The following is a 54,634-nucleotide window of genomic DNA, read 5'->3' as shown; positions in this document are numbered from 1 at the left end:
AAAATGAAACTCGTAAAACTGATCGCCAACCTGGGCTACGGCAGCCGCAGGGACGTTACCGCGATGTTCCGCGCCGGGATGATCACCGACGCAAAAGGCGAAGTGTTGTACGCCGACGACAAGGTCGCGCACGAGGACATCCGCATCGAGGGCGAAGCGCTCGATCCGCCAGCGGGTCTGCTGATCGTGTTGAACAAGCCGGTGGGCTACACCTGTTCGACCAAGGACCCGGGCCGCATCGTGTACGACCTGCTGCCGCCGCGTTATCGCCTGCGTTCGCCGGTGTTGTCGACGGTCGGCCGCCTGGACCGCGACACCAGCGGTCTGCTGCTGATGACCGACGACGGCGCGCTGCTGCACCGTATCGTCTCGCCGAAGACGCATCTGCCCAAGGTGTATGAAGCGGAGCTCGCGAGCGATCTGCGCGGTGATGAAGAGGCGATCTTCGCCAGCGGCACGTTGTTGCTGGAAGCGGAGACGACGCCGCTGGCGCCGGCCCAGCTCGAAGTCGTCGCCCCGCGCAAGGCGCGGCTGACGCTCACCGAGGGCCGCTACCACCAGGTACGGCGCATGTTCGCAGCGGTCGGCAATCACGTCGACGCATTGCATCGCAGCCGTATCGGCGGCCTGGACCTCGACGATCTTCCCTCGGGGCAATGGCGTGTGCTCGATGCGATGGATCGCGAGCGCCTCTTCGCCGGGCCTTGAACCTGCCGCCTCTGCTTCACATGCGCTTCACGCCGCAGCGCAGCGCACGACGTGAAGTGCTTCACTCTTTTACGTAACGTTTTTCTGCGTGCAGCGCTCGAATCTGCGCGGTACGTCACGCGTTGCACAGCATTTCCGAAATCCGGCCTGAATCCGAGCCTGAACGGACGCTCCCACGGCCGCTTGCGCGCCTAGCATTTCGTTCGCGCCGCCTCAGCGGCTCGACTCAACGACGAGGACGAATGCAATGACTGCGAAGCACACCCTGTTATTCGCTGCGCTGGCCGCAGCCCTGTTCGCCGCCACGCCGGCGTTCGCTCAGGACACCCCGCCGGACACTACCGAAACCGACGCCAGCGTTCCCAAGGATCGTCTGGTGGACGCCTACGTCGACACGCTGTTCGATGGCGACGAAGTCGCCGCGGGCGAAGCCGTCACCGCGTTGCGCACCGGCGGCGACTTCACCGTGACTTCCACGGTCACACGCCAGGCCACCAACCCGGACGGCACGCTCGCGACCAATCCCGACGGGACGCCGAAGATGGAAACGGTGACCGTGGAAACCCCGATCGCCAATGCCAACGGCCCGATGGGCTGGGGTGAAGTCGATCATTCACTGGGCCTTGCGCAGGCCATGGTCGATAGCGGCAAGGCCGCGAGTTTCGATGAAGCCTTGCAGGGCACCGCGACCACCACGACCGTGACCAACGCGGACGGCACCACGACGACCACGACGACCTATTCCGGCGGTCTGTTGCAGATGCGCGCCGATGGCATGGGTTGGGGGCAGATCGCGAAGGAGCTCGGCTTCAAGAGCCTCGGCGCCGTGAAGAGCGGCCGTTCCGCGGACGCCGAAGAAACCACTGCCGTGACCACCGCGAGCGCCAAGGGCCACGACGCCGCGAAGGTCGCGGCCGACAGCCACGGCAAGTCCGCCGAGCACAAGCCCGACCACGCCGCGAAGGCCGATCGCATCACCGGCAAGCCGGAAAAGGTCGAACGCATCGCCAAGGTCGAGCGTCCCGCGAAGATCGATCGCCCGGACCGCCCGGAACGTCCGAGCAAGCCCGAGCGCATCGGCCGTCCGTAAGCCATCGCAACAAGCGCACGACGGGCGCCTCCACGGCGCCCGTTGTCGTGCAGCTGTGTCAATTCCAATCCATAAGGAAGTCAGATGAAGCGTTCCGCAGTATTTTTCGCCCTGCTTCTCGCCGCCGGCCTGGCGCACGCGGAAGACGGTCTCAGCCTCGGCATCGGCGTCGACTACAGCTCCGGCGACTACGGCAGCGACACCACCACGAAGATTCTTTCCGTGCCCGTCAGCGCGAAGTACGCCACCGGCGATTGGACGTTCAAGGCGAGCCTGCCGTGGGTGCGCGTGGAGGGCGATGCCAACGTCGTGCCGGGACTGGGCAGCCTGCTGAATCTCAATCCGAAGGGCCGCGGCCGCGGCAATGGTGGTGGCGGCACGACGGCGGCGACGACCGGCACGACCTCGGGCATCGGCGACCTGCGCCTGGCCGCCACGTATGCGATCCCGCTGCAGGGACGCTGGGGCGTCGATGTCACCGGCAACGTCAAGGTGGCGACCGCCGATGAAGACAAGGGACTCGGCACGGGTGCCAACGATTACGGCGCCGCGGTCGATGTCTATCGCAGCGTAGGCGATGCCACCACGCTGTTCGGCGGCGTGGGCTACACCGTGCTCGGCGATTCGGATTTCATCGAGGTCGATTCGGTCTGGAACAGCAACGTCGGCTTGTCGCACAAGATCGGCAACAGCAGCCTTGGCCTGATGTACGACTATCGCCAGCCGACGTCGGAAGCTGCCGACGACCGCAGCGAAGTGACCGGCTTCTATAGCTTCCCCACTTCGGATGCGAGCAAGATGCAGGTGTACGCCACCAGCGGGCTCAGCGACGGTAGCCCGGACTGGGGCGCCGGCATCAACTTTACCGCGGGCTTCTGACGCTGGAGTTTGACGAAAACGGCGGCCACCGGCCGCCGTTTTTCATTGCGTGACCGCCTACTCCGGTGTGCCGGAGGACCGGTCTTCGGATGGGGCGCCTGGACGCAGCAATCGCTCCCAGCCTTGCTGGCCCAGTGCTTCCAGCGTCGCGATGTTGCGCTCCACGATCGCATCCGGATCCGGAAACGCCGCCACGGCGCGCTCGACGCTGGCTTCGCGCAGCAGGTGCAGCGTGGGCCAGGGCGAGCGGTTGGTGCAGTTGCCGACGTCGTCGTAGGCCGTGCCGGCGAATTGGTAGTCGGGGTGGAAGCTGGCGACCTGGATCTCGCCTTCCAGGCCGAGTTCGGCGACCAGCGCATCGGCGATATCGAGGAAGTCGTTGTACTCGAAGAAATCCTGCAGCACATGCGGATGCACGATCAGCGTCGTATCGGTCTGCTCAGGATCGGCGGCGTGCAGCCACAGCAACTCCGCGTGCAGCAGCTCTGCCAGCGCTTGCGTGTCGGGAGCCTCGCTCAGCACGAAGCGCACTTGTTGCTTGACGTAGACGGCCTTCGCAAACGGGCACAGGTTCAAGCCGATCACGACGCGCTCGAGCCAACGGCGCGTGTCGGCGATGGGATCGTGATCGCTCATGCCGGCGTCTGGCGCGCGTAACTGACCGTCAGCAGCTCCCAGACGTGTCCCTCGGGCACGTTCCAGTAGACGAGGCGGCCGCCGTTCCAGGTGCCGATGCGCATGTCGTCCGCACCCAGCGGCGTGCTGCGGAAGGGAATGCCGGCGGCGCGGATGCGGCCGAGGATCGCATCGAACTCGTCGTCGCCGACGCGGAAGCAGTAGTGCTGCACCGGGAAGGGCTCGGTCGCCTGGTCGAAATCCAGCGTCAGTCCTTCATTCACGAAGACCGGGCAAAACGGACCGAGGCCGGTTTCCGACCAGGGCACGCCCAGCAGCTCGGCGAGCTGCTTCGCGGCCGCGAAGCGATCACGCGAGGGCACCAGCAGGTGATCGAGTTCGATGCTCATCCCAGGCGGGTCGTCGGTTCAGTCGCGGAAATTGTCGAACTGCAGCGGCCGTTCGAAATTGCCTGCGCGCAATAAGGCGATGGCTTCCTGCAAATCGTCGCGCTTCTTGCCGGTCACGCGCAGTTTGTCGCCGTTGATCTGGCTTTCGACCTTGAGCTTGGCGTCCTTGATCGAGGTCTGGATCTTCTTGGCCAGGTCGCGCTCGATGCCTTGCTTGACCGTGATCTTCTGCCGCGCGCCGGCGAGGTTGGTCTCGACCGTGCCGAATTCCAGGCAGCGCACGTCGATGCCGCGGGCGATGAGTCGCGCGCGCAGGATCGCTTCCATCTGCTGGAGCTGGAAGTCGCTGGGCGCCGACTGGTTGATCACCTGGTCCTCCAGGACGAACTTGGCGTCGACGCCCTTGAAGTCGAAGCGGGTGGACAACTCGCGGTTGGCCTGGTCGACGGCATTGGTGAGCTCGTGCTGGTTGACTTCGGACACGACGTCGAAGGAAGGCATGTTGCAACTCCGTGGGGCGGTGTTTTTCAGATGCAAAGGGTACCGCAGCCGATAGACTCGCTTCACTGCCGCTTGTGCATGATCGCGTCCAACCCGATCGTTCAAGAGGATCGATGCCGCTACTGTTGTTGCTGCCATTGCTCGTCGTGGCCGTCGTGCTGCTGTGGCTGCTGCTGTTGCCCTTCGCCCTGTGGCAGCGGTACCGCATGGGGCGGGCGCGGCGGCGTGCGATCGCATGGGTGGCGGCGATCAATGCCTGGTCGCTGCTGGCGTCGGCGCTGATGTTCCTGATCAGCGCCTGGATCGCCGGCTACTGGGTCGATGCGGCGCTGGCGCACGCGGGTGCAGGACTGGCCATCGGGCTGTTGCTGGGTCTGCTCGGCCTGGCACTGACCCGCTTCGAGGCCACGCCGCAGGGGCTGTTCTACACGCCGAACCGCTGGCTGGTGCTGGCGCTTACGCTGGTCGTCGTCGCCCGCATTGGGTTCGGTCTTCTGCGCCTGGAGCAGGCGTGGGCGACCGGCACGCAGGCGGTGTGGCTGTCGCGGCAGGGCAGCGTATTGGTGGTGGGCGGGCTGTTGCTGGGCCATTACCTGGCCTATGCGTGGGGCGTGCGGCGAGTCATTTCAAAACGCGGCGCGGCGCTGGCACACTCGCTGCCCGGCTCGAATCCCCCACCTGTTGCGCGCGCGCCGGAGCGCCGCGATCGCTATGGCCGCAAGGAATGACCCCGTGACCGACAACAGTCGCACATGGCACGCGATCGCGTACATGCTGGCCGCGGTGCTGATGTTCTGCCTGATGGACGCGGGCCTGAAGACGCTCAGCGCGCATTACCCGCCGTTCCAGGTCTCCGCCATCCGCGGCGCGTCGTCGCTGCCGCTGGTGCTGGTGTGGGCGCTGTGGACGGGCGGTGCGAAGACGCTGCTGCGCGTGCGCTGGTCGCTGCATCTGCTGCGCGGCGTGCTGGGTGTGATGATGATGGGCGGCTTCGTCTATGCCTTGCGCACGTTGCCGCTGTCGGAGGCGTATTCGATCTTCTTCGTCGCGCCGCTGATGATCACGGCGCTGTCGGTGCCGTTCCTGGGCGAGCAAGTGGGTGCGCGGCGTTGGACCGCGATCGGCATCGGCCTGCTCGGTGTGCTGGTGGTGCTGCGTCCGACCGGCGAAGGCGTACTCAGCCTCGCTGGCCTGGCGGTGCTGGTCGCCGCGTTCGGCTATTCGGTCTCGGCGATCACGGTGCGCATCATCGCGCGCACCGACAGCACGCAGGCACTGATGGTGTGGCTGCTGTTCTTCATGGCGTTGGGCGCCGGCGTGCTCGCGTTGCCGGATTGGATACCGCTGCGCAGCGTCGACCTGTGGGTGATCGCGGTCGTCGGCGTGGCCGGTGCGCTGGGGCAGTACGCCATCACCGAGGCCTTCCGCCTCGGCGAGGCCTCGTTGATCGCACCGCTGGAATACACCGCCCTGGTCTGGGGCGTGCTGCTGGACGCCACGCTGTGGGGCGTATTGCCGGATTCGGTGACCTGGCTGGGTGCCGGGATCATCGTTGCCAGCGGCCTGTATCTGCTGCGTCGCGAACGCGTCCACGTCGAAGCCGAGCATCCTTAAGTCCGAAACCGGCACGCCGTCTCACCCGATCGGGTGACCCTTGCGGCCGCGCGATTCCGTATTACCCGATGCCATCACGCCATAGGAGGCATCGGCAATGCAGTGGACATCCGTATTCGATCGACGTGGTCTGGCCGTCATGGGCGCCCTGGGATTGGCGCTCGCGGCCGTATTCGTGCAGGCACGGCAGGCGCCGCAACGGCCCGATCCCGTGGACGCACGCTCCGCCGACCTGGTCTCGCCGCAGATGAAGCGTGGCCTGACCATGAGTGCGCGGATCTCTCCCGCCTTGGACGCGGTCACCGTCGAGGACGTCGGTGACGTCGATTCGTTCGGCCGCAATCTGCGCTGGCTGGGTGTTACGCAGATGAATGCGTCGCTCACCACCGACTGTTCGACCTGGACCGGCCCGGGCTGCCAGGTCATCACGCCTGGTGCGTTCACCAGCTTCACCTTCAACGACCTCGCGCGCATCCGGCTGCCGCCCAAGGCGACCAAGTCGCTGCTGTGCTATTGGGTATCGCCGCTGGTGACGGTGACCTACGAGAACCCGGGCTCCTCGCCGGTCAACGCGCTGCTGCGCTACAGCCCGACGCTGACCATCGAGAATCCGCTGCTCAACGACCCGTCGCTCATCAATCCGATGACCGGCCTGCCGTTCGGTGGGCGCATCGACACCAGCATGACCTCGTCCGAGTTCTATGAAGTGCCGCTGATGCCCGGTGCCGCCTTCACCCAGCGCAGCCGCGACTCGGCGGTGTGTATCGCCGGTTTCCTGAGCAAGCGCTCGCTGGTCGACAACTACGGCCTCACCGACGCGCAGGCGACGGCGTTCTTCCAGCAGGAGACCCTGGTCCGCATGAATCTCACCGGCGCGGTCAACCATGTGGCTGCGGCCGACTTCATCTTCGGCCTGCGCATCATCGGCGACTGATCGGCCTCACGGGTAAAGCCGCTGGCAGTAGCCGCACCAGAAGGCGCGGCGCTGCCGGCGGCCCAGTTTCGCGCGATAGGAAAGGCGTACGCCTTCTACCATTCGTGCGCCCGGTCTAGCCGCCCGTGCTGGCGGTGAGCGCGGCGCTCAGCGCCGTGTCGCCGCTGATCAGGTCGCGCCAGCGCAATTCCTGCCCGTTGCGGCGGCCCTTTTCGACGATCTTGAGTCCATCGCCGTCGATGGTCAGGGTGTAGGGCTTCTCATCGATCTCGATCTCGCGGCGGATCGGCTTGTCGAGCTTAGTGGTCATCGGGAAGGCTCCAGCAGCAGTCGAACGGCGCAGGCAGGCTAGCCCGCGGATGGAAAAGCCTTGTGAAATCCGTGAAATGCACAGTCAGCCTCGATCCCCGGCATCGCACCATGCGCGCCCGTACCGAGCGCTCATGACTCCCGGTCATGAGCGGCTGTTCTTGCAGGAATACGAAATCAGGGCCCTGCTACCGGCCGCGTTCCGGTTGGCGCCTTAGCGTCCCAGCGGACACAATAGGGACTTTCGCGCTTGCGGGGCCCCCCATGGCTGAGTTGAAGGAAGCACGCGTCCCCGACATCGGGGGTTACGACGACGTGCCGGTGATCGAACTGCTGGTCGCCGTAGGCGATACGGTGAAACCGGACCAGGGTCTGGTCACGCTGGAATCCGACAAGGCCACGATGGAAGTGCCGGCGCCGTTCGCCGGTGTCGTTCGCGAGCTCAAGGTGAAGGTCGGCGACAAGCTGTCCGAAGGCAGCGTGGTCGCACTGATCGAAGCGGCCGAAGGCGCCGCTTCCGCGGCCGAGCCGCCGCGCGCCGAGCCGGTCGCGCCTAAGGCGACCACCGTCGCCGCCGAGACCGCCACCAAGGTCGAGCCGGTCGCCGTGCCCGCGCAGGCCGACCGCATCGCCCAGCAATCGATCGACCGGCAACCGGCGGCTCCCGCGCCAGACACGGCCCCCGTGGCGATCGACAACCGCCCGGGTCTGGACCCGGAAGCCGCACCGCCGCGCACACCGCCGGTGGCCTTCACCGCCGACGAGCTGATGCCCGACAAGGTGCCCTACGCGAGCCCGGCGGTGCGCCTGTTCGCACGCGAACTCGGCGTGGACCTGGCGCAGGTGCAGGGCAGCGAACGCGGCGGCCGCATCGGCAAGGACGACGTGTCGAAGTTCGTGAAGTCGGTGATGACCGGCAGCGGTGTCGCTGCGGGTGCACCGGCTGCGGCTGCGGGTGGTGGCGGTGGGCTCAACCTGTTGCCCTGGCCCAAGGTGGACTTTGCCAAGTTCGGCGAAATCGAGACGCGCGAACTCTCGCGCATCCAGAAGATCTCCGGCGCCAACCTCGCCCGCAACTGGGCGATGATCCCGCACGTCACCCAGCACGACGACGCCGACATCACCGACCTGGAAGAGTTGCGCGTGCAGCTCAACAAGGAAAACGAGAAGGCGGGCATCAAGCTCACCATGCTCGCCTTCCTGATGAAGGCTTCGGTCGCGGCGCTGCAGAAGTATCCGAACTTCAATTCGTCGCTCGACGCGAGCGGCGAGAACCTGACGCTGAAGAAGTACTTCAACATCGGCTTCGCCGCCGACACGCCCAATGGCCTGGTCGTGCCGGTCGTGCGCGACGTCGACAAGAAGGGCGTGCTGCAGATAGCGCAGGAAACCGGCGAACTGGCGAAAAAGGCGCGCGACGGCAAACTCGGCCCGGCCGACATGCAGGGCGGCTGCTTCTCGATCAGCTCCTTGGGCGGCATCGGCGGCACCAAGTTCACGCCGATCGTCAACGCGCCGGAAGTCGCCATCCTCGGCGTGTCGAAGTCGGCGATCCGGCCGGTGTGGGACGGCAAGCAGTTCGCGCCGCGCCTGATCCTGCCGCTGTCGCTGAGCTACGACCACCGCGTCATCGACGGCGCCGCCGCCGCGCGCTTCACCGCCTACCTGGCGCAGTTGCTGGCCGACATGCGCCGGGTGCTGTTGTGATGCGGACGGCGGTGCTGATCGCGGCGCTGCTGCTCGCACCGGCGGCGCAGGCCGACGAGTGCAAGCTCGCGCTCGGTCGCGGCTGGCCGCCGGCGACCGAGAACTACGGATCGGCAGTCGAGAAGCTGTTCGCCGTGGACTCGCAACCCGGCTGGCGTTTCACCCTGCTGCCGAAAGCGGGCGTGGAAAGCGGCGTGCTGCTGATTCCTGGTATCGAAGGCGGCGACTGGACGCTGCGCCGCGCCGTCGCCGACGAGCGCGTGCGCTTCTGGGGCGCGAACAAGCTCGAATTGCGCACCGAGCAGACGCCGGACTTCAACGAAGCCTTGATTCCCGCCGCGGTCGCCACGCGCCTGGTCGAAGACTGGCATCGCGCACTGGCGACCGCCGCGCCGGAGGACAGCGTCGCGCCGTTCGGCGAGGAAGACACCTGGGTGTTCGTTGCCGGCGATTTGCGCGTCAGCGGCCTCAAGCCGCAGTGCGAATTGGGCGCGTTGATGCGCGACCAGATCGACTTGTTGATCGAGGCGAGCGACGAAGGCGACGAGAAGCGCGAGAAGCGCTGGCGCCAGATCGGCAAATCGCTCGATCGCATGCGCGAAGTGCTCGACGCCATGAGCACGCCGGCGCAGTAATCCTTTTCGCGGGCGGCAAGGCTGCCCGCGGTCCACGTATTGAACGGAAGCGGCCATGGCCAACATCGAAGTCAAGGTTCCCGATATCGGCGGTTACGACGACGTGCCGGTGATTGAAGTGCTCGTCGCCGTGCGCGACACGGTGAAGAAGGACCAGGGCCTGGTCACGCTCGAATCGGACAAGGCGACGATGGAAGTGCCGGCGTCTGCCGCGGGCCGCATCGTCGAGTTGAAGGTGAAGGTGGGCGACAAGCTTTCGGAAGGCAGCGTCGTCGCCATTGTCGAAAGCGAAGAAGCCGGCGCTGCAGCCACGCCTGCGCCCAAGCCGGCACCCGCCGCCGCACCGCAACCTGCACCCGCGGCGGCGCCGTCTGCCGCCGCAGCACCCGCCAAGGCGCCGCAAGCCGCGGCGGCGAGCGGGCGCAAGGCCGACGTCGAATGCCGCATGCTCGTGCTCGGTTCCGGCCCCGGCGGTTACAGCGCTGCATTTCGCTCGGCCGATCTCGGCCTCGACACCGTGCTGGTCGAACGCTACGCCACGCTCGGCGGCGTCTGCCTCAACGTCGGCTGCATTCCGTCGAAGGCGCTGTTGCACGCGGCCGCCGTGATTGACGAGGCGGCGCACGCCAGCGATTACGGCATCGACTTCGGCAAGCCGAAGATCACCCTCGACAAGTTGCGCGAGTACAAGGACAAGGTCGTCGGTTCCCTGACCAAGGGCCTGACCGGCATGTCCAAGCAGCGCAAGGTGCGCGTGCTCGAAGGCGTGGGCAAGTTCGTATCGCCGAACGAAATCGAAGTCACCGGCAAGAACGGCACCCAGCTCGTGCGCTTCGAGCAGTGCATCATCGCCGCCGGTTCGCAGGCGGTGAAGCTGCCGGGCTTCCCGTGGGACGACAAGCGCGTGATGGATTCCACCGACGCGCTGGATCTCATCGACGTGCCGAAGAAGTTGTTGGTCGTCGGCGGCGGCATCATCGGCCTGGAAATGGCGACGGTGTACCGCGCGCTGGGTTCGGAAGTCACCGTCGTCGAGTTCATGGATCAGCTGATGCCGGGCGCGGATCTGGATCTGGTCAAGCCCTTGGCCGATCGCCTGAAGAAGCAGGGCGTCGCTGTGCACCTGCGCACCAAGGCCAACGGCACCGAAGCGCAGAAGAACGGCCTGAAGGTTTCCTTCGAGAGCGCGGAGGCGGGCAAGCCCGCGACGATCGAGTCGCAGTTGTTCGATCGCGTGCTCGTCGCCGTGGGCCGCGCGCCCAACGGCAACAAGATCGATGCGAACAAGGCCGGCGTGAACGTCACCGATCGCGGTTTCATTCCGGTCGATCGGCAGATGCGCACCAACGTGCCGCACATCTTCGCCATCGGCGACATCGTCGGTAACCCGATGCTCGCGCACAAGGCGACGCACGAGGGCAGGCTGGCCGCCGAAGTCGCCGCCGGCGAAAAGAAGGAATGGGTGGCGCGGGTGATTCCGTCGGTGGCCTACACCGATCCGGAAATCGCCTGGGTCGGCGTGACCGAAATCGAAGCGAAGACCAAGGGTCTGAAGGTCGGCGTAGGCAAATTCCCGTGGGCCGCATCGGGCCGCGCGATCGGATTGGGCCGCACCGAGGGCTTCACCAAGCTCATCTTCGACGAAGCCACGCATCGCATCATCGGCGCCGGCATCGTCGGCGTGCACGCGGGCGATCTCATCGCCGAACTCGGGCTGGCCATCGAGATGGGCTGCGAAGCGGCCGACATCGGCCACACCATCCATCCGCATCCGACTTTGAGCGAGTCGGTTGGGATGGCCGCGGAGGTGTATGAAGGCACGATCACGGATCTCTACATTCCGAAGAAGAAGTAGGCGAAGCAGCTCGCTCCGCTCGCCCCCTCATCCGCCTTCGGCACCTTCTCCCCGCAAGCGGGGAGAAGGGACGGACTGTGAAGAGCGGGGCCTGAAAAGGCGAAGCCCCGGCCTCGGAACCAGGGCTTCGCAGGCCTGCAGGGTCGACGAGGAAAGAGCAGGCCTACGGGTCGGACCCGGGGGTCCGGCAAAGGTTCCGTGAACAGGCGAACCCGTTTTTATCCGGGTTTTCGTCGATTCCGCAGCGCTTTGCATGGGTTCGGTCGGCAGTTCGCCAAGCGGCCGGGCGGGGCGGATCGCTGACCTTTCGCGGTTGCCGCGGAAAAGTTCCCGCTGCTATACTTTTGCGGCTTCGCAGGGCGCTTTCTGCCCCCATTTGTCCCACTTCCCGAGCCTGCCGCGTGTCGAATCCAATCGCCGCGGGCCGGCGGCTGGCGCAGCGAGCGATCGCCTGGCAGGCCGTCGCCACCGTGCTGGTGGCGCTGGCCTTCCTCGCCAAGGGACTGCCCTCGATGCTGGCCGCACTGGTCGGCGGCGGTGCGGTCACCCTGGCAGCCTGGGTATCGGCGGCGGTGGCGTTGGGGGGCGGGGTGAGTCCGGCGGGTGTCGCGTTCGCGCGGCTGCTGATGGGGATGGTGTTGAAGTGGCTGCTGGTGCTGGTCGCAATCGTGATCGCGCTGGAGCTGTTTCACCTCCCCGGTTTACCCCTGATGGCCGGCGTCATTGCGGTCACGCTGGCCCTGGTGCTGGCCAATTCGATCAGACGATAGGTGTCGTTTCGTGAGTGAATCTAGCGGCGGTTTGACCGAGTACATCCAGCACCACCTGACTCACAATCAGGCGGTCCCTGGCGCTGCGGCCGATCCTTCCAATTTCAACTGGGACTCGTGGGCCGTCGCGCTCACGCTAGGCCTGATCTTTGTTCTGTGGTTCGGCCGCGCGGCGCGAAAGGCGACCGCCGGTGTGCCGACGAAGGCGCAGGCCTTCGTCGAACTGATCCTCGAATTCGTCGACGGCCAGGTCCGCGACACGTTCCACGGCGACCGTCGCTCGGTCACGCCGCTGGCACTGACCATCTTCATGTGGGTCGTGTTCATGAACACCATGGACCTGCTCCCGCTCGACCTGCCTGGCATCCTGATCAAGCTGGTCGGCGGCGAAGAAGCCGCTCATCACACCTTCTTCCGCGCCGTTCCGACCGCCGATCTCAACACCACGCTCGGCCTGTCGACCACCGTCTTCCTCATCCTGATCGGCCACGCCTGGTCCGCCAAGGGCGGCAAGGGCTTCGGCAAGGAACTGCTGACCGCTCCGTTCCATGCACACGGCTTCGGCGCCATCGTGCTGGCCCCGATCAACCTGGTGATGAACATCATCGAGTGGCTGGTCAAGCCGGTTTCGCTGGCCATGCGATTGTTCGGCAACATGTACGGCGGCGAGCTGGTCTTCATGCTCATCGCCGGCCTGATGGCGGGCTGGGTGACCTTCCTGCCGGGCGTGATCGCCAACACGGCGTGGGGCATCTTCCACATCCTGATCATCCTGCTGCAGGCCTTCATCTTCATGATCCTCACCGTCGTGTACATCGCCGGTGCGCGTGAAAGCCACTAAGCAAGACACCGTTTTCCCCTTCCACCGCTTCACCCCTTAGACAATCGCTGGAGAACACCATGGAATTCATCGCACACGTGCAGGGCCTGACCGCCATCGCCATCGGCATCATCATCGGCCTCGGCGCCCTCGGCGCGTGCTTGGGCATCGCCATCATGGGTTCGAAGTTCCTCGAATCCGCTGCCCGTCAGCCGGAACTGATCCCGGTGCTGCAGGGCCGCATGTTCCTGCTGGCCGGCCTGATCGACGCGGCGTTCATCATCGGCCTCGCCGTGGCGCTGTTCTTCGGCATCGCCAACCCGCTGCTGAGCGCGGTCAAGGGCGCTGAAGCTGCCGCTCCGGTCGCTGCTGCCCAGTAAGTAGCCGGACATGCTGCGCTCCGCATGGGGCGCGGCGTGAAGTAATTGCCGGCGCGACTTTGGTCGCGCCGGTTTGAAGAAATCCGTCGAGGACGCGTCGTGAATATCAACATGACTATCTTCGGGCAGATGCTTTCCTTCGTGATCCTGATTTGGTTCACGATGAAATTCATCTGGCCGCCGCTGAACGCGGCGCTCGAAGAACGCCAAAAGAAAATCGCCGAAGGTCTGGCCGCGGCCGACAACAGCCAGCGCGCTCTCGCGCAGGCGCAGGAAACCGCCGATGGCGAACTGCGCGCGGCTCGTGCCAAGGCCAACGAGATCATCGAGCAGGCCCATCAGCGCGCCAATCAGATCATCGATCAGGCCAAGAACGACGCGATCGCCGAAGCCGCACGCCAGAAGGCCGTGGCCGAAGCCGAGATCGTCGCCGCCGCCAATCGGGCCAAGGAAGACCTGCGCAAGCAGGTGTCGAACCTGGCCGTGACCGGTGCCGAGAAGCTGCTGCGCCGTGAGATCGACGCCAACGCCCACAAGGCGCTGCTCGACGAACTCGCCGCCGAGATCTGAGACCGATGAGCCAGGCCCTCACCCTCGCACGTCCCTACGCCCGCGCTGCCTTCGGCATTGCGCGGGACGGTAGTGACTACGCTTCGTGGTCGAACGCGCTTGCGCTCGCCGCGCGCGTCGCCGCCGATCCGCAGGTTGCCGAGCTGCTCGGCAGCCCGCGTCTCACGCATGCCGATGCGGTCTCGCTGCTCGCGATCGACGGCGCCTCCGATGCGATGCGCAACTTCCTTGCCCTGCTGGCGGACAACCGCCGCCTCGCGCTGCTGCCGGAAATCGCCGGCCTGTTCGAGGAGCTGCGCGCGGAAGCCGAGCGCGTGGTCAAGGCGCGCGTGACGTCGGCGACGGCGCTGGGCGACGGTGAACTCGAGGGCATCAAGGCCGCGCTGAAGAAGCGCTTCGGCCGCGACGTGCAGATCGAGACCGCGATCGACGCTTCGCTGATCGGCGGTGCCGTGATCGACGCCGGCGACGTGGTGATCGATGGCTCGCTCAAGGGCAAGCTCGGTCGCCTGCAGTCCGCGTTGGCGAATTAAGACCATCCGCGAACCGCGCCATGCGCGGATCGCGGGAAGTTAAAAGCAACTTCATTGCAATCGTCGGCGGCAACGCCGGCACATAGGGAACCACCCATGGCTACCACGCAGCTCAACCCGTCCGAAATCAGCGAACTGATCAAGACCCGCATCGAGAAGGTCAAGCTGGCCGCCGAAGCGCGCAACGAAGGCACCGTCACCTCGGTGTCCGACGGCATCGTGCGCATCCACGGCCTCGCCGACGTGATGCAGGGCGAAATGATCGAACTCCCCAACGCCACCTACGCGCTGGCGCTGAACCTGGAGCGCGACTCGGTCGGCGCCGTGGTCCTGGGCGACTACGAGCACCTGCGCGAAGGCGACACCGCCAAGACCACCGGCCGCATCCTCGAAGTGCCGACCGGTCCGGAATTGCTCGGCCGCGTCGTCAACGCGCTGGGCGAAGCGATCGACGGCAAGGGTCCGATCGACGCCAAGGTCTCCGCCCCGGTGGAAACCATCGCGCCGGGCGTGATCTGGCGTAAGTCGGTCGACCAGCCGGTGCAGACCGGTTACAAGTCGGTCGACTCGATGATCCCGATCGGCCGCGGCCAGCGCGAGCTGATCATCGGCGACCGCCAGACCGGCAAGACCGCGATGGCCATCGACGCGATCATCAATCAGAAGCACTCGGGCATTAAGTGCATCTACGTTGCGATCGGCCAGAAGAACTCGACCATCGCCAACATCGTGCGCAAGCTGGAAGAGCACGGCGCGATGGCCTACACGACCGTCGTGGCCGCCTCGGCCTCCGAATCGGCCGCGATGCAGTACATCGCCGCCTACTCGGGCTGCACCATGGGCGAGTACTTCCGCGACCGCGGCGAAGACGCGCTGATCATCTACGACGATCTGTCCAAGCAGGCCGTGGCCTACCGTCAGATCTCGCTGCTGCTGCGCCGCCCGCCGGGCCGCGAAGCCTACCCGGGCGACGTGTTCTATCTGCACTCCCGCCTGCTCGAGCGTGCCGCGCGCGTCTCCGAGGAGTACGTCGAGAAGTTCACCAACGGTGCGGTGAAGGGCAAGACCGGTTCGCTGACCGCGCTGCCGATCATCGAAACCCAGGCCGGCGACGTGTCCGCGTTCGTGCCGACCAACGTGATCTCGATCACCGACGGCCAGATCTTCCTGGAAACCGACCTGTTCAACGCCGGCATCCGCCCGGCCGTGAACGCCGGTATCTCGGTGTCGCGCGTCGGTGGTGCGGCCCAGACCAAGATCATCAAGAAGCTGTCGGGCGGCATCCGCATCGCGCTCGCCCAGTACCGTGAGCTGGCTGCGTTCGCGCAGTTCGCCTCGGACCTCGACGAAGCCACCCGCAAGCAGCTCGAGCGCGGCCAGCGCGTCACCGAGCTGATGAAGCAGAAGCAGTACGCGCCGATGTCGATCGCCGAACAGGCGCTGTCGATCTACGCCGTCGACAAGGGCTACATGGACGACATCGCCGTCGCCAAGATCGGCGCCTTCGAAGCCGGCCTGCACGCGCACTTCGCCAACACCCAGGGCGCGCTGATGGGCGACATCGCCAAGTCCGGCAACTGGAACGACGACATCGAAGCCACCTTCAAGAAGGGCATCGAAGAGTTCAAGGCTACGGGCACCTGGTAATTGCATAGGCGGGTTTCAACCCGCCTTAGCGACGAGACGATCGAAACGGCGGCTTAAAACCCGCCCTACCGAGAAGAAAGATGGCAGGCGGACGCGAAATCAAAACCAAGATCAAGAGCGTGCAGAACACCCGCAAGGTGACGCGCGCGCTCGAGATGGTCTCGGCCTCCAAGATCCGCAAGGCGCAGGATCGGATGAAGTCATCGCGCCCGTACGCGCGCGCGATGAAGCAGGTGATCGGTCATCTGGCCCAGGCCAACACCGACTACCAGCATCCCTACCTGGTCGGGCGCAAGGAAACCAAGCGCGTCGGCTATCTGATCGTGTCCTCCGACCGCGGTCTGGCCGGCGGCCTCAACAACAACATGTTCCGCAAGCTGCTGGGCGAGATCCGCAAGTGGCAGGAACAGGGCGTCGAGGTCGACGTCGTCACCATCGGCCAGAAGGCCTCGGTGTTCTTCCGTCGCGTCAAGGTCAGCATGCTCGCCACGGTCACGCACCTGGGCGACACGCCGCGCCTGGAACAGCTGGTGGGCGTGATCAAGGCCATGACCGACGCTTATACCGAGGGCAAGGTCGACAAGGTTTTCCTGGCCTATAACGACTTCGTCAACACGATGGTCCAGCGCGCGACGTTCGACCAGCTGCTGCCGGTGCCGCCGGCGGAAGCGCAGGTCGCGCACCACGACTGGGACTACATCTACGAGCCGAACGAAAAGACCGTGCTCGACCATGTGCTGACCCGCTACATCGAGTCGGTCGTGTACCAGGCGGTGCTGGAAAACCTCGCCTCCGAGCATGCCGCGCGCATGGTCGCGATGAAGTCGGCGTCGGACAACGCCACCAAGCTGATCGGCACGCTGCAACTGGTCTACAACAAGGCCCGTCAGGCGGCGATCACCCAGGAAATCTCCGAAATCGTCGGCGGCGCGGCAGCGGTCTAACCGCGCAGCGCTTCCACCAAGTAATCAAGAGTTATCAAGAGGCTATGGCAATGAACCAGGGCAAGATCGTTCAGATCATCGGCGCGGTCGTCGACGTCGAGTTCCCGCGCGAGAGCGTGCCGAAGGTGTACGACGCACTGAAGGTGCAGAACACCGAGATCACGCTGGAAGTGCAGCAGCAGCTCGGCGATGGCGTCGTGCGCACGATCGCGCTGGGTTCCACCGACGGCCTCAAGCGCAACCTGATCGCCGACAACACCGGCAAGGGCATCTCGGTGCCGGTCGGCGCCGGCACGCTCGGTCGCATCATGGACGTGCTCGGTCGCCCGATCGACGAAGCCGGCCCGGTGCAGGCCTCGGCCGCGTGGGAAATCCATCGCGCCGCTCCGTCGTACGAGGAGCAGTCCTCGGCCAACGATCTGCTCGAGACCGGCATCAAGGTCATCGACCTGATGTGCCCGTTCGCCAAGGGCGGCAAGGTCGGCCTGTTCGGCGGCGCCGGCGTGGGCAAGACCGTCAACATGATGGAACTCATCAACAACATCGCCAAGGCGCACGCGGGTCTGTCCGTGTTCGCCGGCGTGGGCGAGCGTACCCGCGAGGGCAACGACTTCTACCACGAGATGAAGGACTCCAACGTCCTCGACAAGGTGGCGATGGTGTACGGCCAGATGAACGAGCCGCCGGGCAACCGTCTGCGCGTCGCGCTGACCGGCCTGACCATGGCCGAGTACTTCCGCGACGAGAAGGATGCGTCGGGCAAGGGTAAGGACGTGCTGCTGTTCGTCGACAACATCTACCGCTACACGCTGGCCGGTACCGAAGTGTCGGCGCTGCTGGGCCGTATGCCGTCGGCGGTGGGTTACCAGCCGACCCTGGCCGAGGAAATGGGCGTCCTGCAGGAACGCATCACCTCGACCAAGACCGGTTCGATCACCTCGATCCAGGCCGTGTACGTGCCTGCGGACGACCTGACCGACCCGTCGCCGGCGACGACCTTCGCGCACCTCGACGCCACCGTCGTGTTGTCGCGCCAGATCGCTTCGCTGGGTATCTACCCGGCGGTGGACCCGCTGGATTCGACCTCGCGCCAGCTCGATCCGAACGTGATCGGCAACGAGCACTACGACACCGCGCGCCGCGTCCAGGCCACGCTGCAGAAGTACAAGGAACTGAAGGACATCATCGCGATCCTGGGCATGGACGAGCTGTCGGAAGAAGACAAGCTGGCCGTGGCCCGCGCGCGCAAGATCGAGCGCTTCTTCAGCCAGCCGTTCCACGTGGCCGAAGTGTTCACCGGCTCGCCGGGCAAGTACGTCTCGCTGAAGGACACGATCCGCGGCTTCAAGGGCATCGTCGACGGCGAATACGACCACCTGCCGGAGCAGGCGTTCTACATGGTCGGTTCGATCGAAGAAGCGGTCGAGAAGGCCAAGAAGATCGCCGCCTAACGGCGACGGCCGTAAGGCGGGTCTCGGCCCGCCTTACGAGTAGTAGCACCCGCCCGACGAAACGAGAGACACATGACCACCTTCCGTTGCGACATCGTCAGCGCCGAAGACGAAATCTTCCACGGTGAAGCCGAACTCCTGGTCGCCACGGGCGAACTGGGCGAACTCGGCATCGCGCCGCGCCACGCGCCGTTGATCACGCGCCTGAAGCCGGGCAAGGTCATCGTGACCCTGCCGGGCGGCGAGCAGTTGGACTTCGCCGTCTCCGGCGGCATCCTCGAAGTGCAGCCGCAGGTCGTGACCGTGCTGGCCGACACCGCGATCCGCGCGCAGGACATCGACGAAGCCGCGGTCCGCAAGGCCAAGGAAGAAGCCGAGCGCATCCTGGCCAAGAAGGATCCGAAGATGAGCGCCGAAGAGGCCGAAGCGCAGCTGGCGATGAGCCTGGCGCAGCTGCAGGCGCTGGAGCGTCTGCGCAAGAACATGAAGCACTGAGCAGCGTAGCTGCGATGCAAAAACGCCGGCTTCGTGCCGGCGTTTTTGTTTTTAGTGCCTGTAGACCCAGTGGCGCGACACCACGAAGCTGATGCAGGCCAGCAGCAACTCCACCGCCGGCTTCGCTATCCATGCCCAGCGAAGCCCGCCGATATCCGCCACGCCGCCGATCGCCCACGTGCTCAGCGCCGTCATCACCAGCCACAGCAGTACGAAGCGCTGCAGTTGCTGCGGGCCGAGCCGGCTGTTCTCGCTGGCGAAGGTGATGCGCCCGTTGAGCCAGAAGCCGAGCACGGCACCGCTGACGCGCCCGGCGACGTTGGCGATTTCCACCGGCACGCCGTAATGGCTGAGCGCGACCATCGCGCCCCAGTCCACGACGTATTGCAGCAAGCCGATAGCGACATAGTGACTGCCCTGACGCAGCAGACTCATGGCGTGCGCTCCTGCGGAATGCGCCACCACTCGATGTCGCCTTGCACGCGCTCGCGCCGTGCGCCGGCTTGGAGCAATCCGGCACGCTGTGCCGGCGTGGCTACCGAGGGACGCAGCAGCACGTCGGAGATGCCTTCGCGATGGAACAACGCGGCCCAATCCGAGCCATCGGCCTTGCCATCGGCGAGCGTCGCCGCGCGTTGCAGCGAGCGGTCGTAGTAGGAAACGCTGCGGCCGCGCAGGCCCATTTCGGCGACGTAGGGGCGGCCGGGGTCCAGCGCGAGCACCTGGCCCCACGCGGTCGGGCGCAGTGCCGCGATCAAGCTGCGTTCGGGCACCCATTCGTCGAACACCGGCGCGTCGCGTCCCGCCGCGAGCACCGTTGCCTTTACTGCGCCCACGCGCAGCAGCCAGAAGCTGTTGGCCTGGAAGGCGAGGTTGAGTACGCATACCGCGGTGATCAGCCAAGCGGCGCGCCGTGGATCGACGCGACTCGCCGCAACGACGAGGGCCGGCAGCAGCACCACGATCGCGGGAAACGCGTAACGCAGGTATTGCATCGGCAACATCGGTGCGAGCAGCAGCAGCGTCGCCACGATCGTCAGCGACGCCGTGCGCCGGTTCGACAGCGCCAGCACCCACGCCCCTGCCAGCGCGACGAGCACGAAACCGCCGCCGCCGGCAAAGGCTTCGAGATAGCGCTCGGTGTGGAAAGTCAGGTTCCAGGGCAGCGCCATGTCGACGCCGGCATGCCAGCGCGGATCGTCGAAGTTCACCGCATCGAAGTACGGCGACTGGAACCAGGCGTTGAACAGAGGCAAAAATGGATTGTGCGCAGTCACTGCCGCGTAGACGTAACTGGAACTGGCGATCGCCAGCGTCGCGCATGCGGCCATCGCAATGGTGAGCAGCGAAGGCCGGTCGTGTCGGTGTCGCCAGCCCACCCACGCCAGCAACAGCAGGCCGGACGCCGCGGCGGCGAGTTTCAGCGCGAACAGCCCGCCGAGCAGCAACGCACCAAGCCAAAGGCGCCGCAGTCCTGCGGCATCGCGATCGAGCACGCTCCACGCCAGCCACACGAGCAACGCCGCGGTCGGTGTTTCCGTCTGCATGCCGCCGGCCAGCGCCGCCGTCAGCGGCAGGCTGGCGTACAGCGCGACGGCCAGCCAGGCGCTGCGCGCATTGCCTTGAAGCGCCACGGCGACACGCCACACGCCGGCGGCCGCCAGCGCGATCCACAGCAGATTGAGCGGGCCACGCGCCTCCGCGCCCGCGATCACTTGCGGCACGGCTTGCAACACATCGCCCAGCCATGGCGCGAGCGACCAGATGTGCAGGCTGGGATCGAGCGGATACCGGTGCGCTTCCAGCAACTGCCAGGGCAGGCGCAGGTGATAGACGACATCGTCGGCCTGCAGCGTGGGCAGCCAACAGGCGGTGCTGGCCAGACCCAACGCGAGCACGGCGAAAGCAGCGACGCGTGGCGCCGGATCGATCGCATGCTGCCAGGACCGCGCGAGTTCGCGACCGGTGTCGCGCAGGCGCCGCCAACGCCAGGCGACCAGCGTCAGGGCCGCGACGAGATACACGGGGCGGTAATGCAGCGCCAGCGGCAGCAACCAGCCGAGCAAACCGCCGCACAGCGTCAGACCGGCCGCGATGCGCAGCGCCAAGGGCGCATTGCGATCCAGCGCATCCCCGATCGCCCAGGTCGCCAGGGCGAGCAGAAGCGTGGCGGCGCTGGGCAGCGCACCGGCGAAGGCCACCAGCGCCGCCAGCCAGACCAACGCCAGCGCGGTGGCCATGCGCCATCGCAGCAGGCGTCGCAACAGCGCCGCCACCGCCAGGCTTGCCAATGCCAGCACGATCAAGTCGGCGAAGCGGCCGGGCCGCCATTGCGCGAGGATGCCGGTGCTCGCCAGTCCCCAGATGCACAGCGGCACGCCCAGCCACGGCAAGACGCGCTGCCAGGGTTGGGTCTGGGGCTTGCCGACAGAATCGGCCAGAGGGTCGGTCAGGGAAGGCGACGCGTCGACAGTCATCGCGGCATGCTAGCAGTGCGTCCTAAAATGGTCGTACGTCCCCTTGCACGGAATTCACATGCCGGCTCCCCTGCACGTCGTCATCCTCGCCGCGGGCGAGGGCAAGCGCATGAAGTCCACCTTGCCCAAGGTGCTGCAGAAGATCGCAGGCCGTCCCATGCTCGCGCACGTCATCGACAGCGCAAGGGCGCTCGATCCTGCCGGCATCCACGTCGTCTATGGCCATGGCGGCGAAGCCGTACGCGCGGCGTTCGCCGACCAGACCGATCTGCTGTGGGCCGAACAGGCGCAACAGCTGGGCACCGGCCACGCCGTGCAACAGGCGATACCCAACATCCCGAGCGATGCGCGCGTGCTGGTGCTGTACGGCGATGTGCCGCTGATCACGGCGGAAACCCTGCAGCGCCTGCTGGCGGCAACGGGCCGCATTGCCGTGCTCGTCGCCGATCTCCACGACCCCACCGGCTACGGCCGCGTGCTGCGCGATCCCGAAGGCCGCGTCGGCCGCATCGTCGAACACAAGGACGCGGACGAAGACCAGCGCGAGATCAAGACCGTCAACACCGGCATCATCGTCGCCGACGGCGAGCCGCTGCGTCGCTGGCTGGAGCATCTGCGCAACGACAACGCGCAGGGTGAGTTCTACCTCACCGACGTCTTCGCCTCGGCGTCGACCGAATTCGACGCGGCGGAGATGGTGCACGTCGCCGATCCGATCGAAACCGAAGGCGCGAACGATCCCTGGCAGCTGGCGCAGCTCGAGCGCGCCTTCCAGAAACGCAAGGTGCGCGCGCTGTGCCTGCAGGGTGCGCGCGTAGCCGACCCGGCGCGCTTGGATATCCGCGGCCGCGTCAGCGTCGGCATGGATGTGGAGATCGATGCCGACGTCGTCTTCGAAGGCGAGGTCACGCTCGCCGACGGCGTCCGCATCGGCCCGTTTTGCCGGCTGAAGGACGTCAAGCTCGGCCCCGGCACCGAAGTGCGCGCGCACTGCGATCTCGACGGCGTCGTGGTCGAAGGCGCGGCACTGATCGGCCCCTTCGCGCGTCTGCGTCCTGGCACCGTACTGGCCGATGGCGTGCACGTCGGCAACTTCGTCGAGACCAAGAACGCCAGGCTGGGCGTCTCGAGCAAGGCGAACCACCTCACTTATCTCGGCGACGCCGTGATCGGCAGCGGCGTCAACGTCGGCGCCGGCACGATCACCTGCAACTACGACGGCGTGAACAAGTCGACGACGACCATCGAGGATGGCGCCTTCATCGGTTCCAACTCCTCGCTGGTGGCGCCGGTGACGATCGGGCGCAACGCCACCATCGGCGCGGGCTCGGTGATCACCAAGGATGCGCCGGCCGACAAGCTCAGCATCGCGCGCGGCAAGCAGATGTCGATCGACGGCTGGCAGCGTCCGATCAAGAAGCCGAAATGATGTCGGGCGGGCTTCGGTCCGCCGTTACGCCGGCAACACCAGCGACACGCACAGCCCGCCGCCTTCGCGGTTGAGCAAGGCGATGCGGCCGCCGTGCGCTTCGGCGATCTCGCGCGCCAGCGCCAGGCCCAGGCCGGTACCGTGGCGCTTGGTCGAATAGAACGGCAGCAAGGCATTGGCGAGCACCGCATCGTTCATGCCGGTGCCGCGATCGAGCACGTCGACGCGCCAGGCCTCGGGCAGGCGGCGCAGCGACAGGGTGACGTCTTCGGGCTCCGATCCGGATTCGTGCGCGTTCTTCAGTAGATTGATCAGCGCCTGCTCCAACTGGGCGACGTCGATGCGCGCGATGGCGTCGGGCGATTCCGGGCCGTCATAGGCGAAATCGACCTGCGCGCGCAGTTGCGCGACGAAGCGCGGCCACGGGATCGACTCCAGCCGCGGCGAGGGCATCTTGGCGAAGCGGGCGTAGTCGCGGATGAAGCCTTCCAGGTGGCGCGCACGCTCTTCGATCGTCGACAGCGCCGTGGGCAGGCGCTCGAGTTGGCCGCGGCGCAGCAGTTCCGCGCCCGAATGCGCGAGCGAGGCGATCGGCGCCAGCGAGTTGTTGAGCTCGTGGCTGATCACGCGGATCACCTTCTTCCAGGTCTGCACTTCCTGGCGGCGCAGCTCCGCGGTCAGCTGGCGCAGCAGCACCAACTCATGACGGCGGCCGTTCAGGCGGAAATTGCGGCGCGCGAGGTGATAAATGTCTTCGTTGTCGACGTCGCCGACGGTAAACATGCCGTCGCCGCCGCGCTCGAAGGCTTCGCGCATCGCATCGGGCGCCTGCGCCAGCAGTTGGTCGAAGGCGAGCCCTTCCAGTCGACGGCCCTCGCCCAGCAGCTTGCGTGCGGCGATGTTGCCCAGGACGATGCGCCGCGCCGGATCGACCAGCAGCATCGCCACGGGCGTGTTCTGCACCATCGTGTCCAGCAGCAGCTCGCGCTGTACCAGGGCGAGGCGCTGTTCGCGCAAGGCATCGCCCAATTCGTTGTGGCTGGCGACGAGTTGGCCCAGATCGCCACCGCCGCGCCAGGACAGGCCGAAGGCGAAGTCGCCGTCGCGATAACTGGCGACCGTGCCCGCGAGCGCGCGGAACAGCGAGTTCATCGGCGCGAACGCACGGCGCACGTGGTAGACGAGTAGAGGCACGAGCACCGCGATCGCGATGCCGCCCGACACCCACGGATTGGCGAACCAATGCGACAGGAGCAGGGCGATGGCAACGGCCGCCGCCATGTACGCCAGCGCGATCGCGGCGAACACGAGACTCAGCGGCAGGCGTTGCAGCCAGCGGTTCATGCGCGGTCGATTCCCAACCGTTCCAGACGGCGATACAGCGCCTGGCGCGATAGCCCCAATTCGGTCGCTGCCTGGGCAACGACGCCACCGGCCCGCGCCAATGCGGCCTCGATAGTCGCTCGGTCGGGTTCGTCGCCGCCGTTGCCGGCCGCGACGGCGCGCACCGGTGCGGCGGGCAGGCCCAGATCGCTCACACCGATCTTCTCCCCGCGAGCCAACAGCGACGCGCGCTGGATCGTGTTGCGCAGCTCGCGCACGTTGCCGGGCCAGTTGTGCGCCAGCAGCGCCTGCTCGGCGTCGGCATCGAGTTGTTTGCCTGCGGGGAGGAAATGCCGCGCGAGCGGCACGATGTCGTCGGCGCGCTGCGCGAGCGGAACCAGGCGCACTTCGATGGCATTGAGGCGGTAATACAGATCCTCGCGGAACTGGCCGGTGGCGATCAGCGCCGCCAGGTCGGCATTGGTCGCGCTGATCACGCGTACCTTGACCGAGCGTTCGCGATTGCCGCCGAGGCGCTCGAAACGACCGGTTTCGAGCACTCGCAGCAGTTTGACCTGGCCGGCCAGCGGCAGCGTGCCGATCTCGTCCAGAAACAACGTGCCGCCGTCGGCGGCTTCGAACTTGCCTTCGCGTGCGCGATTGGCGCCGGTGTAGGCACCGGCTTCGGCGCCGAACAGCTCCGCCTCGATCAGCTCGCCCGGCAACGCTCCGCAGTTGAGCGCGACGAAGGGGCCCTGCTTGACCGACGAATTGGCGTGGATGATTTCCGCGTACTTCTCCTTGCCCGCGCCGTTGGGGCCGGTAAGCAACACCGGCAGCTCCGAGCGTGCGACCTGGCAGGCCAGGGACAGCGCGGCTTCGCTCGCAGGGTCGGCGTAGACCAGGCCACGCAGGTCGAACTCGCGCTCCAGCGCATCGCGACGGCGGCGGCCGCTGTTGCGATGGCGTGCGAGTTCCTGCCGCGCCTTCGACAGCTCCAGCAGGTTGTTTACCGTCGCCAGCAGTTTGCGGTCATCCCAAGGCTTGGCGAGGTAGTCGGCGGCGCCGGCCTTCACCAGATCGACTGCGGATTCCAGATGCGTCCACGCGGTCAGCAGGATCACCGGCAGGTCGGGATGCGCGGCGCGGATCTGCGCGAACAGTTCGACGCCTTCCTCGCCGGACGTGGTGTCGGCATGGAAGTTCATGTCCTGCACGACCAGGTCGAAGGGTTCGCGCGAGAGAAGCGCTAGCCCTTCAGCCGGCGTGGTCACAGCACGGGTATCGATGTCGTGCAGCGAGAACAGCGTTTCCAGCGCAGTGGCGACGGACGGGTTGTCGTCGATGACGAGGATGGTCGGCATGCAGGCAGTCGATGGCAGGCGCGGCGGTGAGGCGCGCGCCCATGATCGCAGAGGATGGGGAGGATCGGTTGGTAGGTTCAGACCGTACGGGTGGCGACCGCAGGCGGAACCGCGGCGGCACGCCGCGCGGGCCCCAGCACCGACAGCTGGCCCAACCCCCACAGCACCAACGCACCGACCGGCAGATACAGCGCGGGCAGGCGCGGCAGTTCGTAGGCGCTCATCAGCAGCTGGTTGATGCCGAACGCGCCGATCATGCCGATCACGATGCCGACCGTGGCGAGCAGGAAGTTCTCGGTCTGGAAGTAGCGCAGCACCTGGCCGCGCGTCGCACCCAGCGCACGACGAACACCGATCTGCTTGGTGCGCTGCTGCACCCAGAAGCTGGCCAGGCCGACGATGCCCAGCGCAGTTACCACCAGCAGCGCGATGCACACCGCGATCAGCAGCCAGACCATCGAGCGGTCCTGCTGGAAGAACTCGTCGCGATATTGCTCCTGCGTCTTGTGGTCGAGCACGATGCGATTGGGGCTGTTCTTCTCCAGCGCTTTGACCGCGTCCTTGAGCACGCGTTCGCGCTGCTCGGGCGTAGTGCGCAGCACGTAGTAGCCGCCTACGTCGTAAGGCATGCGCACCGGCAGCAGCACCGATTGGGCCGGGATCATGTCCTTGGCCGCGAAGGATGGACGCACCAGCGCATCGACGACGCCGACCACGGTCATCGGCTTGTCGTCGCCGAAGTAGAACGTCTGGCCCACCGCGCTCTTGCCCGGGTACAGCTTGTCGGCGACCGCCTTGGAAATGATCGCTACGCCAGAGCCCGTAGTCTCGAAGCCCTTGTTCGCATCGTAGTCGCTGAATTCGTCCGCATTGAATGCGCGGCCGGCGATCAGCTTGACGCCCAGTGCCTGGCTCAATTCGCCGCTATCCATGTAGGTGGTGGCGTTGAGGGTGGACTCGGTCTGATCCGGCGACAGGGTGATGCCGCTGTTCCAGGACGAATTGCCGAACGGGACTTCGTTGGTCGCGGCCGCAGCGGTGACGCCGGGAATGGCGCGCAGCGCGGCGAGATCCTCGCGAGTGAGTGCCGCCGAGTTCTGGTTAGTGCCGATGCCGGTGAGGTTGACGATCACCGCTTCCTTCTCGGCCACGCCGCTGGGCATGTCGATGCGGGCGATGCGCTCGCGGATCAGGAACACGGCGTTGCAGATGATGGCGCAGCTGAGCGCGATCTCGAGCACGATCAGTGCGGCGGCCGTCTTGTGCCGGCGCAGCGTGGAGAGGATGGGACGGATATCCATGGCGGGCCTCACTGAGTCTTGAGCTGGATGGCGGGCGTGACCTGGCACGCGCGCCATGCGGGCAGGGCACCGGCGAACACGCTGGCGACCAGGGCGAGGACGAAGGTCGTCGCGAGCATCGTCGGGTCTAGATGCGCGAGCGAAGCGTGTTCCACCGGCTGCTGGCGCACGGCCCACAGACCGAGCACCGCCAGGCCGAGTCCGAGCACGCCGCCGACCAGGCCGACCGACACCGCTTCGATCAGGCACTGGGCGAAGATCGCGGCGCGCGAGGCGCCCAGCGCGCGGCGCACGCCGATCTCCGCCGAGCGGCGCATGAACTTCGCCAGCAGCAGGCCGACGGTGTTGAGCAGGCACACCAGCAGGAAGCCGAACGCCAGCCACATCTGCAGGTTCACGTCGTCCGGCACGACCTTGTAGTGCCGCAGCAGGCCCATCAGGTCGAGCAGCCGCACGTTGTTGGGACGCTGGAAGCGGCCGGCGGCGCGCTGCTGGTCGGAGTAGTTCTCGAGGAAGGCCTGGTATTCCTGCGCCTTCTGCGGCGTGTTCAATTGCACCCAGAACTGGATCCACACGCAGGGCGCGCCCACGTCGGTGGGGCTCACGCCGTCGGCGCGGTTGTCGAAGCAGTTCATGTTGCCGTTGCGGCCGAGGTCCAGATCGCGCGACGTGGTGAACGGCAGGTACACCTGCTCGGCCTCGCCGTAGCCGTGACGGCTGGTGTTGAGGTCGTAGAACTTCGGCACCGGCCGCCAGCTGTCGAGCACGCCGACGACGCGGAAGTCGTTGCCGTCCAGGCGCAGCGTCTTGCCGACGCTGTTGCCGCCGCCGAAGACCTTCTCGTTCAGCGCCTTGGAAATCACGGCGTCGCGTGCGTGCGCTTCATCCGCGGCTTCGTTCCAGCCACTGCCGTAGAGGAACGGCACGTCGAACATGGGGAAGAAGTCCGCGCTGGTGTAGCGCGCGTCCGCGGAAAACGGCAGCAGGTCCGCACGCTGCGGCTGCACGGCCACGCCGCCGCCGGTCATCAGCGCCTGGCGGTCGGCACGCTTGGCCTTGAGCAGATTCTCGGCATCGAGGCGGGTGAGCTGGTTCGGCGGATCTTCGCCCGGGTGGTAGCCCTCCTTGGTCTCCGGATCGATCTGCGGATAGAACAGGGTCTGGCTCTTGCCGGGCAACGGATCGCCGGAGAGGACGTGGTAGACGGTGAGCGTGGTCATGGATGCGCCGATTCCCAGCGCTATTGCCAGGACCATCAGCGCGGTCAGCACCTTGTTGCGCCTGAAGCTGCGCAGGGCGAGATTGAAGTAGTAGCCGATCATGGTCGCGGCCTCAGTTCGATTCGATGGTGGCGGCCAGGTTGCGGGCGCGCAGCAGGCTCGACTCGACGGAAATGTCGGTCGCCATGCCGTCGACGATATGCACGTTGCGTTGTGCGCGCGCGGCCAGTTCCGGGTCGTGGGTGACCATCACGATGGTCGTTCCCGCGGCGTTGATCTCCTCCAGAAGTTCCATCACGCCGCGGGCCATCTGCGAGTCGAGGTTGCCTGTGGGTTCGTCGGCGAGCAGCAGGCGCGGCGTACCGGCGAGCGCGCGCGCGATCGCCGCGCGCTGTTGCTGGCCGCCGGAGAGCTCGGCCGGGTAGTGCTTCATGCGCGAGCCCAGGCCGACCTGCGCCAGCGCCTTTTCGATGCGCTGCTTGCGTTCGGCGGCGCCGAAGCCGCGGTAGCGCAGCGGCACGTCGACGTTGTCGAACAGGTTGAGGTCCGGAATCAGGTTGAAGCTCTGGAAAATGAAACCGATCTTGTGATTGCGCAGCTTGCTGCGCGCATCGTCCGACAGGCCGCGCACGTCCTGGCCGTCCAGCGTGTAGGTGCCGCCGGTGAATTCCTCGAGCAGGCCGGCGATGTTGAGGAAGGTCGTCTTGCCCGAACCCGAAGGCCCGGTGACGGCGACGAACTCGCCTTCGCGCACATGCAGGTCGAGCGAACGCAGGGCGTGGGTTTCGACGAGTTCGGTGCGGTAGACCTTGGTGACGGCTTGCATGTGCAGCATGGCGGGTTCCTTGTTCTCGTGATGATTTTTAGCGGGGCCGTGCTCAGCGCACGCGGAAGGCGTTGAAGTCGTCGCGGCGGCGCCAGTCGAAGGCCCACGGCGACAGGGCGACGCCGTTGGCGGCGTGCAGATCGGGGAAGCGCAACAGCTCCGGCGAGATCAGATCGGACAGTCGTTGCGGCACGGCGTCGACGAGGTCCTGCGAAGACCATTGCGGAGACGGCGGCTGCGTGGAGGAGGGACGGGTGTTCATGGGGGAACTCCTATATGGGGTAGAGGTGGGCATCAGCGAACGCGGACGAACGCAGGCAGTTCGGCGCTGCGCAGGTAATGGCGGCGCCACTTGCGCGCGGCGCGAAGGGCGAAGGGACTGTTGGCGGCGATCGGCGCGTTCGCGAATTCGACCAGGCCCAGCCCAATGCACTCGGAGAGGCGCAGCGGCACGGCATCGGCCAGATCCAGCGCGGACCAGTTCCGCGGAAAGCTGTGCGAGGGGTAGGCCGGCTTGGTGTGCTTGACCGGCTTCGATGGGGTCATCGTGCTCATGATCATTCTCCCGTGATGCGGACTTTTTCGGAGTCGCCGAAGCCGTCGGCGCCGGATACCACGATGCGATCGCCTTCATTCGCGCCGCCGAGAATCTCGACCGCGCCGAGGCTGCTGACGCCGGTGCGGACGCTGCGCTTCACCGCGCTGCTGCCATCCATCACGTAAGCGCTGTTGCCGCCGCCCTGTTCCAGGAACGGACCGCGTTCGACCATGAGCACGTTGCGGCGCGTGTCGAGCAGGATGCGCACGCTCAGGCGCTGGTTCTGGCGCAGGCCGGGCGGTTGCTGGGTCTTGAAGCGCAGGCGACCGGTGACTTCGCCGTTCACCACTTCCGGCGATACCGCGGAGATTTCCGCCGCGAGCGTGCCGGTCGAGCCGGTGACCTGTGCGGGCATGCCGATGGCGAGATCGCGCGCGAAGCTCTCGGGAACCTTGATCTCGACTTCGAACACGCCCAGATCGACGACGCTCAGCACTGGCGCGTTGATCGCGACGTTCTGGCGCTGCGCAACCATCACCTGGCCGACCTGGCCTTCGAACGGCGCGCGCAGGGTCAACGCATCGACCTGGCGCTGGAGTTCGCTGACGACGGCGCGCTGGCGATCGGCGAGCAGGCGCTTGTTGCGCATGTCCAGTCCGGCGCCCTGACCGAGCAGGCCGAATTCATTGCGGGCGCTGGACAGGCCCAGATCGGCCTTCTTCAGTGCGTCCTGGGCGCGCGCGACGTCGATCTGCGCTACGGCGCCGCCTTCAAAGGCGCGCTGATTGCGTTCCAGGTCGCGCTGCGCGGCCTGGCGGTCGATCTGCGCCTGGTCGAGCAGCTTGCGCGCGGAGGAACGCGTCATTTGCGCATCGAGTGCGGCGCGGCTGGCCTCGGCTTCCAGGCCGGCGAGGGTGGCCTGTTCCTGAGCAAGCTTGCTGCGCAGCTCGGGGCTGTCGATGTCCGCGAGCGGCTGGTCCTTCTTGACCTTGTCGCCGGCCACGACCTTCAGCGTGACCGTGCCGCCGGCGATGGCGTACAGGGTCGGGCTGTTGGCGGCGATCACGCGGCCGTCGGCGGAGATGTCGCGGACCAGGTCACCACGGGTGACCGTGGCGATGCGCAGGCGCGAGGCGTCGAAGGAGCGGGCGCCGGCCGTCCAGCCGGACAGCAGCCAACCCATCACCATGACCAGCGCGGCGGCGCTGGCGCCGGCATACAGCATCCGGCGGCGGCTCGGAGAAAGCCGGCGTGCGGAGGCGGCGGTGTCGCCGTGAAGGGGCCGGTCCTGGGCGGAGGTGTCGCGGATGCTCATGTGGGCGTCAGAAGAGGGATGCTGCTCTCTTCAAGCAGAACGCGTGCCAACCATAATTTATTGATTTATATGGATATTGCGCAGCCGACAGCGTGTCCGGACAGCGGCCGGTCGTGTCCGGGCGGACGGCGGACAGCCGGACCGGCAGGCCGGATCGGCACCATGAATGCGTTGGCTGTGATGCGGCGCCGACCACGAAGCCATGTACGGCGGTGGCGGTAAACTGCCGTCTCTCTTCAGCGGAATTCCCCCGGCCTATGTGCGGAATTGTTGGTGCAATCGCCAATCGCGACGTCGTTCCCATCCTGATCGAAGGGCTCAAGCGCCTGGAATACCGCGGTTACGACTCCGCCGGCATCGCGGTCGTCGACAGTGAAGGCAGCGCCAGCGACGTACGCCGCGTGCGCCGCACCGGCCGCGTCGCCGAGATGGAAAGCGCCGCCCAGGCCGAACATTTCAGCGCGCGCCTCGGCATCGGCCACACCCGCTGGGCGACGCATGGCGGCGTGACTGAAGCGAACGCGCATCCGCACATCAGCCACGGCGTGGCGCTGGTGCACAACGGCATCATCGAGAACCACGAGGAACAGCGCGAGCGGCTGCGCCAGCTCGGCTACGTCTTCGAATCGCAGACCGATACCGAAGTCATCGCGCATCTGATTCATCATCACCTCAAGGGTGGCGACGACCTGCTGAGCGCGTTGCAGCACACCGTGCGCGAGCTGCACGGCGCGTATGCACTGGCAGTGGTGAGCCGGCAGGAGCCGGGACGCCTGGTCGCGGCGCGCATGGGCTGCCCGCTGCTGGTCGGCCTGGGGGAGGGCGAGAACTTCGTCGCCAGCGACGTGTCCGCGATCGTGCAGGCCACGCGCCGGGTGATCTTCCTGGAGGAAGGCGATACCGCCGATGTCAGGCGCGAGTCGGTCCGCATCTTCGACGGCGAAGGCCGCGCGATCGAACGCGACGTGCACGTGTCGGACGTGTCGCTGGCCTCGCTGGAGCTCGGCCCGTACCGCCACTTCATGCAGAAGGAAATCCACGAGCAGCCGCGCGCCATCGCCGACACCATCGAGGCGGTGATGGACAACGGGGGTTTCTCGCCCGAGCTGTTCGGCACCGACGCGCAGTCGGTGCTGGCGGACATCGAAGGCGTGCAGATCATCGCCTGCGGCACCAGTTCCTATGCCGGCATGACCGCGCGCTACTGGATCGAAGCGATCACGGGCCTGCCGTGCGCGGTCGACATCGCCAGCGAGTACCGCTATCGCAGCGTCGTCGCGAATCCGAAGCAGCTGATCGTCACCATCTCCCAGTCGGGCGAAACCCTCGACACGATGGAGGCGCTGAAGTACGCCAAGTCGCTCGGCCACGACAAGACGCTATCGATCTGCAATGTGCCTGAGAGCGCGATTCCGCGCGCCAGCCGTCTCGTCTACTACACCCGCGCGGGCGCCGAGATCGGCGTAGCTTCGACCAAGGCGTTCACCACGCAGTTGGTCGCGCTGTTCACGCTGACCTGCACCATCGCCAAACTGCGCGGCCGCCTCAGCGCGGCGCAGGAAGCCGAATATCTCGACTGTCTGCGCCAGCTGCCCGGCAGCGTGCAGCACGCGCTCAATCTCGAACCGCAGATCATCGCCTGGTCGGAGCGCTTCGCGCCGAAACAGCACGCGCTGTTCCTGGGCCGTGGGATGCATTACCCGATCGCGCTGGAAGGCGCGCTCAAGCTCAAGGAAATCTCCTACATCCACGCCGAGGCCTACCCGGCCGGCGAACTCAAGCATGGTCCGCTTGCCCTGGTCGATAGCGAGATGCCAGTGGTAGTGATCGCGCCGAACGACAGCCTGCTGGAGAAGGTGAAGTCGAATATCCAGGAAGTGCGCGCACGCGGCGGCGAGATGTTCGTCTTCGCGGACGCCGACAGTCAGTTCGGAGAGTCGGAGCAGGTGCACGTGATCCGCACCCCGCGTCATGTCGGCGTGCTGTCACCGATCGTGCACGCGATTCCGGTGCAATTGCTCGCTTACCATGCCGCGCTCGCGCGCGGTACCGACGTGGACAAGCCGCGCAATCTGGCCAAATCGGTGACGGTGGAGTAGTCGCTGCCAGCGGCGGAAACGCCGTCGTCGATCCATGCTCCAGTCGCTGACGGCGCTCAGATCAATCCCTGCGAACGCGCCTCATGCAGACATTGCGATAGGCATCTGACTTGCAGCTTGTCGTAGATATGGCGAACGTGCGTGTAGATCGTCGACGGTCGGCTTGCGGTCATCTGTGCGATCTCGGACCACTTGAAGCCCTTCGAAGCAAGCACTAGCACTTCCGATTCGCGGGGAGTCAGCGAGGAGGACAGGCGTGGTGTGCCGACCGAGGATTCGCGCAGCATCTGCAGCAGCCGGCAGGCGATGATCGGCGTCACCGTGGCTCCGCCGGACAGGCCGATCGAAATGGCATGCGCAATGGCGATCGGATCATCGTGCTTGCAAAGGAAACCGTGGGCGCCGGCGGTGATCGCCTTGATGACGCTGGTCTGGTCGCTCATCGACGAGACGGCGAGTAACAAGGGAGAGGGTGCCAGCGCGGCGGCGCGACGAAGTGCATCGAGTCCGCTGCCATCCGGCAGCAGCAGGTCTACGAGGACCAGATCGAAGTTGCGCGCGCAGATCGCGGCGAAGAATCCCGCCAGGCTATCGGCTTCGTGAATGGCGATATCGGATCGCGCCGTGCATAGCGCCGCGCGCAGGAGGTCCCGCCCTGCCGGTTGGTCATCCAGCAACAGTACGGACAGCGTGGTCGAGCCAAAACTGGACATTGGTATTTCGTGACTTTTCTGGTTGCGTGCACGTCGTCGCCCCACGTGCTTGCGCAGTTCGGCGTCCTGAAAACAGGATGGGCCTCCCGGCCGAGCGTTGCGACTCACCCCAGCGCGTGTGGCGTTCGACGCTCCCAGACTCGTACCAGCCGCCCAAGCGTTACTGATTCAAAGTCCGCCACGCGCCAGACGCGCCTCGCCCCCCGTTCCGTTGTCCGTGGTTTGATTAAGCTGGCATATAACTGCGCAGTCATATCGAACAGTTATAGCAACCTGTTGTTCGCAAGAAACGAACGGAAATGGCGAGCTTTCGATGTAATGTTCAACGATTGCCGATAGCCCTTCAGAACTTTCTGAGCGGAGCGAGATCTCGGCGCCGTCGAGCGTGCTGCGTTGCCGAAGGGGCAACTTGAAGTTGTTCTTCGTGCTTCTTTCCGAAGTCGGGCTCGAGCCTAGGCTGGCGATCCCCCTTCTGAAAGGAGATTCCCTTGGTCCGGCGACTCGTAGCGGAGTTCATTGGTACGTTCTGGCTCGTTCTTGGTGGTTGTGGCAGCGCCGTTCTGGCCGCCGAGTTCGGAGGCGATGCGCGCGGCATCGGCTTGCTCGGGGTGTCGTTGGCCTTCGGATTGACCGTACTTACCGGTGCCTATGCGCTGGGCGGCATTTCCGGCGCGCACTTCAATCCGGCGGTGAGTATCGGGCTCTGGGCAGGCGGGCGATTTCCGCTGCGCGACCTGATCCCTTACACGGTTGCACAGGTGTCCGGTGCTGCTTTTGCTGGCTTCATACTGATGCTCATTGCCGGTGGTGCACCAGGTTTCGTCATCGACCCATCCGCTGCGGGAACGTTCGCCAGCAATGGGTACGACGGAATGTCTCCAGGTCACTACAGCATCGGCGCCGCCGTTGTCACCGAAATCGTGATGACGGCGATGTTCGTGATGATCATCCTGGGGGCGACGCACAAACGGGCCGCCAGCGCGCTGGCCCCCGTCGCGATCGGATTGGCACTCACGCTGATTCACCTGGTTAGCATCCCGGTTACCAACACGTCGGTGAATCCTGCACGCTCCACCGGCGTTGCGATCTTCGCGGGTGCGCAGGCGATGAACCAGCTTTGGCTGTTCTGGGCATGCCCGCTGCTGGGAGGGCTGGTAGGCGGCAGTTTGTTTCGCTGGTTGAGTCCGGATGAGTGATTCGACGTAAAGTCAGCAGCTTTCAACGCGCCGATTGATTAGATCGGCGCGTTTGTTCTTGGGCTGAGAGATCGGAAGGCCAAGCCTTTCATCGTGGGGCGGCGAAAAGCGACGAGGTGGCCACACCTTGGCCACCTCGTCCCGGCCGTCATTCACGACAGTCGCGCGGCTTGGGGCCAAGCCGCTGCACCGTCAACTACAGCAGGGGAATGGGCTGCAATTGATTGGCGTCAACGATGCATGCACAGCGTAGACAAGCGGCTGTGCCCATGAAAGGAGTAGAGGCGCAACACCAAGTTTCCTATTTTCGAACACCGCGGATTGTCTTGTGCAAGCAGGCGACGTTCTTGACCTTGCCGTGATTCGAAAACACACAACACTTCGTTGCTTGGCATTGCCGAGCGCGTTTGGGATGCTTGCCGGACGAACACACATCCAAAGAGCTCATGGACGACAAATGGTGGCAACGGGCCTTGGTGGTGCTGCTCTCTATCGTCGCGCTGTCGGTATCTGCGCGAGCTATGAGTCCACCGCCTCGCGGCGCAACCGGTGATGGTCGCTTGCAGACACAAGCGTCGGGCGCTTCCCTTGTTCCGGTTCGCAGCGAAATTGCGGCGTCGGGTGCGCACGATTGTGCGTTACCCAGTCAAGGCAACGGTCGAAATGAGATAGCTGATGGACGGGTTGCCGCGACTGGCGATCCATCAACGCCGTAAGGTTATCGCGCGACTAGTCGTCCGACTCGGCCCGCTCGTGGGAATCGAAGAGATGACTCAATCCGCCGGTTTCCGCCCCGTCCGTCTCGGATGCATGGTTGGTCGTAGTCACCGGCCCCGCGGCGGGACGATTGCGTGGTGGCGGCAGGAGTGCCGTCGCCGCTTCGGCGGCGAGGATCAATTCCTGGCGGCGCTCCTCGGGCACTTCCTGCCAATGGCAGTCGAGCAGCGCGCCCTCGATCGCGTAGAGCAGGTTCAGGCCCGGCTTGAAGCCGGCCCGCTTGACGCGCATGAACGCCTCCACCGTGCCGACGGCAGCCAGGTCGTCGAGCGTGCGCAGCCCGACCTGGCGCAGCCACGCGGCACTCTTGGGGCCGATGTTGCGCATCTTTGCGGTCGTCATGACAGGGACTCCATGAAGGCTCCGGCGATGGCTTCGAGACCGTTCTGGTCTTCGGCATCGAAGCGGTCGGGCTCGGGGCTGTCGAGGTCGAATACGCCGATCAGTTCGGCGCCACGGTACAGCGGAACCACGAGCTCGGAGCGCGACGCCGAGTCGCATGCTATGTGGCCTGGGAACGCGTGCACGTCGGGGACTAATTGGGTCTGGCGTGTGCGCGCGGCAGCGCCGCAGACGCCCTTGTCGAGCGGGATGCGCACGCAGGCCGGCAGGCCCTGGAAGGGGCCGACCACGAGTTCGGTGCCGTCGTAGAAGTAGAAGCCGACCCAGTTGAGCGACGGCAGCGCGTGGTAGACGAGCGCCGACAGGTTGGCGGCGTTGGCGATGCGGTCGGGTTCGCCGGTGATCAGCCCGCGCGCCTGCTCCAGCAGCTGCGCGTACTGCTCGGGCTTGCCGCCGCTGAGCTGGGAAGCGGTGAAGGTCATGCCGGCAGTGTATCAGCCGGGCCGCGGCGGCTAGGATGCCGGCCCATGACGCTGAATTCTCTCTACGTGACTGGTACCGACACCGGCATCGGCAAGTCCGTCGCCAGCGCCGCGCTGCTGTATGCGCTGCGCGCGCGCGGCCGGCGTGCGGTCGGGATGAAGCCGGTGGCGAGTGGTTGCGAAGCCACGGCCGAGGGCTGGCGCAACGACGACGCCCTGGCCCTGCAGCAGGCCAGCTACCCCGTGCCGCCGTATGCCGACGTGAACCCGTTCGCGCTGCCCAATCCGCTTGCGCCCGAACTCGCCGCGGCCGATGCCGGCGTGGAGCTCACGCTGGCGCCGATCGTCTCCGCCTACGGGCGCCTGTCGGCAACGGCCGATGCGGTGGTGGTGGAAGGCGTGGGCGGCTGGGCTGCGCCGCTGACCGCTGCACTGGATCAGGTTGACGTCGTCCGCGCATTGGAGCTGCCCGTGGTGTTGGTAGTGGGCCTGCGGCTGGGCTGCATCAGCCATGCGCGCCTGACCGCACGCGCGATCGAAGCCGACGGCGCGCGGATCGTCGGCTGGATCGCCAACGACATCGATCCGGCGATGGCGCGCCAGGACGACAACTTCGCCATCCTGCAGCGCGTGCTCCCTATTCCCTGTTGGGGCCGTTTGCCGCATTCGGCGGCGCCGGATCCGCGGGCGATGGCAACGCACCTCGTCGTGCCGGACTGACGCTTTGCTGACGCAAAGCAAAACGGGCGCATCGCTGCGCCCGTTTTGTGTTTCGCTTGCCTTTAACTGGCTTCAGGAGTGGGCGGCAGCGCGGGCTCGCCTTCTTCGGCCTTCGCCACACGGCGCTTGCTCTGGTCCTGTGCCAGGTACAGGTAGAACGCAGGCAGCACGAACAGGGTGAACATCGTGCCGATCAGCATGCCCGCGGCGATCACCAGGCCCATGCAGAAGCGCGCGGCCGCACCGGCACCGCTGGCGATCAACAGCGGCATCATTGCGAACACCAGCGCCGCGGTGGTCATCAGCACCGGACGCAGACGGATGCCGGCGGCCTGCTCGATCGCCTCGCGCTTGCTCAGACCCTGTTCGATCTGCAGCTTGTTGGCGAACTCCACGATCAGGATGCCGTGCTTGGAGATCACGCCCACCAGCGTCACCAGGCCGACCTGGGTGTAGATGTTGATGCTCATGCCGGGGAACCCCGCCATCCCCATGAATCCGAGGATGCCGTTGAGGATCGCCAGGACATTGAGCACCAGCAGCGCACCACAGATCGCCATCGGCACCGTCAACAGCATGATGATCGCGTCGCGGAAGCTCTCGAACTGCGCCGACAGCACCAGGAAGATCACGATGATCGCCAGCGCCAGGGTTAGCAGCATGGCCTGGCCTTCCTGCTTGAACTGGCGCGACTCGCCGGCGTAGTCGACGCTGTAGCCCTGCGGCAGCACCTGCTTGGCCGCATTCTCCAGGATCGACAGCGCCTCGCCCTTGCTCACGCCCGGACGCGGCGCGAACGTGATCGACACCGCGTTGAGCTGCTGGAAGCGCTTGAGCTGTTCGGGCTGTGCGGATTCCTTGAGCGTGACGATGGTCGACAGCGGGATCAGGGCGCCGTCCTTGGTGCGCGTGTAGTAGTTGGTCAGGTCGCTGGCGTTCAAACGATCGCTGCGCTGCACCTGCGGGATCACGCGGTAGGAACGGTTCTGCAGGGCGAAGCGGTTGGCGTAGCCGCCCGACAGCATCGCCGACATGTCCGCCGACAGCGTGCGCATGTCGATGCCGAGCAGAGCTGCTTTGTCGCGGTCGACCAGCACTTCCACGCGCGGCTTGTCGATCTTCAGATCCTTGTCGAGGAAGATGAAGCGCTTGCTGTCGCGCGCCTTGGTCAGCACCGCGTCGGCGAGCTCCTGCAACTGCGTCAGCGAGCCGGTGCCGCCGATCACGAACTCGCCGCCGCCACCGCCGCCACCGGCGCTGGGCAGCGCGGGTGGTACCTGGGCGAACACGTTGAGACCGGTGATCTTCGACAGTTCCGGCTGGATCGTCTGGTCCAGCACCTGCTGGGTGGAGCGGTCGCGTTCGCCCCACGGCTTCAGCACGAAGCCGGCGATCGCGGTGTTGGTGCCGGCACCGCCGTTGATGAGGAAGAAGTTCTCGTTCTCCGGCGTGTTTTTGCCGATCTTGGTGAGCTCTTCGGTGTAACGCTCCACGTAGTCGAGCGTGGACGCCGGGTCGGCCGACGAGAACGAGAAGATGAAGCCCTGGTCTTCCGCCGGTGCCGGCTCCTGCGGCGAGCCCATGTACAGGAAGACGCAGGAGATGAAGACGAGCACGCCGAAGATCGCGATCACCGACTTCGTGGCCAGCGCGCTGTGCAGGCGCTTCTCGTAGCTGCCGCGCAGCTTCTCGAACTGGTTGTCGAGCCACACTTCCAGCTTGCCCTTGCCGGTGCCGTGTTCGTGGGCCTTGAGGATCTTGGCGCACATCATCGGCGTCAGGGTGAGCGCGATCACGCCCGAGAGCAGCACCGCGCCGGCCAGGGTGAAGGCGAACTCGGTGAACAGCACACCGGTGAGGCCGCCCTGGAAGCCGATCGGGATGTACACCGCGACGAGCGTGGTCGTCATCGCCACCACAGGCCACGCCAGCTCGCGGGCACCACGTATCGCCGCATCGAAGGGTTTCATCCCTTCCTCGATGTGCCGATGCACGTTCTCCAGCACGATGATCGCGTCATCGACCACGATGCCGATGGCGAGCACCATCGCCAGCAACGTCAGCAGGTTGATGGTGAAGCCTAGCAGTAGCATCAGGAACAACGAGCCGATCAGCGACAGCGGCACCGTCACCGCGGGAATCAGCACGCTGCGGAAGCTGCCCAGGAACAGGTAGATCACCACGATCACGATCAGCACCGCCTCGACGATGGTGTGGATCACCTCGTTGATGGCGTCGTCGATGTACTTGGTGCTGTCGTAGGGAACGCTGGCGCTCAGGCCCTCGGGCAGCTGCGGCTTGATGTCGCGGTCGAGGGTTTCGCGCACCTGCTTGATCACGTCGAGCGAGTTGGCGTCGGGCGCGACGAAGATGCCCATGAACGTCGCCGAGCGGCCGTTCATCGACACCGACGAGCCGTAGCTCTCCGAACCCAGGACCACGTCGGCGACGTCGCCCAGGCGCACGATCGCGCCGTCCTGCGAACGGATCACCAGTTGCTTGAATTCCTCCGGCGTGCGCAGGTCGGTGCGCGCGGTGAGGTCGATCGAGACCATCTGGCCCTTGGTCTGGCCCAGCGCGGACAGCACGTTGTTCGACTGCAGCGCGGTGAAGACGTCGCTCGCGGTGACCTTGAGCGCGGTCATCCGGTCAGGCTTCATCCATACGCGCATGGCGAAGGTGCCGCTGCCGATGACCTCGGCACGCTGCACGCCCGGGATCGTGGCGAGCTTGGGCTCGACCGCGCGTACCAGGTAGTCGGTGATCTGGTTGTTGTTGAGCAGGGTGCTGTCGAACGACAGGTACATCGCGGCGATCTGCTCGCCCTGTTGCAGCTCGATCACCGGGTCTTCCGACTCCGGCGGCAGCTGCCCGCGCATCTTGTTGACCTTGGCCGCGATCTCGGTGAGCGCCTCGTTGGCGTTGCGGTCGAGGCGGATGTAGGCCTGAATCGACGACACGCCGGCGGTGCTGTTGGATACCAGGTAGTCGATGCCCTCGGCGCTGGCGATTTCGCGCTCCAGCGGCGTGGTGATGAAGCCCTGGATCAGGTCCGCGTCGGCGCCGAAGTAGGTGGTGCTGACGTTGATGACGGCGTTCTGCAGCTCGGGGTACTGGCGCACGTTCAGTGACGTGCTCGCCCGCAGGCCGAGCAGCAGGATGAACAGGCTGACGACGAGCGCCAGCACGGGTTTCTTGATGAAGATGTCGGTGAATTTCATCGTGCGGCCTTTGTGGGGTGGCGCTACGTGTTGCCGTCACTTCGCGCCATGCGCGGTCGTGACGGCGAGAAGTGTGCTCAGCGGTTCTCCGGCGTCGGTGCCTTGTCCGACGTCGGCAACACGCTGTTGTTGATGATCACCGTGGCGTCGTTGCGCAGCTTGAGCAGGCCGCTGGTGGCGACGCGCTCACCCGGCTTGAGGCCTTCGGTGATCGCGATGAGATCGCCGTGCGTGGCGCCGGTCTTCACGAAGCGCTGCTTGACCATCAGCGTCGGGCCCGCGGGCGTGCCTTCGGGCTTGGCCTGCGTCGGATCGGCCTTGGCCGGCGCGGGCGCCTGGCTGATCACGTACACCGAATTGCCGTAGGGGTTGAAGCTGATAGCCGTCTGCGGAACCACCACGACGCGCTGCGCGCTGCCCTGGTCGAAGGTCACGCGTGCGAACGTGCCCGGGCGCAGCTTGTTGTCCGGATTGCGCAACGTCGCCTGCACCTGAAAGTTGCGCGTCTGCGAATCGACCTGCGGTTCCACCGAGGTGATGCGGCCTTCGAACGTCTGTCCGGGCATGGCGTCCACCTGCACGCGCACCACCGAGCCCTGCTGGATCTGCGGCAGGCGCTGTTCGGGCAGGGTGAAGTTGAGGTAGATCGGATCCAGCTCCTGCAGGCTCACCAGTTCGGCACCCGGTTCCACGTACTGGCCGAGGTTGACCTTGCGGATACCGAGCACGCCGGAGAACGGGGCACGGATGGTCTTGCGCGCGACCAGCGCGCGCTGCGCGTCGACCTGTGCCCGTGCGGTGGCGGCATCTGCGGCGCGCTTGTCGGCTTCGTCGCGCGAGACCAGCTTGGTCTCGGCCAGTTCGCGGTAGCGCTCGCTCTGGATTGCGGTCAGGCGTGCGGTGGCTTCCAGCGACTTCAGCGTGGCCACCTCGGTCGATGCGTTGAGTTGCAGCAGCACCGCACCGGTCTTCACGCTGTCACCGGGGTTGAAATGGATTTCGCTGATCACGCCGGGCGATTCGGTGGTCACCTGGGTGCCGTTGACCGCGACCAGCGTGCCGACGCCCTCCACCGTGTCGTGCCAAGTCTGCTGCTGCGCGACACCGGCGCTGATCGTCGCCGGCGGTTGCGGCATGTTGTCGAAGAACTTGTTGGTCTGTGCCGCGAAGAACGCCTTCACGCCAAATACCAGGCCGAACACCAGCACGGTGATCAGCAGCATCCAGAACATGCGTTTCCGGGTCGAAGGCGTGCGCACGGCGGTGCGCGAGGGGTCGTGCCTGGCCATCATGTTGCTTCCTTGTGGGAGTGCGATGCGCCACCCAGCGGCGGCGAAGGTGAATCGAAGACTTCGCGGCTGATCCGCGCCAATTGCGCGTCGATTGCGGATTCGTCCGACACGTCGAACAGCGGCCGCCAGCCGTAGCCGTTGAGCAGGTGCTGCAGATTCTTGATCAGGAGCCGGTAGGGCGCGACCGCCTCGTAGGGCTCGAGCACGCCTTCGGCATGGACCAAAGTATGCATGCCCATGCACAGGGTCCATGGGCCGATGGTCAGGGTCTGCGGTGTCAGGCCGGTATTGGGCGGGAGGTCGCCAAGGCGAAGCGCGTCGTTGACGATGCCTTCGAGCAGGTCGCCGATCGGCGCACCGACTTCCAGCGACCGTTGCCGCGCTTTTTCGGACGCCGCGTGCCAGATGACGTCGGTGAAGACGTACTGCGCCACGCGGAAGAACTGCGGCTGCGAGCGGATCAGCATCAGGTCGGCGATGGCGATCGCGAGCATCCGCTCGCGCGTCGGGCCATTCCATTTCGCGGCGCGTTCGAACAGCTCCACCCGGCTGAGGCAATCGCGCGTGGCCAGCGCCACCAGCAGGTCCTCCTTGCTGGCGAAGTGCTGGTACAGCGTGCCGACCGCGTAGTCGCATTCCTCCGCGATGCGCGACATCTGCAGGTTCAGCAACCCGTCGCGCTGGATCAGGTCCTGCGCGCAGTCGAGGAAGCGTAGTTCGCGCGCCGCGAGGTCACGCTGTCGGCGTTCCTTGGTGCTCATCTGGGGCCGGGCGGCGGGGAGGGCTGCAAATTTTGAATCAGATTCAAAAAATGAGCAATTGATTATTTTTGGCGCCCGCGCGCGGAGCCGAGGGCTGGGCCGCCGGCGAACAAGCAACAAAAAACCCGGCAGCGGAGCTACCGGGTTCGTTGTTCCACGGGGGTGGAGAGAGAGACTTTGCGGCTTACTTGGCCTTGGCAGCCTTGACGACCTTGTCGGTGGCTTCCTCGACGGTGGCCTGGGTCTTGGCGGCGACGCTTTCCAGCTGGGCCTTGGTGATCTGGCCGATGGCTTCGTTGGCCTTCAGGGTGCGGCCGTAGACGTCCTGGCCGATGGCGACGGCGCGCTCGACGTTCTCGCGAGCCACCTGCACGCCCTTCGGGAACAGGGTCTTGAGGGCGTCGAGATCGCGGGCCTGAGCGGCTTCACCGAAGAAGGCGAAGGTGGCGTTGGCGCGGTCTTCGAGGGCGCTCAGCTGCAGGCCGAACACGGCCTCGGCGTTCTCGAGGGCGATCTTGTTGATCTGGGCAGCCGTGTCCGCGAACTGGCGCGAGGCGGCGGCAAACTGTTCGTTGAACTGGTACATGGCGGCTCCTGGTGGGTGAACGAAATCGGCGAATGTCCGATTTGTGCAGCGCAGCATAAGCCTATTTTTGTTGCAATGCAACAACAGGCATATGACAGTGCGCCGGCCGTTCAGGGGCGCCTATGCACCCCGGTAGCGGCAGCCCGAGGTGCAGGTCTCGTGGACCACCACTTCGCTCAGCAGCGGCAAAGCCGGCTTGAGCCGGTCCCAGATCCAGATCGCCAGGCGCTCGCTGGTCGGGTTGTCCAGGCCGGGGATGTCGTTGAGGTAATGGTGGTCGAGCTGGTCGTACAGGGGCTTGAAGGCCCCTTTGACGTCGGCGAAGTCCATGACCCAGCCGGTGTCCGCGCCGATCTCACCGTTCAGATGGATTTCGACCCGGAACGAATGGCCATGCAGCCGTGCGCATTTGTGCCCTTCCGGCACATTCGGAAGCCGGTGCGCGGCTTCGAGGGTAAAGACCTTGAAGATGTCCATGCGCGCAGTTTAACCGCGCTGGCGTTTTTCAGAGCCATGTGGGGCGCCCATGTCAATCCTTACGCTGCGCCGGATGCGTTGCCACAATCGGGCCGCACTTCCGCACGATGGTTCAACGAACAACGCAATGCCCCAGATTTCTCCGCAGCTCGCCCGCCAGATCGCTTCCACCATCGCCGCCGAGATCGGCGCGCAACCCGCGCAGGCCCAGTCCGCCATCGCCCTGCTGGATGAAGGCGCCACCGTTCCCTTCATCGCGCGCTATCGCAAGGAAGTGACCGGCGGCCTCGACGACACCCAGTTGCGTAACCTCGAAGTGCGGCTGACCTACCTGCGCGAGCTGGAAGACCGCCGCGCCGCCGTGCTGGCGAGCATCGAAGAGCAGGGCAAGCTGAGCGACGACCTGCGCCGCGAGATCGAAGCGGCCGATTCGAAGTCGCGCCTGGAAGATCTGTATCTGCCCTACAAGCCCAAGCGCCGCACCAAGGCGCAGATCGCGCGCGAAGCGGGACTCGAACCGCTCGCCGATGGATTGCTCGCCGATCCGTCCAAGTCGCCCGAGGAATTCGCCGCCGGCTTCATCGATGCGGACAAGGGCGTGGCCGACGCGAAGGCCGCGCTGGATGGCGCGCGCGCGATCCTGATGGAACGTTGGGGCGAAGACGCCGCGCTGGTTGGCGAGTTGCGCGGTTGGCTGCACGACGTCGGCGTGATCCGTGCTCGTGTCGCCGAAGGCAAGGAAACCGAAGGCGCCAAGTATCGCGACTATTTCGATCACGCCGAATCGCTGGCGAAGATCCCGTCGCACCGCCTGCTCGCTTTGTTCCGCGCGCGCCGCGAGGAAATCCTGTTCCTCGACCTCGATCCGGGCAACGAGGCGGAAGCAGGCCACGCACTGGCGGAAGGTCGCGTCGCGCACCACGTCGGCGTGAAGGCGCAGGGCCGCCCCGCCGACAAGTGGCTGCAGGACACCTGCCGCCTGACCTGGAAGGCGAAGCTGCATCTGCACCTGCTGCTCGACCTGTTCGCGCAGGCGCGCGAGAAGGCCGAAGCCGAAGCCATCGATGTGTTCGGCGCCAACCTCAAGGATCTGTTGCTCGCGGCACCCGCCGGCCCGAAGGCCGTGCTCGGCCTCGATCCCGGCCTGCGCACCGGCGTGAAGGTCGCGGTCGTCGACCAGACCGGCAAGCTGGTCGCCACCGACACGATCTATCCGCATGAACCCAGGCGCCAGTGGGACCAGTCGCTGCACACGCTGCGCGCGTTGTGCGCCAAGCATGGCGTCGAGCTGATCTCGATCGGCAACGGCACCGCCTCGCGTGAGACCGACAAGCTCGCCGGCGATCTGATCAAGCTCGCGCCTACGCTTTCGATGCAGAAGATCGTGGTGAGCGAAGCCGGCGCGTCGGTGTACTCGGCTTCCGAGTTCGCCGCCAAGGAATTCCCGAACCTCGATGTGTCGATCCGTGGCGCGGTGTCGATCGCACGCCGCTTGCAGGACCCGCTGGCCGAACTGGTGAAGATCGAGCCCAAGGCCATTGGCGTCGGCCAGTATCAGCACGACGTGGACCAGTTCCGCCTCGCGCGCGCACTCGACGCCAAGGTCGAGGACTGCGTGAATGCGGTCGGTGTGGACGTGAACACCGCATCCGCGGCGCTGCTCACCCGCGTCTCCGGCCTGTCGTCGGCGGTCGCGGAGAACATCGTCGTCTACCGTGACCAGAACGGCGCATTCAAGAGCCGCAAGGAGCTGCTCAAGGTGCCGCGCCTGGGCGAGAAGACCTTCGAACAGTGCGCGGGCTTCCTGCGCATTGCGGACGGCGAGCAGCCCCTGGATGCGTCCTCGGTCCATCCCGAGGCCTATCCGGTGGTCGAACGCATCCTCAAGCAGTGCGGCCGTGAAGTGAAGCAATTGATCGGCGATGCGCCGCTGCTGCGCGGGCTCAAGGCCGAGCAGTTCACCGACGACAAGTTCGGCGTGCCGACGGTGCGCGACATTCTCAAGGAGTTGGAGAAGCCCGGTCGCGATCCACGCCCCGAGTTCAAGGCCGCGCGTTTTGCCGACGGCGTGGAGGACATCAAGGATCTCAAGGTGGGCATGATCCTGGAGGGCGTGATCAGCAACGTTGCCGCGTTCGGCGCCTTCGTCGACATCGGTGTGCACCAGGACGGGCTGATCCACATCTCCGCGCTGTCGGACAAGTACGTGAAAGACCCGCGCGACGTGGTGAAGGCCGGCGACATCGTCAAGGTGCGCGTGCTCGAAGTCGATGTCGCCCGCAAGCGCATCGGACTGACGCGGCGCTTGGACGATGCGCCGCCGGCGCCGCGCGATGCCAAGCCAGCCGATACGCCGCGCAGTGGACGCGACAACGACAATCGACAGGATCGCCGCGGTAACCGGGACTTCCGCAGTACCACGCCGGCGCCCGCCAACAACGCATTGGCGGCGGCATTCGCACGCGCCAAGAAGAACTGACGGGCAGGGTATCGGACAAAAGAAAAGCCCCGCTTCGGCGGGGCTTTTCTTTTCGAATAAATGGTGGCTATGGGTGGACTCGAACCACCGACCCCAGCATTATGAGTGCTGTGCTCTAACCGGCTGAGCTACATAGCCGCGCCTTACGGATCAATGGCTTAGGCGATGAGGCTGCCTCGCCTAAGGTGCCGTAAGTGCCCCGTAAGCCGGTCACGTACGTGCATGATTGCAGCGCCCTGGTTGGCAGGCACGTCCCCTGGGCCGCTCCTGCGGACTGACGCCCCTGCCAAGCCCGACGTACCCCGCGTGTCTTTGGAGCTCAGCTAGCCAGGTCCTTCTTGGGGCGCGCTGCGAGGGCAACTGCCAGTCCAACGAAAGCTACAGCCCAGCCGAAGACCATTTGTTGCTGACTGGAGTCGCGCTGACTTTTCAGGTCGTCCTCCTGCGATCGGTCACGCCGCGCGTCCCACGTCCCGTTTGTCTTTTGGGTGTAACGGGTAATTTCCATGCCCGCAATTTCTTGCTTCGCCAGATTTCGCTGGCCCATCGAGTAGTAGCCAAACACTGCACCGATCACCATCAACAACACGCCTAGCAGACGAACGTTCATCCTTCCCCCCAGGTTGATCTGTCACCCATCTACATTTACTGTAGAGACTGACCTTGTCGGGGTCTACAGGCCATGATTTGGAAGGTTCATCTGCGGTTGCCTTCCCCTGTCCGAGACCCCAGCCAGCGCCGTCTTTGCCAAGCGCTTGAAGCAGGCTCGCGAAGCCTGTGGCTTGTCACAGCGCGCGCTAGGCGACCTCTTAGGCTTGGGTAAGCAGACGGGCAGCGTGCGTATCAACCGCTACGAACAGCAGGTGTCGAAGGCCGACATGGAGACGGCTGCGGACATCGCGCGCAAACTCGATGTTCCGCTGGCGTACCTGTTCGCCGAAGCCGACGATCTGGCCGAAATGATTCTGGCATTCGCAAAGCTGACGAAGGCCGAGCGCGCGAAAGTAGTGGCCGAAATGCAGCAGATGATGGCTTCGAAGATGAAAACTAAGAGCCGTTAGCCATCGGGGGGGGGCTTATGCGTGAGAAGAAGCTGTTCACTACGAGCGACGGTCGGGAGGTAACGATCCTGATTGACGACTCGGGTGAGGAGGTATTGGTGATAGATGGAAACGGCGACGAAATTGGCGCCATCAAGCTATCCCTGATAGACCTTGAACACACCGAGCGCTACAGAATCACATGGATGTACCTAAACCAGCAGGATGGCAGTTATTTGCGTCAAGGAATCGGGCGGGAGTGCCTAAAGTTCCATAAGGAACTGTTCAATACTTCTATTGAGGCATCAGATGACGACGGCATCGTTAAGGACGATGGGTCTCACCTGACAGGGGATGCGCCAGGATTCATCAGCCAGATGAGACAAGAGGGGTTGGTTCGCCGCTCGTCCTTTGACTTCGAATGATGGCTAACAGGTCATTCAAGCCGAAGCCGATTCGCGGCTGGGCCTAATTCAGGTGCTAGGTCGCATGTCATGAGCTGGGAATACGAAAAACACGAAGCGCGTTGCGAGGCGTGCGGGCACATAGGCGCCCGGATCTCCGGCTCGGATGATTGGGGACGCTCTTCCACGTCATGGGAAGGCTTTGAGAGCAAGCCGCCGGACCCAACAGCGGTTGCTCGTAAGCGCTCCGACTATCGGGATAGTGTGCCCATGTGCAAATGTGGCGGAACCCACATTTCAATTGGCCGTTTTCTCGGCAGAGCCTAGCTGCGGAATCAAGCCGAGGCCGCTTCGAGGCTCGACCCAATTCAGGCGTTAGAACGTAAGTGCGGTCACATGCGAAGGTAGGGCAGGTCAGGTCCTAGGCCAGCTGTCCGATTGGGCGTTTTCGAAGAATTCCCGGATACGAGTCCGCAACGAATCTTCGTCGCGAAGCTGGCATTCCCACAGAACAAGTGAGTCCCAACCAAGCCTGGCAAGCTCTTCTAGATTTCGTAAGTCACGCTCTGCATTGGCTCGGAGCTTGGCTGGCCAAAATTCCGGGCGTGATTTAGGAATTCGTGCAGCCTTGCACCCCGCATGCTGGTGCCAGAAGCATCCGTGAACAAACACAACCTTTCGTCGCTTTCGGAACACAAGATCGGGGGTGCCAGGTAACCGTCGATCATGAAGGCGATATCGGTATCCCATTCCGTGAACCAGCCGACGTACGATCATTTCCGGCACGGTATCGCGCCCCTTGATCTGCGCCATGTGTCGGGATCTTTGCTCTCTTGAAAGGTGATCCATTGCCATGGAACCTCCTTTCACTACTGGCTGCCACTCAGGGCAAAAGTGTACGGCCGTATGGATAGTCCTTGGTGGTCTTGTAGAGCACCATGCCGAAAGCGAGGACTACCCCCTTCCAGCCTGGGCCCAGTGCCGTAACCGCAACCTGTAGTAGTTCTTGCGCAGAACGGCCTACTCCAGTCAGGTCGAGCGGAGTCGAGCACGCGGCGTCGCGACTGCGAAGGCCATACCGAAAAACGAAGGGTAATTCGGCCTTCATCTTCGTGAGCAAGCTGCCCACAGTTTCGTGGTCTTGGACGGTGGCGACAGGGAAATCTTCGCGAATGGGGTAGGCCTGATCGAAAGCGCTCGGTCGTGTCGTGTCGCGCTCCTTGCCCGGATCCTTTGGTCCGAATCCCTTTCCATTCCACATGTGAGGGTTGGCCTGCTGGAACAGGTCTATGAGCACATTTTCATTGGCGGCGGTGCTCATGCTCTTGTCCAAGAGCAGCGCCTTATAACCAACGTCCTGCAAGTCCACTCCGTTCCTGCCGGAGAGCTTGGTCAGATGCTCGCCAAGACGGCCGGCAACATCATCCGCCTTGCCGAGATAGACGAGTTCGGCGCCAAGGTGCAGGAGGTATACCCCCTGTCGAGCTCCGGAAGTTCTTTGGTCAGCGGCAAGTGTCGCAAGCGTGGCCGTGTTAAGCGGCGTAACCGGCAGCACCTCAAGTGCAGCAACTAGCTGTTGCGAGATCGTCGCGAGGAAGTTGAAGCTATATTGGGCGTGCATGCCTTTGGGCGAGCCTGTGCCAGTGTCTTGGCAACACTGTCGGCCACAACGCGTGCCAAGTCCACAGGCACAGCGTTCCCAAGTTGCCTCATTGCCTCGCTCCAAGCCCCTTTGAAGTGCCATGCGTCAGGGAAGGTTTGCACCCGCGCGGCTTCTCGGACGGTCAAGTACCGATAGGTGCCGTCAGAAAGCGCGATCATGTTTTCTCCCCCGGGGACGCCGTGGTCGCCAGCCTTCAACGTCTTCGAGGGGGCGTCGATAGGACTGCCGGTGTGTCCAGGATACGGGCGCGCACCAGGTTGAAACTTGTGATTGAACACGGCGTCCCGATGGTTCCGGTCTGTAAAGGGTGCCGGCAGGTCTGCAATTGCCTCGCGAATGGTCATCCACGGTTTCTCAGCCGGGATATGCATTCTGCGAAGGGCGTCGATTCGACGGGCAGCATTCACCGGGGGCTTTGGCGCCTTAACACCGACGCGCTCCCAATATTTTCCAGTGACCCACTGGTCATGAAGCAATCGAGCTTGGGAGTGTGTGGGTGACGGGAATGCCCAATGGGCATCCACGTCTGTTCGGAAGCCCACAAGAAAAATTCGCTCACGGCACTGTGGAACACCATAGTCTGCGGCGTTGCGAACTTCGGAAAAAAGGACGTTGTAGGAGAGTCCCGAAGGGCGCGGGCTCGAAGTGTGGTGTTGCTGGAGCCGTCGCAGATGGCGCTCCCAGTCTTCCTTCGCCTTGCGCGTGACTTCGGGGTAGGTCAACTGGAGCTTGGAATACTCGAGGTAGGTCGCGAACGACTTCCGCGCCAACCCTCGGACGTTCTCCATGATGAAGGCCCGTGGCTTGGCCTCTCGCACGGCTCGGATGAACTGCGGGATCATGTCCCGCCGGTCCTCCATGCCCCCATGCTTTCCCCCCAGCGAAAATGGCTGGCAGGGCGGGCCACCGGCAACGAGATCGACACCCTCGAATCGATCAAAGGCGACGTTGCTGACATCGCCCTCTGTGACCTTGTCCTTCCAGCACCCAAGCCCCTTCACCGCTTGTTGTGCTGAGTTTTCCCGCAGCGTGTCGCATGCATCGCCGTTCCACTCGAACAGTCCGGCGTGGCGAAAGCCAGCCATATGCGTTGCTAACGCCAGTCCGCCAGCGCCTGTGAATAACTCGATGGACTGGGGCATTGCTCGGGCGGACCTTCTCGGATGATGCCTTTTTTCGCTGAAACCGTCAGTCGCGTCAAGGAGAACGTGGCCCTCTAGCATGCTTCCCACCAAATTGCAGTAAATCCTGCGCGAGAGCTTAGGCATCCCTGTCGCACCGGCTGCGACGCCCCGCCGACTTGGCTGCGCTGGCCTAGGTCGTGAGTGGTGGGCACAATCGGCCTTGGGGTCAATGGCAAGCTTGGGCCAGGGGGAGGCGTATGAGGTATAGGGACGTAAAAGTCACGTCCGTCGGGGCGCTGTTAGACAATTTGAAGAAACAGGCGCCTGGTGGCGAGATTTGGTTTCGAGGGCACGCCGTCAGCAACTGGACGCTTGTTCCATCACTGGCCCGAAAGACGAAGCATCTGGCCGCCGAGGCGGCCTTGCGCAAGAGGTTCATGCAAAACGCCGTGCCGCATCTGGACCGAACTCCAACAACGGAATGGGAGTGGATGTTCATGATGCAGCACCACCGCGCGCCGACACGGTTACTCGACTGGAGCGAAAGCCCGCTGGCCGCCCTCTATTTCGCCGTAAGCGAAGAGGCACATGTCAAGAAAGATGGTGCTGTCTGGTGCTTGGATCCCTTGGCTTTGAATGCCGCAGCACGCGTGACCAAATTCCGCTTTGCGAGCGAGATTCCAGCTTTTGGAGTCGATGACGTTCTGGACAATTATCTGCCCAGTCGTGTTGACGGTTCGCCCACCACTATGAGTCCCGTGGCAATCATGGGGCCGAGAAACACTGCTCGTATGGCAGCGCAACTTGGTGTTTTTACCATTAATCATCGCGAACACGCGCCTGTCGAGACCATTGGCGATAAGAAACACGCGTGGCGTTGGATAGTTCCCGCTGCTGCCAAGAAGGACGTGCGACACGAGCTCGCGTTGCTTGGTTTTACGGCCCTTACTCTATTCCCGGAGTTGGATCGCGTTGCCGACGTCGCCAAGGAGCTGCTGCAATGACATTCAGTATTAGCGAGCTGCGCGACAGAACGGTGTGGCAGATATACCGGATGCGAGAACGGATTCAACTCAATCCCGACTATCAGCGCTCAGGGAATATCTGGGCTCCGGATAATAGACAGCTGCTTCTCGATACCATCCTCAATAAGTTCGACGTTCCCAAGATCTACTTTCACAAGTTCACCAAGCCCCTGGTAAAAGGAGGGAAGGCATACGAGCTTGCAATCGTTGACGGAAAGCAGCGGCTCGAAACGCTCTGGAGTTTCATTGATGGAAAGATCGCGCTAGCTGATGATTTCACCCTCTTCCGGGATGACAAGGTGGCTGCCGGAGGCATGACCTACAGCGAGCTCGGCCTTGAGTACCCCGACTTGAAGGCGGACTTTGATGGGTTTCTCCTGTCGGTCATCCTCATCGAAACCGACGATGTGGAAATGATCGAGGAGATGTTTTCGCGCTTAAACGAAGCCGCGCCACTTACTGCTCCCGAGAAGCGTAATGCCTATGGCGGGCCTATTCCCGTTGCGGTTCGCAAGCTGGCGAAAGCAAAATTCTTTGAGGCGAAGCTTCCGTTCGAGAACCAGCGCTATCGGCACTACGACCTGGCAGCGAAATTTCTGCTCGCCGAGCATGAGGGGAAAGTCGTAGACACGAAGAAAGTGCGCCTAGATGATTTTGTCGAGCACTTCTCGGACGAGTCTAGGACTCGCATGCCAGCCTTTGTGAAACAGGCGCAGCAGAATATTGAGCGCATGGCGAGCGTGTTTTCGGATAAGGACTCGCTGCTCCGGCAGGTCGGCATGGTGATGCTGTACTACCACGTCTTCCGCATAGCAAATAGGCACGGGTGGACCGGTGAGATAACACGAAAGAAATTGCTCGATTTCGAAAGGCGCCGGGCGGACAATCGACTCCTAATGGAGAGCGGGGATAAGCGTGTTGATCTCGACTTAATTGAGTTTGATCGTTACGCCCAGTCACCCAACGACGGAGGTGCGATCAAATTCCGACTCCAAATCATTCTGAAAAAGGTGTTCCAGAGGGAAGTGGAGGCCGACGAGTTGTGAGCGACGCAAAGGCTTAGTCAGTCGTAATGCCTGTGATTCACAAAACGTCCGCAGGCGAGGCATTTGCGGTAATCCCCACGCCCTTTTATTCCAGGGCGCTCCCGGCCCAGCAGTCCACCGCAATCGCAGGTTATGGCGTTGCCTCGCTCCCATTGCAGCAACCGATATGTCGCCAGCAGGCTAAGCCCTACGGCAGCGAGGAATGCGATCGGTGACACCCATTGCAAGGGGGCAAGCATCCCTGCAATCACTGAGTCTGCCGGCAAGCCCGACACTGCCCATGCCGACACCAAGCCCACGATCAGTGCAAAGCCTGTCGGTACGTAGGCCCGCAATGCCATCCAGCCCCAACGATCCATGATCTGCTCCAAATGATGATGATCCATCCGAGATCATCCTTGGGGCCGTCGCACAGAGTGAGACTGACGTCGTTTTCCGGCGAGGCTTTCACTGGGCTAGCTATGCGGGAAAACGTGGGCCAGCACTTCATACTTGCGGCATTGCATGCAGCGCGCGCTGTATTGATGTTGGCGCAAGTGCGGTCGCAGTGTTTGCGCGGGCACTAGGGCTGCATGCGGCGGCGCTTAGATATGACCACCTGTTAGTCCAGTGGCCTTGCGCTACGACGTTCGCAACCGCATTGCACCAAGCCCACCAGGACGCGCGCCATGCGGCTCCACATCGATTGCGCTACCCCTGTAGCTGCGCATGCGTCGGAGCCAGCCAGGCGTCGATATAGCCGGGCGTAGCAGCATCCGAATATACGACTGAGCAGCGCTGTCGCGGTTCTCGCATTATCCTGCCGCATCTTGCGTTTTTGACGTCCCGAAACCAGCGTTTCACATGTGGTTTCGACGTGGTGTCGGGTTGATGCGCAGTCGTGCGCCTTCTGGCATCGAGCCCGAAACCGCAACCCATTGAGACGATGCAAGGGTTCGCACGTGGTTCCGATGGTGCTTGTATGAAGTGGATTGCGGCGTGCGACCAAGGCCAGCCAAACGAGTTTTGGCGCATTCCAGTAGCAACCCGCTACCCATGCCGCAGTCGCTAGACAGGAGCCGCATACAGCAACACAGGTGACGTTTGGTGACGTGTTTTGAGATGCTGCGACGGGGTGTCACAAGTGCCGCCTCACGGCATCGACCGGGGCGCCGAAGGCGCACTGGGTCGGGCCGGAACTGTTGCCGGAACCGAAACAGCTTCAAGGTTCCGGAACTGCTTTAAGGGTTCGGAACCCTTCTTCATCCCGTCAGCATCTTTTACTTCCGGAATGAAATCTCAGTGGCGCCGTCAGGCGCCACACACATCGATGAGGACGAGGGCCGAAGGCCCGAGAACCATCGATGTGCCCCCAATGCAGCCCGCTGTTTTTATTTTACTTTTTAACTTCTAACTTCTTAATTGATTAGGTACAGCTTTTAAGGGAAGCGTTACGCATGAACTGCCGGAATTTTCACCCCGGCAGCGCCCGCATTCCCATCATTCGGCGTCACAATCCCGCGAGGAATTCGTCAAGATCCGGACTGATGGGCTGATTGTCCCCTGCGGCTTCTTCATAGTGCCGCTGGATGATGGCCTCCTTCCGTGCATTCTCGGCACGCCTTCGATCCCGGTGCCGGCGCTGACGATCCGCATCCAGTCCGCGCTTGCGCGCCAACCTGGGGTTGTCATTGCCCGTGGCAGCAATCAGTTCGTTACCTGCGGCTGCGGCGGTTTCAGCACACCCGTTGCGTACGGGGCATGCACCACAAGGCGCGTCGTCTGCCGCATTGTGGAAGCCGTAACACGGTGGAGTGGGCTGCTGTGGGTTGGCGGGCTCATCAGCCACATCCGGCGCCCCACCGAACTCGATGGCGTCATCTACCAACGCGTTGCCGAACATCGCGCGTGCTTCTGCTTCGGTCAAGGCCCGGCGTTCCACCAAGTACATCACCAAGCGCTGCGCCTTACCGGGGGTGGCATGCACGTCCCTGCGCATAAGGGCGAGTGCGGCTTGCCGGATCGGGTCGTCCGAACGCTCTCCGGCGAAGAACCTCTGGTCCCAGTCTTCGCCAAATAGCCGTGCGCTGATTTCTTCGGAGGTAGGACGATCACGCAGGCGGGGTGGTGCCAGCTTTCCGTACATCTGATTGGGACGCGGAGGACGCTGCCACTTGTCACTGGCCAGATGGCCTTCCATCACGGTGTCACAGTAGATGTCGTACGGCACCCCCAGGGCATCCGCATGCGCGCGTGCATGGGCCAAGGCGTTGATTTCGTCAGGGGAGCACCCTGCCAGCGTGTCGGATATCGGGCGCAGCACGGCCACTTTGACGGGGTCGAAATGGCGCCCGTACGCCCGACGATAGGCTGCAAGGTATTCGCGGGCGAACAGTTCGGTGCGCTGCAAGGGCGTCATGTAGCGGTACTGCACCCACATGAGGTCTTGCAGGTGGGGCTCGGCGTCGAGGTGTCGCTGGTCGAGCCAGGTACGCGTCAACGCAACCTCCCCGACGAGTCGGGTTGTGCGATCCGGACGTGCTCGGAC

General features: G+C 64.6%; 55 protein-coding genes, 1 tRNA gene and 1 pseudogene (2 of these 57 running past the window's edge). 28 read left to right on the top strand and 29 right to left on the bottom strand.

Features of this window, described 5'->3' with window-relative positions; translation table 11 throughout:
- The 4 genes from ACYVJ8_RS08750 to ACYVJ8_RS08735 all read left to right on the top strand — a co-directional run.
- A protein-coding gene (locus ACYVJ8_RS08750) for a class I SAM-dependent methyltransferase (RefSeq protein ID WP_460711409.1) crosses the window boundary here: on the top strand, positions 1-7 show its 3' portion. Its footprint begins 1,070 nt before the window's first position; 7 of the gene's 1,077 nt are visible here — the last part of the coding sequence; its start codon lies off the left edge, out of view; its stop codon occupies positions 5-7.
- On the top strand, positions 4-708 hold the full coding sequence (locus ACYVJ8_RS08745) for a pseudouridine synthase (protein WP_460711407.1): 705 nt from the start codon (positions 4-6) through the stop codon (positions 706-708). The genes ACYVJ8_RS08750 and ACYVJ8_RS08745 overlap by 4 nt, the downstream gene beginning before the upstream one ends.
- Before the next feature lie 247 nt (positions 709-955).
- Positions 956-1,798, top strand: coding sequence for a hypothetical protein (locus ACYVJ8_RS08740; protein WP_460711405.1), 843 nt, complete (start codon positions 956-958; stop codon positions 1,796-1,798).
- An 84-nt stretch (positions 1,799-1,882) separates the two neighbouring features.
- Complete coding sequence (locus tag ACYVJ8_RS08735; protein ID WP_460711404.1) at positions 1,883-2,677, top strand: transporter; 795 nt, start codon at positions 1,883-1,885, stop codon at positions 2,675-2,677.
- A gap of 57 nt (positions 2,678-2,734) precedes the next feature.
- Here the strand turns inward: ACYVJ8_RS08735 and ACYVJ8_RS08730 are convergent, their stop codons facing one another.
- From ACYVJ8_RS08730 to ACYVJ8_RS08720, 3 genes are read right to left on the bottom strand one after another with little or no spacing between them, the layout of a single operon-like run.
- Complete coding sequence (locus tag ACYVJ8_RS08730; protein ID WP_460711402.1) at positions 2,735-3,313, bottom strand: DUF1415 domain-containing protein; 579 nt, start codon at positions 3,311-3,313, stop codon at positions 2,735-2,737.
- Positions 3,310-3,702, bottom strand: a complete 393-nt coding sequence (locus ACYVJ8_RS08725; protein ID WP_460711400.1) for a VOC family protein — start codon at positions 3,700-3,702, stop codon at positions 3,310-3,312. Before ACYVJ8_RS08725 ends, ACYVJ8_RS08730 begins: the two co-directional genes overlap by 4 nt.
- An 18-nt stretch (positions 3,703-3,720) precedes the next feature.
- Entirely contained in the window at positions 3,721-4,203 is a 483-nt protein-coding gene (locus tag ACYVJ8_RS08720; protein ID WP_460711398.1) for a YajQ family cyclic di-GMP-binding protein, read from the bottom strand.
- Positions 4,204-4,316: 113 nt separating this feature from the next.
- Here ACYVJ8_RS08720 and ACYVJ8_RS08715 point away from each other — a divergent pair, with 113 nt between their 5' ends.
- The 3 genes from ACYVJ8_RS08715 (at position 4,317) to ACYVJ8_RS08705 (ending at position 6,751) form a co-directional block, all read left to right on the top strand.
- Entirely contained in the window at positions 4,317-4,931 is a 615-nt protein-coding gene (locus tag ACYVJ8_RS08715) for a DUF1453 domain-containing protein (RefSeq protein WP_460711396.1), read from the top strand.
- Positions 4,915-5,817: a DMT family transporter gene (locus ACYVJ8_RS08710; protein ID WP_460711394.1), complete on the top strand. Its 903-nt coding sequence runs from the start codon at positions 4,915-4,917 to the stop codon at positions 5,815-5,817. Before ACYVJ8_RS08715 ends, ACYVJ8_RS08710 begins: the two co-directional genes overlap by 17 nt.
- 97 nt (positions 5,818-5,914) lie before the next feature.
- A complete protein-coding gene (locus ACYVJ8_RS08705) occupies positions 5,915-6,751 on the top strand; it encodes a hypothetical protein (protein WP_460711392.1) in 837 nt (278 codons plus the stop codon).
- A 115-nt stretch (positions 6,752-6,866) separates the two neighbouring features.
- On the opposite strand, the gene ACYVJ8_RS08700 is transcribed toward ACYVJ8_RS08705, so the two are convergent.
- Positions 6,867-7,061, bottom strand: a complete 195-nt coding sequence (locus ACYVJ8_RS08700; protein WP_460711390.1) for a hypothetical protein — start codon at positions 7,059-7,061, stop codon at positions 6,867-6,869.
- A gap of 263 nt (positions 7,062-7,324) precedes the next feature.
- Between ACYVJ8_RS08700 and ACYVJ8_RS08695 the strand changes: the two genes are divergently transcribed.
- The 12 genes from ACYVJ8_RS08695 (at position 7,325) to ACYVJ8_RS08640 (ending at position 18,867) form a co-directional block, all read left to right on the top strand.
- Positions 7,325-8,767, top strand: a complete 1,443-nt coding sequence (locus ACYVJ8_RS08695; protein ID WP_460711388.1) for a dihydrolipoyllysine-residue acetyltransferase — start codon at positions 7,325-7,327, stop codon at positions 8,765-8,767.
- Positions 8,767-9,402: a hypothetical protein gene (locus ACYVJ8_RS08690; protein ID WP_460711386.1), complete on the top strand. Its 636-nt coding sequence runs from the start codon at positions 8,767-8,769 to the stop codon at positions 9,400-9,402. The genes ACYVJ8_RS08695 and ACYVJ8_RS08690 overlap by 1 nt, the downstream gene beginning before the upstream one ends.
- Before the next feature lie 55 nt (positions 9,403-9,457).
- Positions 9,458-11,257, top strand: coding sequence for a dihydrolipoyl dehydrogenase (gene lpdA / locus ACYVJ8_RS08685; protein ID WP_460711384.1), 1,800 nt, complete (start codon positions 9,458-9,460; stop codon positions 11,255-11,257).
- A 401-nt stretch (positions 11,258-11,658) separates the two neighbouring features.
- Positions 11,659-12,027 (top strand): hypothetical protein, encoded by a 369-nt coding sequence (locus tag ACYVJ8_RS08680; protein ID WP_460711383.1) that lies wholly within the window; start codon positions 11,659-11,661, stop codon positions 12,025-12,027.
- Between the two features lie 10 nt (positions 12,028-12,037).
- Positions 12,038-12,868, top strand: coding sequence for a F0F1 ATP synthase subunit A (atpB, locus tag ACYVJ8_RS08675; protein ID WP_460711381.1), 831 nt, complete (start codon positions 12,038-12,040; stop codon positions 12,866-12,868).
- Positions 12,869-12,927: 59 nt separating this feature from the next.
- Positions 12,928-13,227, top strand: coding sequence for a F0F1 ATP synthase subunit C (atpE, locus tag ACYVJ8_RS08670; RefSeq protein WP_460711379.1), 300 nt, complete (start codon positions 12,928-12,930; stop codon positions 13,225-13,227).
- 99 nt (positions 13,228-13,326) lie between these two features.
- A complete protein-coding gene (locus ACYVJ8_RS08665) occupies positions 13,327-13,797 on the top strand; it encodes a F0F1 ATP synthase subunit B (protein WP_460711377.1) in 471 nt (156 codons plus the stop codon).
- Positions 13,798-13,802: 5 nt separating this feature from the next.
- Positions 13,803-14,330, top strand: coding sequence for a F0F1 ATP synthase subunit delta (locus tag ACYVJ8_RS08660; protein ID WP_460711375.1), 528 nt, complete (start codon positions 13,803-13,805; stop codon positions 14,328-14,330).
- A 96-nt stretch (positions 14,331-14,426) separates the two neighbouring features.
- Positions 14,427-15,977, top strand: coding sequence for a F0F1 ATP synthase subunit alpha (atpA, locus tag ACYVJ8_RS08655; protein WP_460711373.1), 1,551 nt, complete (start codon positions 14,427-14,429; stop codon positions 15,975-15,977).
- An 80-nt stretch (positions 15,978-16,057) separates the two neighbouring features.
- Entirely contained in the window at positions 16,058-16,921 is an 864-nt protein-coding gene (atpG, locus tag ACYVJ8_RS08650) for a F0F1 ATP synthase subunit gamma (protein ID WP_460711371.1), read from the top strand.
- 50 nt (positions 16,922-16,971) lie between these two features.
- Positions 16,972-18,372, top strand: a complete 1,401-nt coding sequence (atpD, locus tag ACYVJ8_RS08645) for a F0F1 ATP synthase subunit beta (RefSeq protein WP_460711369.1) — start codon at positions 16,972-16,974, stop codon at positions 18,370-18,372.
- 72 nt (positions 18,373-18,444) lie between these two features.
- Entirely contained in the window at positions 18,445-18,867 is a 423-nt protein-coding gene (locus ACYVJ8_RS08640) for a F0F1 ATP synthase subunit epsilon (RefSeq protein WP_460711367.1), read from the top strand.
- 51 nt (positions 18,868-18,918) lie between these two features.
- Here the strand turns inward: ACYVJ8_RS08640 and ACYVJ8_RS08635 are convergent, their stop codons facing one another.
- Together ACYVJ8_RS08635 and ACYVJ8_RS08630 are read right to left on the bottom strand one after the other, a co-directional pair.
- Complete coding sequence (locus ACYVJ8_RS08635; protein ID WP_460711365.1) at positions 18,919-19,302, bottom strand: GtrA family protein; 384 nt, start codon at positions 19,300-19,302, stop codon at positions 18,919-18,921.
- On the bottom strand, positions 19,299-21,344 hold the full coding sequence (locus ACYVJ8_RS08630) for a hypothetical protein (RefSeq protein WP_460711363.1): 2,046 nt from the start codon (positions 21,342-21,344) through the stop codon (positions 19,299-19,301). The genes ACYVJ8_RS08635 and ACYVJ8_RS08630 overlap by 4 nt, the downstream gene beginning before the upstream one ends.
- A 58-nt stretch (positions 21,345-21,402) precedes the next feature.
- On the opposite strand from ACYVJ8_RS08630, the gene glmU reads away from it, so the two are divergent.
- On the top strand, positions 21,403-22,773 hold the full coding sequence (gene glmU, locus ACYVJ8_RS08625; RefSeq protein WP_460711361.1) for a bifunctional UDP-N-acetylglucosamine diphosphorylase/glucosamine-1-phosphate N-acetyltransferase GlmU: 1,371 nt from the start codon (positions 21,403-21,405) through the stop codon (positions 22,771-22,773).
- Between the two features lie 24 nt (positions 22,774-22,797).
- Here the strand turns inward: glmU and ACYVJ8_RS08620 are convergent, their stop codons facing one another.
- From ACYVJ8_RS08620 to ACYVJ8_RS08585, 8 genes are all read right to left on the bottom strand, one after another.
- A complete protein-coding gene (locus ACYVJ8_RS08620; protein ID WP_460711359.1) occupies positions 22,798-24,117 on the bottom strand; it encodes a sensor histidine kinase in 1,320 nt (439 codons plus the stop codon).
- Positions 24,114-25,460, bottom strand: coding sequence for a sigma-54-dependent transcriptional regulator (locus tag ACYVJ8_RS08615; protein WP_460711357.1), 1,347 nt, complete (start codon positions 25,458-25,460; stop codon positions 24,114-24,116). The genes ACYVJ8_RS08620 and ACYVJ8_RS08615 overlap by 4 nt, the downstream gene beginning before the upstream one ends.
- 77 nt (positions 25,461-25,537) lie before the next feature.
- Positions 25,538-26,761, bottom strand: a complete 1,224-nt coding sequence (locus ACYVJ8_RS08610) for an ABC transporter permease (RefSeq protein ID WP_460711355.1) — start codon at positions 26,759-26,761, stop codon at positions 25,538-25,540.
- Positions 26,762-26,769: 8 nt separating this feature from the next.
- The gene (locus tag ACYVJ8_RS08605; RefSeq protein WP_460711353.1) at positions 26,770-28,083 is read right to left on the bottom strand and encodes an ABC transporter permease; all 1,314 of its coding nucleotides are present in this window, start codon (positions 28,081-28,083) and stop codon (positions 26,770-26,772) included.
- Positions 28,084-28,093: 10 nt separating this feature from the next.
- Positions 28,094-28,816, bottom strand: coding sequence for an ABC transporter ATP-binding protein (locus ACYVJ8_RS08600; protein ID WP_460711351.1), 723 nt, complete (start codon positions 28,814-28,816; stop codon positions 28,094-28,096).
- A 43-nt stretch (positions 28,817-28,859) separates the two neighbouring features.
- On the bottom strand, positions 28,860-29,069 hold the full coding sequence (locus tag ACYVJ8_RS08595) for a hypothetical protein (RefSeq protein WP_460711349.1): 210 nt from the start codon (positions 29,067-29,069) through the stop codon (positions 28,860-28,862).
- Between the two features lie 32 nt (positions 29,070-29,101).
- Positions 29,102-29,362, bottom strand: a complete 261-nt coding sequence (locus ACYVJ8_RS08590) for a hypothetical protein (RefSeq protein WP_460711347.1) — start codon at positions 29,360-29,362, stop codon at positions 29,102-29,104.
- A 2-nt stretch (positions 29,363-29,364) separates the two neighbouring features.
- Positions 29,365-30,660: an efflux RND transporter periplasmic adaptor subunit gene (locus ACYVJ8_RS08585; protein WP_460711345.1), complete on the bottom strand. Its 1,296-nt coding sequence runs from the start codon at positions 30,658-30,660 to the stop codon at positions 29,365-29,367.
- Between the two features lie 257 nt (positions 30,661-30,917).
- Here ACYVJ8_RS08585 and glmS point away from each other — a divergent pair, with 257 nt between their 5' ends.
- Positions 30,918-32,759 carry a glutamine--fructose-6-phosphate transaminase (isomerizing) gene (glmS, locus tag ACYVJ8_RS08580; protein WP_460711343.1) on the top strand — a complete coding sequence of 614 codons (1,842 nt, stop codon included), beginning with the start codon at positions 30,918-30,920 and terminating at the stop codon, positions 32,757-32,759.
- A 56-nt stretch (positions 32,760-32,815) separates the two neighbouring features.
- Here the strand turns inward: glmS and ACYVJ8_RS08575 are convergent, their stop codons facing one another.
- Complete coding sequence (locus ACYVJ8_RS08575) at positions 32,816-33,472, bottom strand: response regulator transcription factor (protein ID WP_460711341.1); 657 nt, start codon at positions 33,470-33,472, stop codon at positions 32,816-32,818.
- 482 nt (positions 33,473-33,954) lie between these two features.
- Here ACYVJ8_RS08575 and aqpZ point away from each other — a divergent pair, with 482 nt between their 5' ends.
- A complete protein-coding gene (gene aqpZ, locus ACYVJ8_RS08570) occupies positions 33,955-34,668 on the top strand; it encodes an aquaporin Z (protein ID WP_460711616.1) in 714 nt (237 codons plus the stop codon).
- A gap of 729 nt (positions 34,669-35,397) precedes the next feature.
- Here the strand turns inward: aqpZ and ACYVJ8_RS08565 are convergent.
- Both ACYVJ8_RS08565 and ACYVJ8_RS08560 read right to left on the bottom strand, forming a co-directional pair.
- Positions 35,398-35,787: a TfoX/Sxy family protein gene (locus ACYVJ8_RS08565; RefSeq protein WP_460711339.1), complete on the bottom strand. Its 390-nt coding sequence runs from the start codon at positions 35,785-35,787 to the stop codon at positions 35,398-35,400.
- Positions 35,784-36,269 (bottom strand): GAF domain-containing protein, encoded by a 486-nt coding sequence (locus ACYVJ8_RS08560; RefSeq protein WP_460711337.1) that lies wholly within the window; start codon positions 36,267-36,269, stop codon positions 35,784-35,786. The genes ACYVJ8_RS08565 and ACYVJ8_RS08560 overlap by 4 nt, the downstream gene beginning before the upstream one ends.
- Positions 36,270-36,314: 45 nt before the next feature.
- On the opposite strand from ACYVJ8_RS08560, the gene bioD reads away from it, so the two are divergent.
- A complete protein-coding gene (gene bioD, locus ACYVJ8_RS08555; protein ID WP_460711335.1) occupies positions 36,315-36,989 on the top strand; it encodes a dethiobiotin synthase in 675 nt (224 codons plus the stop codon).
- A gap of 62 nt (positions 36,990-37,051) precedes the next feature.
- On the opposite strand, the gene ACYVJ8_RS08550 is transcribed toward bioD, so the two are convergent.
- From ACYVJ8_RS08550 to queD, 5 genes are all read right to left on the bottom strand, one after another.
- A complete protein-coding gene (locus ACYVJ8_RS08550; RefSeq protein WP_460711333.1) occupies positions 37,052-40,210 on the bottom strand; it encodes an efflux RND transporter permease subunit in 3,159 nt (1,052 codons plus the stop codon).
- Between the two features lie 77 nt (positions 40,211-40,287).
- Positions 40,288-41,502: an efflux RND transporter periplasmic adaptor subunit gene (locus tag ACYVJ8_RS08545; RefSeq protein WP_460711331.1), complete on the bottom strand. Its 1,215-nt coding sequence runs from the start codon at positions 41,500-41,502 to the stop codon at positions 40,288-40,290.
- Positions 41,499-42,263 (bottom strand): TetR/AcrR family transcriptional regulator, encoded by a 765-nt coding sequence (locus ACYVJ8_RS08540; RefSeq protein WP_460711329.1) that lies wholly within the window; start codon positions 42,261-42,263, stop codon positions 41,499-41,501. Before ACYVJ8_RS08540 ends, ACYVJ8_RS08545 begins: the two co-directional genes overlap by 4 nt.
- 184 nt (positions 42,264-42,447) lie before the next feature.
- Positions 42,448-42,849, bottom strand: a complete 402-nt coding sequence (locus ACYVJ8_RS08535) for a phasin family protein (protein WP_460711327.1) — start codon at positions 42,847-42,849, stop codon at positions 42,448-42,450.
- A gap of 120 nt (positions 42,850-42,969) precedes the next feature.
- Positions 42,970-43,326: a 6-carboxytetrahydropterin synthase QueD gene (queD, locus tag ACYVJ8_RS08530; protein ID WP_460711325.1), complete on the bottom strand. Its 357-nt coding sequence runs from the start codon at positions 43,324-43,326 to the stop codon at positions 42,970-42,972.
- Positions 43,327-43,453: 127 nt separating this feature from the next.
- Between queD and ACYVJ8_RS08525 the strand changes: the two are divergent.
- A pseudogene (locus ACYVJ8_RS08525) lies at positions 43,454-45,646 on the top strand (Tex family protein); the annotation flags it as partial.
- A 220-nt stretch (positions 45,647-45,866) separates the two neighbouring features.
- Here ACYVJ8_RS08525 and ACYVJ8_RS08520 read toward each other — a convergent pair.
- Both ACYVJ8_RS08520 and ACYVJ8_RS08515 read right to left on the bottom strand, forming a co-directional pair.
- Positions 45,867-45,943, bottom strand: a tRNA-Met gene (locus ACYVJ8_RS08520).
- Positions 45,944-46,124: 181 nt separating this feature from the next.
- Complete coding sequence (locus ACYVJ8_RS08515; protein ID WP_460711323.1) at positions 46,125-46,415, bottom strand: hypothetical protein; 291 nt, start codon at positions 46,413-46,415, stop codon at positions 46,125-46,127.
- A 145-nt stretch (positions 46,416-46,560) separates the two neighbouring features.
- Between ACYVJ8_RS08515 and ACYVJ8_RS08510 the strand changes: the two genes are divergently transcribed.
- Both ACYVJ8_RS08510 and ACYVJ8_RS08505 read left to right on the top strand, forming a co-directional pair.
- Positions 46,561-46,866, top strand: a complete 306-nt coding sequence (locus tag ACYVJ8_RS08510) for a helix-turn-helix domain-containing protein (RefSeq protein ID WP_460711321.1) — start codon at positions 46,561-46,563, stop codon at positions 46,864-46,866.
- Positions 46,867-46,883: 17 nt separating this feature from the next.
- Positions 46,884-47,270, top strand: a complete 387-nt coding sequence (locus ACYVJ8_RS08505) for a hypothetical protein (RefSeq protein ID WP_460711319.1) — start codon at positions 46,884-46,886, stop codon at positions 47,268-47,270.
- 393 nt (positions 47,271-47,663) lie between these two features.
- On the opposite strand, the gene ACYVJ8_RS08500 is transcribed toward ACYVJ8_RS08505, so the two are convergent.
- The 3 genes from ACYVJ8_RS08500 to ACYVJ8_RS08490 are packed head-to-tail and all read right to left on the bottom strand — an operon-like array spanning position 47,664 to position 50,054.
- Complete coding sequence (locus ACYVJ8_RS08500; RefSeq protein WP_460711615.1) at positions 47,664-48,098, bottom strand: very short patch repair endonuclease; 435 nt, start codon at positions 48,096-48,098, stop codon at positions 47,664-47,666.
- A gap of 34 nt (positions 48,099-48,132) precedes the next feature.
- Positions 48,133-48,870 carry a GIY-YIG nuclease family protein gene (locus ACYVJ8_RS08495; RefSeq protein ID WP_460711317.1) on the bottom strand — a complete coding sequence of 246 codons (738 nt, stop codon included), beginning with the start codon at positions 48,868-48,870 and terminating at the stop codon, positions 48,133-48,135.
- Positions 48,819-50,054, bottom strand: a complete 1,236-nt coding sequence (locus ACYVJ8_RS08490) for a DNA cytosine methyltransferase (RefSeq protein WP_460711315.1) — start codon at positions 50,052-50,054, stop codon at positions 48,819-48,821. The genes ACYVJ8_RS08495 and ACYVJ8_RS08490 overlap by 52 nt, the downstream gene beginning before the upstream one ends.
- 239 nt (positions 50,055-50,293) lie before the next feature.
- Between ACYVJ8_RS08490 and ACYVJ8_RS08485 the strand changes: the two genes are divergently transcribed.
- Positions 50,294-51,040: an FRG domain-containing protein gene (locus ACYVJ8_RS08485; RefSeq protein ID WP_460711313.1), complete on the top strand. Its 747-nt coding sequence runs from the start codon at positions 50,294-50,296 to the stop codon at positions 51,038-51,040.
- Positions 51,037-52,107, top strand: a complete 1,071-nt coding sequence (locus tag ACYVJ8_RS08480) for a DUF262 domain-containing protein (protein ID WP_460711311.1) — start codon at positions 51,037-51,039, stop codon at positions 52,105-52,107. The genes ACYVJ8_RS08485 and ACYVJ8_RS08480 overlap by 4 nt, the downstream gene beginning before the upstream one ends.
- Before the next feature lie 17 nt (positions 52,108-52,124).
- Here the strand turns inward: ACYVJ8_RS08480 and ACYVJ8_RS08475 are convergent, their stop codons facing one another.
- Together ACYVJ8_RS08475 and ACYVJ8_RS08470 are read right to left on the bottom strand one after the other, a co-directional pair.
- Positions 52,125-52,493, bottom strand: coding sequence for a hypothetical protein (locus ACYVJ8_RS08475; RefSeq protein ID WP_460711309.1), 369 nt, complete (start codon positions 52,491-52,493; stop codon positions 52,125-52,127).
- A 1,103-nt stretch (positions 52,494-53,596) separates the two neighbouring features.
- Positions 53,597-54,634 carry the 3' portion of a hypothetical protein gene (locus tag ACYVJ8_RS08470; protein ID WP_460711307.1) on the bottom strand. It continues 111 nt past the right edge of the window, so 1,038 of the gene's 1,149 nt are visible here — the last part of the coding sequence; the start codon falls outside the window, past its right edge; it ends in the stop codon at positions 53,597-53,599.

The sequence above is a fragment of the Lysobacter terrae genome, assembly GCF_054782215.1.
The sequence above is the reverse complement of the archived record's forward strand: the minus strand, read 5'-3'. Positions and strand labels throughout refer to the sequence as shown.

Excerpts from the sequence above, each read along its gene's own strand:
- ACYVJ8_RS08745 (WP_460711407.1), top strand. The coding sequence starts at position 4 with ATGAAACTCGTAAAACTGATCGCCAACCTGGGCTACGGCAGCCGCAGG.
- ACYVJ8_RS08740 (WP_460711405.1), top strand. The coding sequence starts at position 956 with ATGACTGCGAAGCACACCCTGTTATTCGCTGCGCTGGCCGCAGCCCTG.
- ACYVJ8_RS08735 (WP_460711404.1), top strand. The coding sequence starts at position 1,883 with ATGAAGCGTTCCGCAGTATTTTTCGCCCTGCTTCTCGCCGCCGGCCTG.
- ACYVJ8_RS08730 (WP_460711402.1), bottom strand. The coding sequence starts at position 3,313 with ATGAGCGATCACGATCCCATCGCCGACACGCGCCGTTGGCTCGAGCGC.
- ACYVJ8_RS08725 (WP_460711400.1), bottom strand. The coding sequence starts at position 3,702 with ATGAGCATCGAACTCGATCACCTGCTGGTGCCCTCGCGTGATCGCTTC.
- ACYVJ8_RS08720 (WP_460711398.1), bottom strand. The coding sequence starts at position 4,203 with ATGCCTTCCTTCGACGTCGTGTCCGAAGTCAACCAGCACGAGCTCACC.
- ACYVJ8_RS08715 (WP_460711396.1), top strand. The coding sequence starts at position 4,317 with ATGCCGCTACTGTTGTTGCTGCCATTGCTCGTCGTGGCCGTCGTGCTG.
- ACYVJ8_RS08710 (WP_460711394.1), top strand. The coding sequence starts at position 4,915 with ATGGCCGCAAGGAATGACCCCGTGACCGACAACAGTCGCACATGGCAC.
- ACYVJ8_RS08705 (WP_460711392.1), top strand. The coding sequence starts at position 5,915 with ATGCAGTGGACATCCGTATTCGATCGACGTGGTCTGGCCGTCATGGGC.
- ACYVJ8_RS08700 (WP_460711390.1), bottom strand. The coding sequence starts at position 7,061 with ATGACCACTAAGCTCGACAAGCCGATCCGCCGCGAGATCGAGATCGAT.
- ACYVJ8_RS08695 (WP_460711388.1), top strand. The coding sequence starts at position 7,325 with ATGGCTGAGTTGAAGGAAGCACGCGTCCCCGACATCGGGGGTTACGAC.
- ACYVJ8_RS08690 (WP_460711386.1), top strand. The coding sequence starts at position 8,767 with ATGCGGACGGCGGTGCTGATCGCGGCGCTGCTGCTCGCACCGGCGGCG.
- lpdA (WP_460711384.1), top strand. The coding sequence starts at position 9,458 with ATGGCCAACATCGAAGTCAAGGTTCCCGATATCGGCGGTTACGACGAC.
- atpE (WP_460711379.1), top strand. The coding sequence starts at position 12,928 with ATGGAATTCATCGCACACGTGCAGGGCCTGACCGCCATCGCCATCGGC.
- ACYVJ8_RS08660 (WP_460711375.1), top strand. The coding sequence starts at position 13,803 with ATGAGCCAGGCCCTCACCCTCGCACGTCCCTACGCCCGCGCTGCCTTC.
- atpA (WP_460711373.1), top strand. The coding sequence starts at position 14,427 with ATGGCTACCACGCAGCTCAACCCGTCCGAAATCAGCGAACTGATCAAG.
- atpG (WP_460711371.1), top strand. The coding sequence starts at position 16,058 with ATGGCAGGCGGACGCGAAATCAAAACCAAGATCAAGAGCGTGCAGAAC.
- atpD (WP_460711369.1), top strand. The coding sequence starts at position 16,972 with ATGAACCAGGGCAAGATCGTTCAGATCATCGGCGCGGTCGTCGACGTC.
- ACYVJ8_RS08640 (WP_460711367.1), top strand. The coding sequence starts at position 18,445 with ATGACCACCTTCCGTTGCGACATCGTCAGCGCCGAAGACGAAATCTTC.
- ACYVJ8_RS08635 (WP_460711365.1), bottom strand. The coding sequence starts at position 19,302 with ATGAGTCTGCTGCGTCAGGGCAGTCACTATGTCGCTATCGGCTTGCTG.
- ACYVJ8_RS08630 (WP_460711363.1), bottom strand. The coding sequence starts at position 21,344 with ATGACTGTCGACGCGTCGCCTTCCCTGACCGACCCTCTGGCCGATTCT.
- glmU (WP_460711361.1), top strand. The coding sequence starts at position 21,403 with ATGCCGGCTCCCCTGCACGTCGTCATCCTCGCCGCGGGCGAGGGCAAG.
- ACYVJ8_RS08620 (WP_460711359.1), bottom strand. The coding sequence starts at position 24,117 with ATGAACCGCTGGCTGCAACGCCTGCCGCTGAGTCTCGTGTTCGCCGCG.
- ACYVJ8_RS08615 (WP_460711357.1), bottom strand. The coding sequence starts at position 25,460 with ATGCCGACCATCCTCGTCATCGACGACAACCCGTCCGTCGCCACTGCG.
- ACYVJ8_RS08610 (WP_460711355.1), bottom strand. The coding sequence starts at position 26,761 with ATGGATATCCGTCCCATCCTCTCCACGCTGCGCCGGCACAAGACGGCC.
- ACYVJ8_RS08605 (WP_460711353.1), bottom strand. The coding sequence starts at position 28,083 with ATGATCGGCTACTACTTCAATCTCGCCCTGCGCAGCTTCAGGCGCAAC.
- ACYVJ8_RS08600 (WP_460711351.1), bottom strand. The coding sequence starts at position 28,816 with ATGCTGCACATGCAAGCCGTCACCAAGGTCTACCGCACCGAACTCGTC.
- ACYVJ8_RS08595 (WP_460711349.1), bottom strand. The coding sequence starts at position 29,069 with ATGAACACCCGTCCCTCCTCCACGCAGCCGCCGTCTCCGCAATGGTCT.
- ACYVJ8_RS08590 (WP_460711347.1), bottom strand. The coding sequence starts at position 29,362 with ATGAGCACGATGACCCCATCGAAGCCGGTCAAGCACACCAAGCCGGCC.
- ACYVJ8_RS08585 (WP_460711345.1), bottom strand. The coding sequence starts at position 30,660 with ATGAGCATCCGCGACACCTCCGCCCAGGACCGGCCCCTTCACGGCGAC.
- glmS (WP_460711343.1), top strand. The coding sequence starts at position 30,918 with ATGTGCGGAATTGTTGGTGCAATCGCCAATCGCGACGTCGTTCCCATC.
- ACYVJ8_RS08575 (WP_460711341.1), bottom strand. The coding sequence starts at position 33,472 with ATGTCCAGTTTTGGCTCGACCACGCTGTCCGTACTGTTGCTGGATGAC.
- ACYVJ8_RS08565 (WP_460711339.1), bottom strand. The coding sequence starts at position 35,787 with ATGACGACCGCAAAGATGCGCAACATCGGCCCCAAGAGTGCCGCGTGG.
- ACYVJ8_RS08560 (WP_460711337.1), bottom strand. The coding sequence starts at position 36,269 with ATGACCTTCACCGCTTCCCAGCTCAGCGGCGGCAAGCCCGAGCAGTAC.
- bioD (WP_460711335.1), top strand. The coding sequence starts at position 36,315 with ATGACGCTGAATTCTCTCTACGTGACTGGTACCGACACCGGCATCGGC.
- ACYVJ8_RS08550 (WP_460711333.1), bottom strand. The coding sequence starts at position 40,210 with ATGAAATTCACCGACATCTTCATCAAGAAACCCGTGCTGGCGCTCGTC.
- ACYVJ8_RS08545 (WP_460711331.1), bottom strand. The coding sequence starts at position 41,502 with ATGATGGCCAGGCACGACCCCTCGCGCACCGCCGTGCGCACGCCTTCG.
- ACYVJ8_RS08540 (WP_460711329.1), bottom strand. The coding sequence starts at position 42,263 with ATGAGCACCAAGGAACGCCGACAGCGTGACCTCGCGGCGCGCGAACTA.
- ACYVJ8_RS08535 (WP_460711327.1), bottom strand. The coding sequence starts at position 42,849 with ATGTACCAGTTCAACGAACAGTTTGCCGCCGCCTCGCGCCAGTTCGCG.
- queD (WP_460711325.1), bottom strand. The coding sequence starts at position 43,326 with ATGGACATCTTCAAGGTCTTTACCCTCGAAGCCGCGCACCGGCTTCCG.
- ACYVJ8_RS08515 (WP_460711323.1), bottom strand. The coding sequence starts at position 46,415 with ATGAACGTTCGTCTGCTAGGCGTGTTGTTGATGGTGATCGGTGCAGTG.
- ACYVJ8_RS08505 (WP_460711319.1), top strand. The coding sequence starts at position 46,884 with ATGCGTGAGAAGAAGCTGTTCACTACGAGCGACGGTCGGGAGGTAACG.
- ACYVJ8_RS08500 (WP_460711615.1), bottom strand. The coding sequence starts at position 48,098 with ATGGATCACCTTTCAAGAGAGCAAAGATCCCGACACATGGCGCAGATC.
- ACYVJ8_RS08495 (WP_460711317.1), bottom strand. The coding sequence starts at position 48,870 with ATGCACGCCCAATATAGCTTCAACTTCCTCGCGACGATCTCGCAACAG.
- ACYVJ8_RS08490 (WP_460711315.1), bottom strand. The coding sequence starts at position 50,054 with ATGCCCCAGTCCATCGAGTTATTCACAGGCGCTGGCGGACTGGCGTTA.
- ACYVJ8_RS08485 (WP_460711313.1), top strand. The coding sequence starts at position 50,294 with ATGAGGTATAGGGACGTAAAAGTCACGTCCGTCGGGGCGCTGTTAGAC.
- ACYVJ8_RS08480 (WP_460711311.1), top strand. The coding sequence starts at position 51,037 with ATGACATTCAGTATTAGCGAGCTGCGCGACAGAACGGTGTGGCAGATA.
- ACYVJ8_RS08475 (WP_460711309.1), bottom strand. The coding sequence starts at position 52,493 with ATGGATCATCATCATTTGGAGCAGATCATGGATCGTTGGGGCTGGATG.